At 41.2% G+C, this 57,671-nt stretch carries 49 protein-coding genes, 1 other RNA gene and 1 pseudogene (1 of these 51 running past the window's edge); 18 read left to right on the forward strand and 33 right to left on the reverse strand.

Going from position 1 to position 57,671, the window contains the following annotated elements:
- Positions 1–35 precede the first annotated feature (35 nt).
- The 9 genes and pseudogenes from DS2_RS07070 to DS2_RS07105 all read right to left on the reverse strand — a co-directional run.
- The gene (locus DS2_RS07070) at positions 36–509 is read right to left on the reverse strand and encodes a hypothetical protein (RefSeq protein WP_152537559.1); all 474 of its coding nucleotides are present in this window, start codon (positions 507–509) and stop codon (positions 36–38) included.
- A gap of 496 nt (positions 510–1,005) precedes the next feature.
- On the reverse strand, positions 1,006–2,022 hold the full coding sequence (locus DS2_RS07075; protein WP_035013999.1) for a cupin-like domain-containing protein: 1,017 nt from the start codon (positions 2,020–2,022) through the stop codon (positions 1,006–1,008).
- A gap of 14 nt (positions 2,023–2,036) precedes the next feature.
- Positions 2,037–2,762 (reverse strand): SapC family protein, encoded by a 726-nt coding sequence (locus tag DS2_RS07080; RefSeq protein WP_035014000.1) that lies wholly within the window; start codon positions 2,760–2,762, stop codon positions 2,037–2,039.
- A 38-nt stretch (positions 2,763–2,800) separates the two neighbouring features.
- Complete coding sequence (locus DS2_RS07085; RefSeq protein ID WP_035014001.1) at positions 2,801–4,366, reverse strand: tryptophan halogenase family protein; 1,566 nt, start codon at positions 4,364–4,366, stop codon at positions 2,801–2,803.
- A gap of 258 nt (positions 4,367–4,624) precedes the next feature.
- Positions 4,625–7,744, reverse strand: coding sequence for a TonB-dependent receptor (locus DS2_RS07090; RefSeq protein WP_035014002.1), 3,120 nt, complete (start codon positions 7,742–7,744; stop codon positions 4,625–4,627).
- A gap of 169 nt (positions 7,745–7,913) precedes the next feature.
- Positions 7,914–8,837 carry a glycoside hydrolase family 16 protein gene (locus DS2_RS07095; protein WP_035014003.1) on the reverse strand — a complete coding sequence of 308 codons (924 nt, stop codon included), beginning with the start codon at positions 8,835–8,837 and terminating at the stop codon, positions 7,914–7,916.
- A gap of 64 nt (positions 8,838–8,901) precedes the next feature.
- On the reverse strand, positions 8,902–11,895 hold the full coding sequence (locus DS2_RS07100; RefSeq protein ID WP_035014004.1) for a TonB-dependent receptor: 2,994 nt from the start codon (positions 11,893–11,895) through the stop codon (positions 8,902–8,904).
- Positions 11,896–11,975: 80 nt separating this feature from the next.
- Positions 11,976–12,500: a carbohydrate binding domain-containing protein gene (locus tag DS2_RS21035; protein ID WP_268745620.1), complete on the reverse strand. Its 525-nt coding sequence runs from the start codon at positions 12,498–12,500 to the stop codon at positions 11,976–11,978.
- Positions 12,483–15,152: pseudogene (locus tag DS2_RS07105) on the reverse strand (family 16 glycosylhydrolase); the annotation flags it as partial. The gene DS2_RS21035 and the pseudogene DS2_RS07105, both read right to left, overlap by 18 nt.
- Before the next feature lie 274 nt (positions 15,153–15,426).
- Here DS2_RS07105 and DS2_RS07110 point away from each other — a divergent pair.
- The 4 genes from DS2_RS07110 to DS2_RS19740 all read left to right on the forward strand — a co-directional run bounded on the left by DS2_RS07110 (position 15,427) and on the right by DS2_RS19740 (position 19,743).
- Positions 15,427–16,605, forward strand: a complete 1,179-nt coding sequence (locus DS2_RS07110) for a sensor histidine kinase (protein WP_081754219.1) — start codon at positions 15,427–15,429, stop codon at positions 16,603–16,605.
- 11 nt (positions 16,606–16,616) lie between these two features.
- Positions 16,617–17,375 (forward strand): LytR/AlgR family response regulator transcription factor, encoded by a 759-nt coding sequence (locus tag DS2_RS07115; RefSeq protein WP_035014089.1) that lies wholly within the window; start codon positions 16,617–16,619, stop codon positions 17,373–17,375.
- A gap of 63 nt (positions 17,376–17,438) precedes the next feature.
- Entirely contained in the window at positions 17,439–17,636 is a 198-nt protein-coding gene (locus tag DS2_RS07120; protein ID WP_152537560.1) for a hypothetical protein, read from the forward strand.
- 238 nt (positions 17,637–17,874) lie between these two features.
- Positions 17,875–19,743 (forward strand): family 16 glycosylhydrolase, encoded by a 1,869-nt coding sequence (locus DS2_RS19740; protein WP_051479701.1) that lies wholly within the window; start codon positions 17,875–17,877, stop codon positions 19,741–19,743.
- 224 nt (positions 19,744–19,967) lie between these two features.
- Here the strand turns inward: DS2_RS19740 and DS2_RS07130 are convergent, their stop codons facing one another.
- From DS2_RS07130 to DS2_RS07160, 7 genes are all read right to left on the reverse strand, one after another.
- On the reverse strand, positions 19,968–23,078 hold the full coding sequence (locus DS2_RS07130) for an efflux RND transporter permease subunit (protein ID WP_035014007.1): 3,111 nt from the start codon (positions 23,076–23,078) through the stop codon (positions 19,968–19,970).
- Positions 23,079–23,132: 54 nt separating this feature from the next.
- On the reverse strand, positions 23,133–24,140 hold the full coding sequence (locus DS2_RS07135) for an efflux RND transporter periplasmic adaptor subunit (protein WP_035014008.1): 1,008 nt from the start codon (positions 24,138–24,140) through the stop codon (positions 23,133–23,135).
- Positions 24,141–24,142: 2 nt separating this feature from the next.
- The gene (locus DS2_RS07140) at positions 24,143–25,444 is read right to left on the reverse strand and encodes a TolC family protein (protein WP_235188560.1); all 1,302 of its coding nucleotides are present in this window, start codon (positions 25,442–25,444) and stop codon (positions 24,143–24,145) included.
- 83 nt (positions 25,445–25,527) lie between these two features.
- Positions 25,528–25,869 carry a hypothetical protein gene (locus tag DS2_RS07145; RefSeq protein WP_235188556.1) on the reverse strand — a complete coding sequence of 114 codons (342 nt, stop codon included), beginning with the start codon at positions 25,867–25,869 and terminating at the stop codon, positions 25,528–25,530.
- A gap of 72 nt (positions 25,870–25,941) precedes the next feature.
- The gene (locus DS2_RS07150; protein ID WP_035014010.1) at positions 25,942–26,844 is read right to left on the reverse strand and encodes a cation diffusion facilitator family transporter; all 903 of its coding nucleotides are present in this window, start codon (positions 26,842–26,844) and stop codon (positions 25,942–25,944) included.
- Positions 26,837–27,565, reverse strand: a complete 729-nt coding sequence (locus tag DS2_RS07155) for a transglutaminase-like domain-containing protein (RefSeq protein WP_035014011.1) — start codon at positions 27,563–27,565, stop codon at positions 26,837–26,839. Before DS2_RS07155 ends, DS2_RS07150 begins: the two co-directional genes overlap by 8 nt.
- 12 nt (positions 27,566–27,577) lie before the next feature.
- Positions 27,578–28,234: a cation transporter gene (locus tag DS2_RS07160; RefSeq protein ID WP_035014012.1), complete on the reverse strand. Its 657-nt coding sequence runs from the start codon at positions 28,232–28,234 to the stop codon at positions 27,578–27,580.
- A gap of 80 nt (positions 28,235–28,314) precedes the next feature.
- Here DS2_RS07160 and cadR point away from each other — a divergent pair, with 80 nt between their 5' ends.
- Positions 28,315–28,710 carry a Cd(II)/Pb(II)-responsive transcriptional regulator gene (gene cadR, locus DS2_RS07165; RefSeq protein ID WP_035014013.1) on the forward strand — a complete coding sequence of 132 codons (396 nt, stop codon included), beginning with the start codon at positions 28,315–28,317 and terminating at the stop codon, positions 28,708–28,710.
- 95 nt (positions 28,711–28,805) lie between these two features.
- Here cadR and DS2_RS07170 read toward each other — a convergent pair whose 3' ends face one another.
- Entirely contained in the window at positions 28,806–31,319 is a 2,514-nt protein-coding gene (locus tag DS2_RS07170) for a glycoside hydrolase family 3 N-terminal domain-containing protein (RefSeq protein ID WP_035014092.1), read from the reverse strand.
- A 542-nt stretch (positions 31,320–31,861) separates the two neighbouring features.
- Here DS2_RS07170 and DS2_RS07175 point away from each other — a divergent pair.
- Entirely contained in the window at positions 31,862–33,664 is a 1,803-nt protein-coding gene (locus tag DS2_RS07175; RefSeq protein ID WP_035014014.1) for a DEAD/DEAH box helicase, read from the forward strand.
- Positions 33,665–33,886: 222 nt separating this feature from the next.
- A complete protein-coding gene (locus DS2_RS07180; protein WP_035014015.1) occupies positions 33,887–34,168 on the forward strand; it encodes a hypothetical protein in 282 nt (93 codons plus the stop codon).
- Between the two features lie 12 nt (positions 34,169–34,180).
- On the opposite strand, the gene rnpB is transcribed toward DS2_RS07180, so the two are convergent.
- Positions 34,181–34,546: RNase P RNA component class A (gene rnpB / locus DS2_RS19775), an RNA gene on the reverse strand.
- A 101-nt stretch (positions 34,547–34,647) separates the two neighbouring features.
- Here rnpB and DS2_RS07185 point away from each other — a divergent pair.
- From DS2_RS07185 to DS2_RS07205, 5 genes are read left to right on the forward strand one after another with little or no spacing between them, the layout of a single operon-like run.
- On the forward strand, positions 34,648–35,562 hold the full coding sequence (locus tag DS2_RS07185) for an ABC transporter ATP-binding protein (RefSeq protein ID WP_051479704.1): 915 nt from the start codon (positions 34,648–34,650) through the stop codon (positions 35,560–35,562).
- The gene (locus DS2_RS07190) at positions 35,559–36,716 is read left to right on the forward strand and encodes an ABC transporter permease (RefSeq protein ID WP_035014016.1); all 1,158 of its coding nucleotides are present in this window, start codon (positions 35,559–35,561) and stop codon (positions 36,714–36,716) included. Before DS2_RS07185 ends, DS2_RS07190 begins: the two co-directional genes overlap by 4 nt.
- Positions 36,707–36,982, forward strand: a complete 276-nt coding sequence (locus DS2_RS07195) for a phosphopantetheine-binding protein (RefSeq protein WP_035014018.1) — start codon at positions 36,707–36,709, stop codon at positions 36,980–36,982. The genes DS2_RS07190 and DS2_RS07195 overlap by 10 nt, the downstream gene beginning before the upstream one ends.
- Before the next feature lies 1 nt (position 36,983).
- Entirely contained in the window at positions 36,984–38,087 is a 1,104-nt protein-coding gene (locus tag DS2_RS07200) for a beta-ketoacyl synthase N-terminal-like domain-containing protein (protein WP_035014019.1), read from the forward strand.
- A complete protein-coding gene (locus tag DS2_RS07205; protein ID WP_035014020.1) occupies positions 38,047–38,598 on the forward strand; it encodes a hypothetical protein in 552 nt (183 codons plus the stop codon). Before DS2_RS07200 ends, DS2_RS07205 begins: the two co-directional genes overlap by 41 nt.
- 28 nt (positions 38,599–38,626) lie before the next feature.
- On the opposite strand, the gene DS2_RS19745 is transcribed toward DS2_RS07205, so the two are convergent.
- Positions 38,627–39,049 carry a DUF2141 domain-containing protein gene (locus tag DS2_RS19745; protein ID WP_160168544.1) on the reverse strand — a complete coding sequence of 141 codons (423 nt, stop codon included), beginning with the start codon at positions 39,047–39,049 and terminating at the stop codon, positions 38,627–38,629.
- A 153-nt stretch (positions 39,050–39,202) separates the two neighbouring features.
- Between DS2_RS19745 and DS2_RS07215 the strand changes: the two genes are divergently transcribed.
- From DS2_RS07215 to DS2_RS07240, 6 genes are read left to right on the forward strand one after another with little or no spacing between them, the layout of a single operon-like run.
- Positions 39,203–40,117, forward strand: a complete 915-nt coding sequence (locus DS2_RS07215; protein ID WP_035014021.1) for a hypothetical protein — start codon at positions 39,203–39,205, stop codon at positions 40,115–40,117.
- On the forward strand, positions 40,095–41,270 hold the full coding sequence (locus DS2_RS07220) for a beta-ketoacyl-ACP synthase III (protein WP_326979543.1): 1,176 nt from the start codon (positions 40,095–40,097) through the stop codon (positions 41,268–41,270). The genes DS2_RS07215 and DS2_RS07220 overlap by 23 nt, the downstream gene beginning before the upstream one ends.
- Before the next feature lie 2 nt (positions 41,271–41,272).
- A complete protein-coding gene (locus tag DS2_RS07225; RefSeq protein ID WP_035014023.1) occupies positions 41,273–41,677 on the forward strand; it encodes a hypothetical protein in 405 nt (134 codons plus the stop codon).
- Positions 41,674–42,687: a BtrH N-terminal domain-containing protein gene (locus tag DS2_RS07230; RefSeq protein WP_035014024.1), complete on the forward strand. Its 1,014-nt coding sequence runs from the start codon at positions 41,674–41,676 to the stop codon at positions 42,685–42,687. Before DS2_RS07225 ends, DS2_RS07230 begins: the two co-directional genes overlap by 4 nt.
- 10 nt (positions 42,688–42,697) lie before the next feature.
- Positions 42,698–43,306 (forward strand): outer membrane protein assembly factor BamE domain-containing protein, encoded by a 609-nt coding sequence (bamE, locus tag DS2_RS07235; RefSeq protein ID WP_035014025.1) that lies wholly within the window; start codon positions 42,698–42,700, stop codon positions 43,304–43,306.
- Between the two features lie 58 nt (positions 43,307–43,364).
- Positions 43,365–44,750 (forward strand): alpha/beta fold hydrolase, encoded by a 1,386-nt coding sequence (locus DS2_RS07240; protein ID WP_035014026.1) that lies wholly within the window; start codon positions 43,365–43,367, stop codon positions 44,748–44,750.
- Here DS2_RS07240 and DS2_RS07245 read toward each other — a convergent pair.
- The 14 genes from DS2_RS07245 to DS2_RS07310 form a co-directional block, all read right to left on the reverse strand.
- The gene (locus DS2_RS07245; protein ID WP_035014027.1) at positions 44,747–45,547 is read right to left on the reverse strand and encodes a MipA/OmpV family protein; all 801 of its coding nucleotides are present in this window, start codon (positions 45,545–45,547) and stop codon (positions 44,747–44,749) included. The genes DS2_RS07240 and DS2_RS07245 overlap by 4 nt on opposite strands.
- Entirely contained in the window at positions 45,548–46,777 is a 1,230-nt protein-coding gene (locus DS2_RS07250) for a beta-ketoacyl-ACP synthase (RefSeq protein WP_035014028.1), read from the reverse strand.
- Positions 46,777–47,505, reverse strand: coding sequence for a 3-oxoacyl-ACP reductase FabG (gene fabG, locus DS2_RS07255; protein ID WP_035014029.1), 729 nt, complete (start codon positions 47,503–47,505; stop codon positions 46,777–46,779). The genes DS2_RS07250 and fabG overlap by 1 nt, the downstream gene beginning before the upstream one ends.
- On the reverse strand, positions 47,502–47,960 hold the full coding sequence (locus tag DS2_RS07260; RefSeq protein ID WP_035014031.1) for a hotdog family protein: 459 nt from the start codon (positions 47,958–47,960) through the stop codon (positions 47,502–47,504). Before DS2_RS07260 ends, fabG begins: the two co-directional genes overlap by 4 nt.
- Positions 47,953–49,128, reverse strand: a complete 1,176-nt coding sequence (locus DS2_RS07265) for a beta-ketoacyl-[acyl-carrier-protein] synthase family protein (protein ID WP_035014032.1) — start codon at positions 49,126–49,128, stop codon at positions 47,953–47,955. The genes DS2_RS07260 and DS2_RS07265 overlap by 8 nt, the downstream gene beginning before the upstream one ends.
- A gap of 7 nt (positions 49,129–49,135) precedes the next feature.
- Entirely contained in the window at positions 49,136–49,615 is a 480-nt protein-coding gene (locus tag DS2_RS07270; protein ID WP_160168545.1) for a DUF3261 domain-containing protein, read from the reverse strand.
- Between the two features lie 53 nt (positions 49,616–49,668).
- Entirely contained in the window at positions 49,669–50,913 is a 1,245-nt protein-coding gene (locus DS2_RS07275) for an NAD(P)/FAD-dependent oxidoreductase (protein ID WP_035014034.1), read from the reverse strand.
- Positions 50,903–53,224 carry an MMPL family transporter gene (locus tag DS2_RS07280; RefSeq protein ID WP_035014035.1) on the reverse strand — a complete coding sequence of 774 codons (2,322 nt, stop codon included), beginning with the start codon at positions 53,222–53,224 and terminating at the stop codon, positions 50,903–50,905. Before DS2_RS07280 ends, DS2_RS07275 begins: the two co-directional genes overlap by 11 nt.
- Positions 53,224–53,748, reverse strand: coding sequence for a hypothetical protein (locus DS2_RS19750; protein WP_051479706.1), 525 nt, complete (start codon positions 53,746–53,748; stop codon positions 53,224–53,226). The genes DS2_RS07280 and DS2_RS19750 overlap by 1 nt, the downstream gene beginning before the upstream one ends.
- A gap of 64 nt (positions 53,749–53,812) precedes the next feature.
- Positions 53,813–54,235: an acyl-CoA thioesterase gene (locus tag DS2_RS07290; RefSeq protein WP_035014036.1), complete on the reverse strand. Its 423-nt coding sequence runs from the start codon at positions 54,233–54,235 to the stop codon at positions 53,813–53,815.
- Positions 54,225–55,775 (reverse strand): HAL/PAL/TAL family ammonia-lyase, encoded by a 1,551-nt coding sequence (locus DS2_RS07295; RefSeq protein ID WP_035014037.1) that lies wholly within the window; start codon positions 55,773–55,775, stop codon positions 54,225–54,227. The genes DS2_RS07290 and DS2_RS07295 overlap by 11 nt, the downstream gene beginning before the upstream one ends.
- 17 nt (positions 55,776–55,792) lie before the next feature.
- Positions 55,793–56,773, reverse strand: coding sequence for a family 2 glycosyl transferase (locus tag DS2_RS07300; RefSeq protein ID WP_035014038.1), 981 nt, complete (start codon positions 56,771–56,773; stop codon positions 55,793–55,795).
- 3 nt (positions 56,774–56,776) lie between these two features.
- A complete protein-coding gene (locus DS2_RS07305) occupies positions 56,777–57,514 on the reverse strand; it encodes a glycosyltransferase family 2 protein (RefSeq protein WP_035014040.1) in 738 nt (245 codons plus the stop codon).
- On the reverse strand, positions 57,511–57,671 hold the final stretch of the coding sequence (locus DS2_RS07310) for an acyl-CoA synthetase (protein WP_035014041.1). Its footprint extends 193 nt past the window's final position; 161 of the gene's 354 nt are visible here — the last part of the coding sequence; its start codon lies off the right edge, out of view; it ends in the stop codon at positions 57,511–57,513. The genes DS2_RS07305 and DS2_RS07310 overlap by 4 nt, the downstream gene beginning before the upstream one ends.

Raw genomic sequence — 57,671 nt, forward strand, 5'->3', positions numbered from 1 at the left:
TCGGCTTCGCGACACATATCCTTATTTGTTAGGCATCAGATCCCCCACCCTTCATTGAGGCACTCAACGCCTTTTGCGTTAATGGTTGATATGGTACCAGTACTCAAATCTACGTTTGCCGCCCAACGAACAGCTGGTAACCACTCCGCATCGATTTCACTAACTACGGCCGATAATGTATGAACAAACTTTCCATTAATTCGACAGCTACCTAGATGTAGGTTTTCACCGTTTTTTACATCTGGGTAAGGTATTTGGTCGGTTACAATCCATTGCGCTTTCTTTTCAGTTATGCCCGTACTTTTAGAAACCAAAATCCAGCTTTCATCTGAAGATCGTAAATCAGAAATAGAGATATCACAAAACTTTTCGCGCCCCAATTCATGCGCGATACAAGCTCCAGTTTTTGAGGTATATCCGGCGAACATTGGCGGGTACTCTCTTCCTACAAAGTCTTCCGAACATACTACGTGTGAATATAAAAAGCCTATCAGGATAAATATACGCATCTCAAATATATGCCTAACAGCTTATTGATCAGGATTCACAGTTTCCAGATTGAATCAGAACCGTTAACCCATCAATAAAAAATAACTAATTTCAAAAACTTAGTTTATTTTAAATTAAAGTCAACCTCAATATTTTACTGTAGAAAGCAAGGCTATAATTAATCGAGAATCGACTGGCCTATTATGTAAAATATTAAACAAATAAAAATCAAAGCCTTAGTGTAAAAATTGTATAAACCGAGCCATTAAATTGTTGGAGAAACCAAGAATAAATTGGAAAAATCTTTACCTTAGAATTACAACTGTATGTACACACAGCTAAAACTCTAAGAAGTAGAAACATGTCTAAGTCACCGTTTTTGGAATCTGTCAGGGCTGAAATTAGAGCTCGACATTATAGCTACCAAACTGAAAATCGCATTTGTATTGGATTAAATTATTTATCCGTTATATCTAAACTGTTCAATCAGATATGCACTACTCCCCCTTAATCAGCTTACCGATTTAACCTATTTAACACTATGCCACGTAAGCGCCGAATAATATCCGCGGTCATTTTTCCAACCGAGGCTTGGCAATGTTCTGGAATATGTGCTGCGGCGCGTTCTCTGTCGCTAAACACATAATAATCAAACAAATTTTTCCAAGCTTGTTTTTGTGCTTCGGGTAAATCGCGTATGGTCATTTGTGCATAAGTTAGTGCTCCCGCGGGTGTTTCCATAAAATTTGGTGATTGCCGCCACCAATAATTCACCAGTACGTTAAAGCCAGTTAAGCTCTCAACATGATGCCACCACATAGAAGGTACAAATACCGCATCACCTGGCTCCAATTCTGCCACCCATGCATTTTCCATTGCGGTTTTAAATTTAGGGAAGCGGGCAAAATCAGGTTGATGAAAATCAACTAAACTAATCGCCTGCCCTGCAGGGTTAAACTCCAACGGGCCAACATACAAGTTTTCTAACTGGTCTGGTGGAAACAAGGTAAAACGACGTTTACCTACCGCATTAACCGCGATATTGTCGGGCAAATCAAAATGCGCTGAAATGCGTGAGCGGTTGCTTATCCAAACACTAACTAAAGGTTTATTCGGTACATCTAAAGCCAAGTCGTTTGTTTGACGTAAACCCGGCAAACATAAATCAACCGAAGTAGAGCCAACATAACAAGATTGAGCAGATGGGTTGTCTAGGTTCTGCTGTATTTTATCCAATACTTGAGTTAAATCAGCGCGCACAGTTTGGTAGTTAAACCCTGTCATATCTTGGTTGTAACCAAAGCGGCCTTTTATTTCGGGCTCACCGACAAAGGCGCCAACTTGCTGTCCTTGATAAAACTGCCGAATATATTTATCCGCCTCAGCCGTTGAATTTAATCCAGCTTGAACCAATGGCCAATCAGCCGCCAAGCCTTTTAAAATAAACGGCTCAGTCGCGGTCAACAAATGTTTGGGGATGTCGTTACTTGTACATCCCTCAATCGTTTTAACGGCTTGCCCAAATGCTAGCATGCAATTTAGCCACTCTACTTATTCACTAATGTTTGGTTTTTGCGTTCTATTAGGTCTCGAATAGAGCTCATTGACGCCAAAACCATATAAATACTTTGTAAAAAGCCATCTTTATGCAAGTCAGCTAAGGCTTCAGCAGATAATGCATTCACTTTTTCTTCATGAATGGTGTAAAAGCCCACTAGTTGATTTTGCGAGCCATCGTTCAATTCAATTTCTAGTGTAAACGGCTCAAGTAGCTCATATTGCAATAATTTTTGCACAAAAGCCTTGCTATGATCTTGCCCTGCATGAATGGCTTGCAACATAGAGCTGATTTTTTCTAAATATGCAGTTTGACCGCCGTGCTCTAGAAACACAGGTTCCCCTTCGTCATTGCTAACGCGAGGGCTGTCCATATCAATATGAATAACAGGCTTCTTCTCGCCTGTTTCTCGGTCTTGTTGAAAGCCAATTAGAAATGGGTCGCGATCCATCACCAGCGGAATATATCCAGCGTCCCATTTATCGTCTTTCAAAAATAAATTTTCTTTTTGCTCAAAACCAAACATGGCAATTGGCATAAATTCACCTGTTTGTGAATCTTTGCGGAAAAATATTGGGTAGTCGTGTTGCACACTACGAAACTCAACCGGAAAAGTCATGCAAAACATGACCTGATCACCCATTTTCGCATTTCGTTTGCGAATAATTTTTAAGTCTTTGTGATCAACATTGTTTAATAATGCATGGTTGCTCATGTGTATAGCCTCTGTTATTTGTGTTGTTATCTGTGTCGTTAAATTTTTTGAAATCCATATTGTTGGACTTTTAAGTTCAATTGTCGGTTGCTCGGCAATTGACTTATCACTTGATTACTTTTTTGAATTGTTTCGGCAAATAAGCGCTCTGCTTGTTGCATTAGTTTAGTCTGAGTTTGTGTTTTGTGCGTTCGGCTAACCGTTTCGAACCCCATACCATACAAAACATATTGATAGCTGGCTGACGAAAACAAACTTTCAGTATGAATAGCATCAAAATGCCATGGCGCTTGGTAGCGCCATAAATTAAGGTTGTCTTGTAAACTTTGTGGAATAGTCGATTCATCGCGGTTATCTAACCAATAGGCTGAATCGTCTCTTTTACTTAAAACATAATGAACTTTTAAAAAGTCGATAATTTGCTGCCAGCGTGCGCTAAATTTATCGTTAAAGCGCTCCGCGACAATATCCATGACCTGTCGATTTTGTGGTAATTGTTCGCTGATCATTTGCGCTGACAGTTCAACCAGAACTAGAGCCGATGCCTCTAAAGGTTCGATAAAACCTGCCGCCATACCGACAGCAACACAATTATTCTGCCAAAACTTGCGTTTATGCCCTGGATTAAATTTGATCTGTTTTAAATCGACATGCTTGGCAAAATCTAAACTACTCGATTGCGCAACATAATTGCGAATGGTTTGTTCAGCGTCATCTAAGCTGGTGTGTTCATCACTAAAAACATAACCACAGCCACGACGACTTGGCAGTGCGATATCCCAAATCCACCCTGCTCTTTGCGCTGTTGATAAGGTATGTGAAGCAAAATTTTCATCTTCACTGTGATAGGGTACATGGACAGCTAACGCGGTATTATTGAATAGATAGTGCTGCAAACTAATGTTTTCAATACCTAAATGCTCACCCAATAAACGTGCACGACTGCCACTGCAATCAATGAATAACTCACCAGAAATTTCACCAGCGGCGTCTGTGACTAAGCTGGCTATATCACCATTGGTATGTGACTTAACATCCAAAACATTGGCTTGAATATGCTTTACCCCAAGCTTTTCCGTGCAATGTTGGGTTAAAAAAGCTGCAAATTTTGCTGCATCAAGATGATACCCATAGTTTGCCACATAGGCATATTCGGGCGTTGCAATTTGTTTTGGCGCTAGGTTTCGGTCACATATGTGGCTCTGAAAAGAAACCGCATGATCAAACCTAACTCGCTCGCGATATTGTTGCCAAGCCATAGCTAAATTGTGTTGGGTAAATTCTGTTGGCAATGAAAATGGATGATAGTAGGCATCTTCAACATCTGCGGTATGCCAAGCTGCAAACTTAGACCCTTGTTTAAACGCTGCATCACAACATCGAATGAAATCGGTTTCGCTTACGCCCATTTTTTGCAATGTGGTGCGCATAGAAGGCCAAGTACCTTCGCCAACCCCTACAGTTTTAATGTCGGGCGATTCAACCAATGTAATTTTAATGCCATTTGTATCACTTGGCATATGTTCAGCGGCGAGCACACCAGCGGTTAACCAACCTGCACTACCGCCACCTAAAATAACAATATGTTTTACCAGTTGGTTCATTGCCCCTACCTGAATACACTAACAACTTCCTAAACTTGTTAGTCACTGCGTTAACAAACACGGCGTCTAACATAAAACGTTTTCATGGTCACATATTTATAACAAAATATCTATAATGATTTTTGTTTACCTTGATTGAAAATTTTACATTGGGTAAAAATTTTGTCTCCACAAAAAAATAAGGTGCTAACCCTGTATGGCCTAGCACCTTATGTTTATTTTCTACCCTAACTAACCTGAACTCTGGTTAACTATAAATTAGAATGTATAGCGAGCACCAATGTTATATCTTGGGGCTTGCTGCGTGGCGTTCATCACCATATTTTCGTGGCGGCTATGCTGACGAGAGTACTCGTCTGTGATGTTTATGCCCTCAGCAAAAACCGTTAAATTTTCGCTGACATCAAAGCTGACATTGATATCCCATTGACCATAGGCTTCGGTATAAATTGGGTTTTTCTGATCACCGGTAAAGGTACTCGCCAAGAAAGTATCTCGCCAGTTGTAGGCAATACGCACCTGAACACCATCTTTATCATAAAAACCAACAAAGTTAGCTGAGTCACTTAACCCAGGTAAAACAAACTGATTTTGTTTAGGAATTGGGTTGCCGTCATCATCTAAAATTTCATTACCATTTGCATCAACTTGGTTACCCTTATTGGTATTGTAGTTGTCATACACAACATCACCATCAACTAAGGTGAAGTTGATTTGAGTACCAAAACCACTGTCACCAAATAGATGTTGAACCGCAACTTCGAATCCATCGAGCGATGCTTCTTTTTCGTTTGAAGGTACGGTAAAAGTAATGTCAGTTGGTAAATAACCATCGGTTGGATCCGTTAAATTACCATCGGCATCTATCCAGCCTTGATCTAAATAATATTGGCGTAAATCGCCAGCATTTGGGCCCGCATCGTCAGCGGATATATTCAATGCAGCCAACGCTTGCGCTGCATTTGGACCCGAAAACGGGTGAACAACATCAAATGGTGCTTCGGTCAAACTGCCTTGACCAATAAAGTTTTTAACATCTTTAGCGTAATAACCAACAGATACATAGCTGCCTTCGCCGTAATACCATTCAGCAGATAAGTCAAAGTTGGTTGATTCAAACGGAACTAAATTTGGATTACCACTGGTACCTGTGCCGCCATTTATACGAGCTAATTGGCTAACGGAGCGACCACCCTGAATATCGGCATAACCTGGACGCGTCATAGATTTACCGATTGCCGCACGCATAATGAAATCGTCAAACACCTCGATATCAAAATCGATAGCCGGCAAAACATTATCGTAAGAACCACTTTGAGCAGAAGCAACTGGCTCACCTGAAGCAGACAACGAGAATTCGTTTGCTCCAGTCCAAGCAATATTAGTGTAATTAGGCACGACTGCGGGAGATGTTACGTCGGTTTCTTCGTATCTAACACCCATGGCTAAGTTGGCGGGCATCGCCCCAATATCGAATATCAAATTAGCCTGCAAGTAAGCGGCTTTTTGTTTCTCAACTACGGTTCTGTCTTCAGAGAATGTGCTCGGTGCACATAACCGTGCCCCACACTCTCCTAACGACTCATCATTTAGCAGAGCAATTGCTTCAATTTGATCAATGACTTCTAAGAAATCAGTTTTGTAGATATATTTTTCTAATCTTGGATTTTCACTACCAGGAATATCCGAGAATTTATCTGGAACCGTATCTAAATAAAAAATATCATCATCGTATGAATCTTGCATTTGGTAATCCGCGTCATAATCAGCGCTGCTAGGATCCATCTTAGCTTTAACACCATAACCACCCCAAGTATCACGTTGAGTATTGCCAAAGGCAGAACGATTGCTTGATTCAGTTGAGTTAATCCCAAAATTGATGCTTTCAACAATGCCTTCATCAAAGGTATAAGTACCTTTAAGCTGGTATTGGTCAATTTCCGCTTTCATGTAAGCGTTACGGAAACTGGTACCCGCGCTCATCATGCGTGATGGATCACGCTCTTCGGCCCCATTCGCGTACATGATATCTAACACTGGTAAATCTTGGCTGTAATCCACTGTTGCGCCGATTCTGTCATTTTGGGTTAAACCAATAATATTGTTAGAACCACGCCAGTCAGCTGGGCCAGCTTCGGCTTCAGAAGAGTGCACATCAACTACAAACTTCAAGTTGTCGCTGGCGGCAAATTCTACATTAAAGCCTAATGATTTATTTTCATTATATGTACCAAAACTCGCTACACCAGATGCGGCATCCGCACCACTTAAGTCTGTGTAAAGAACTGGCGCTACGACAGAGCCAACCGCGTCGGTTCCTTGAGTCATTACAATACTACCTGGGGTGCTTGTGTCGTAAGCATTGTTGAACCAAGCAGAGATGTTGGTGCTATTTGTTTCTACTTCATTTTTAGCATAAGTGTAGTCTAACGTTGCTAAAACCGATTCTGTTGGTCTAAATTGCAAAGTCAGCTGACCATTTACACGCTCTCTGGTATTGTTATTGAATTCGTAAGAAAGGTTGCGCGGTACCGAGTATACTTCATCTTCAGTTGGGCGATTGATCACCGCTATTTGTTCTTCGACTAGGTTGCCATCGTCATCATAGGTGTCTAACGGCAAAGTGCCCCAATCACCATCATGGCCTTTAATCGTGTACCAGCCATTGCCAGTCACCGCGCTGCTGTAAGCACTCTTACGCTTTTGGTATGATCCAACTAAAGATACACCCACTTTGTCGTCAAAAAAGCTATTGCTAACAATGGCAGACAATTCTGGCGTAATTGAGTTGCCTTCAACTGATTGATCCAACACACCTTTGGCCCCAACACTCAATTTAAAGCCTGGCGTGTTGAGTGGGCGATGTGTTTCTAAATTTATAACCGAGCCGATGCCACCTGTAGGGTTTTCTGCACGCGCAGTTTTGTAAATTTGTACACCTGCAACCCCTTCTGAAGCTAGGTTGGCGAAATCAAAAGATCGAGAAGAAGATGCTGAGGTTGCTTCTAGATTTGCCGCAGGCATTTGGCGTCCATTTAACGTAACGACGTTAAAATCAGGCCCAAAACCACGCACCGTCACTTTACTACCTTCACCATTTGTCCGGTCGATGGAAACACCTGTAATACGTTGTAGCGACTCAGCTAAGTTGGTGTCTGGGAATTTACCCATATCTTCAGCGTTGATCGCGTCAACAATACCTGTGCTTTCACGCTTAGTATCCATTGCACGCATAATAGAACCACGAATACCAGTGACGGTAATAGTTTCTTCTATTTCTTGTGATTCTTGCGCATTTGCATAACTTGTATGACCAGCCATTAGACCAGCCAACATGGCGGTTGAAACCGCACTTAGTTTAAATTTGTTCTGTCCCATGTGTTTGCCCTTTGTGTATTATCGTTGCCTAGATAAAGTAAGCGGTTTCATTAACTTTAAATAAAAACCCTTCTGGGAAAATAAAAAACCACATAATGAAAGCGATTACAGGACGAAAGGATATTTAACCATTACGACAAAGTCAACAATTATTTAACACTCGAGCCGATTACTGACTCCAACCAAAGGGCGCTTTATCCCATTGGTATATACGGATCCAATCGTACTGAGTGACCATAGGGTATTTATTGCGCTTTTTATTGCCGCCAAATACGTCTTGAATGTGATCATTGGGGATCCAAAAATTCATCATCAACTGGGTGAAGTTGTCTGGAATGGGTGTTGGCTTTACTTGCGGTGCTACACATTCAGGCTGGCAATCAATATCTGCGCCACTGAGGGTTTTAACTAATTGGCCATCAACAAACCATTTAATTGCAGTCGGTGTCCATTCGAAAGCAAAAACACGCCATTCATCTACAGGGCCAACAACTATTTTGTCTTCCCACGCCCCCCATTGACGGGTCGACCACCAATCTGGCGAGTTGAGCCCATAAATTAAATTGGCTTGAAATTTGTCCGGTCGGCCACCTTCAAGTTCAATATCTATTTCTTCCCATTCTCTTGGCTCTCCACCTTGCATATAGGTAAATAGCGACGAGATATAACCCGATGCGGTTTGTCGATTTGGCGCTTTCATCCGCGTTTCAAAGCGGCCATATTTTATTGGCTTATCAGGCACTGTGCGCAATTCGCCACAGGTATACTCGTAAGCATTTTTTTGTTGCTGGTGATCTTCAGACCAACTCGCGGCGACACTTTGCTCGCGTATGGTTAAATTTAATAAACCATTTTTAACTTCTACGCCTTGAGGCTGAAAGCGGCAAATAGATTCACTGCCTACCGCACCATCGCCTTTTGCCCATAAATCAGTGTTAAACTGATTGAATCTTTCATCCACTACTAACGTAAAATCTGGGTACGCTCCCGTATACCCCTGATAAGTAATTAGCTTATCAGCAGAGCTTGCAGCAAGCACAGCCTGAGAGTTAGACAACAGCACTGTTGTCATAATAGATAAGGTTTTTTTCATAACAATTCCAGCGAAAAAAGCGTGGCAACGAACGACTTTTACTGCCACGCTATTATTGGGAGTCTTACAGTTTGATACGGGCACCAACCACATATCTTGGGCCATATTGGCGAGCAAATAAGAATTGCTCTTCAAAGCGGCCATAACCTTGTTCTGTTTCATTGTTGAGGTTAACCCCATCAAAGAACACGGTAATATCGTCGGTTAGATCGTAATTAATACTCATGTCCCACTGCGCAAAAGATTTTGCAAACTGCGGCGGCGCTTCAGCAGAACCTTGCGATTGGCCTTGGCCAATTAAGTATGCATCACGCCATGCGTAGGTCGCTTTCACCGACAATCCATCTTTTTCATAGAACATTTGGAAGTTGGCTGAGTCACTAATACCTGGCAGCACACCTTGTACTTTTAGTTCATAAGGGTCGTACTCAACATCACCATCCACTAAAGTAAAGTTAAGAGCAGTACCAAAACCACTGTCGCCAAATACGTGTTGCACGGCAAATTCAGCGCCGTGAACGTTACGCTCTTCTACGTTTAATGGTGTGCTCAGAGACCATTTAAGAATTGGGTCGGTTGCTGGATCAGCCGAAATCGCACCATTCTCATCACCATAACCTTCAGCGATTAGCCAGTCATAAATTGCGCTGGTATCAGCTTGTTGACCATCCCCTTCTATTGCGGCAACGGCAGATTGATATCTTTGTCCTTGGTAGACATCATGCACACCGTCAATGGTGTCTTCAGTAACAGAGCCTTCTATCCAGTCTTCAACTTTTTTCGCAAATAAGCCGACCGACAAGTAACTATCTTCTTGATAATAGTACTCAACCGATAAATCTAAGTTAGTCGATTGATACGGTTTTAAATTAGTATTACCACCACTGGCGGTACGCGCTCCTATTTTTGGGCTACCACTATAGCTAGTGCCACCTAATAAATATCCGAGTTCAGGGCGTGCCATACTTTTGCCCACCGACAATCGTGTGACTAAGTCGTCGGTTAGCTCTAGTTTCAAATCGAGCATAGGCAATACAATGTCATAGCCGCCAGAGTTAGATACCAACTGCGCATCACCTTGATATCTAGTTATCCATTCTGACGCTGAAGCCCACACCACTTCTTCAACTAGCTTGCTCTCAGATGGACTCACTACATCGGTTGATTCGTAACGCACACCAGCATTCATTTCAAGCAGATAATCACCTAACTCAAACTCCCACTGGCTTTGTAAATAGACCGCTGTGGTTTCTTCTTCAACTAAACTGGTTGTCTGATTACCATTTGGGTCATAAGGGTCGGTTGAAAATGCATTGCTAGCCCCGACAGCGTCAGCAGTTACATAAGCGCTATGCAAACCAACGACTTTGTCTAAATCAAAGGTGTAATAATAATTTGGTGATAGGTCGTCGCCACCACCGGAAAATTGGTCGAGAAAATCAGCCGTACCATGTTTGGTAAATAGATCATCTGACAAAATTTGGGTAAAACTTGGATTAAAACCTGGACCACCACGTAAACCACTCCAAGCATTTGAACCAGAAAGTGATTGTTTGGTAAAAGAGCCGCCCGCCTTAAGTTCGACCAAAGCTCCACTACTGCCATTCACCCAAGTCACATCTAGCTGTGCTTGTTGGACAGTAGCTTTACCTGGGCTATGGATAAATTGACCAAAATTAGAGTCAATTTCACTCGCATTTAAGGTTTGACTACCATTTTCCCAGTTGATCCAATAGTGTGGAATTTCACCGTTTCGATAGTCATACACTTTATTGACCAGTTTATCTGATCCCAAAATCATCTGCGCAGTGCCACCGATACCTTTGTCTGCACCGTTGTCTACTTTGGTTTGTGAGTCATGTACGTCTAATTCAACGTGAATTGAATCGGTTAACTGCCAATCTAAATTTAAACCAACTGAATCAGATTCAACTTCTGTGGTTGAACGACTGATTGCAAACGAGCCGTCATCACCAGCAATGTCCGCGTAAATAGCTGTACCATTAGAATCTAATTCGTAGCCATTAATATTGCCACCGAAGTTATTCCAGATCCCCCAACCAACAGTCTCTACAGCAGTGGTTGCACGTGTACCTGTATAATCAGCAGTGATAACCATGTCATCCGTTGGTTTGTACTGAAGTGCAACCTGACCATTAATGCGCTCTCGCTGCACATCTGCGTAACCGTAGTTCATGTCTTTAGGAAAAAAGTGTGCAGCAGAAGGTACCAATTCCCCTGTGTCTGGGTCTACTGCCATAAAGGCTTTTACTGGCTCACCATTTTCATCTAAAGCTCGGTTGTCGATTACCTCACCACTCGGACTTGCTGGCAAATCAACATTGGCATGCCAACCTTGAATATTCGCGCCTTGCTGCTGGAAATCTCGACGGTTATACGAGAAGTTAGCTGCAACCCCAAAGGTGTCGTCCATGAATGTGTCGCTGTATAAACCCGCAAATTCAGGGGTAATATCATCACCAGCGACATTTGAGCTATCGTGAATGGCTTTTGCCATTAGGCTGATAGTACGTTCTTTAGTTTGTAATGGCTTAGGTGTGACTATATTAACCGTTGCACCTAAACCACCTGTTGGCGTTTCCGCCCGTGAGGTTTTGACCACCTCTAGACTAGAGACGCCCTCTGACGATAAATTTTCAAAATTAAATGAGCGAGTAAAACCTGTACCCGGCATTTGGCGGCCATTGAGCGTCACTAAGTTAAAATGTGGGCCAAAGCCACGGACGGTAATTTCACTCCCCTCACCGTTAGAACGACTGATAGTAACACCCGTAATACGTTGCAGTGATTCAGCTAAGTTAGTGTCGGGGAATTTACCCATTTCTTCAGCTGAAATAGCATCCATAATGCCTGAACTATCGCGTTTTAAATCCATTGAACGCATTAAACTGCCGCGAATACCGCGTACCGTAATGGTTTCGTCTACTTGCTCGTCGGCACCTTGCTGGGCATAAACCACCTGAGGTGCTGAAGCAGCCGCTAGCGCTACAGATAAGGTTGCGGCTAGTTTATTTAATTTAAAGCTATTGGTATTCATAACTTTCCTACTTAATTCTGTACAAAAACTGTTGAACAAAGTAGAGCTGTCATCTGTGATGAAGCTCTACGATTTCGTAATTACTTCATCACCACAGTGACATCATCAATGGATACAACACCTATTTCAGCGCCCATATCAAATAGTACTCGGCTATTGTCGTCGCCAAAACTATCGGCCACTATGTCATAGGTAAATGTTTGCCAATCTGTCGTTAAAGATACCGTTTCAGTTTTGTTGGTCCATGGATCATGGTTTAAACCTAAACCAACAAGCATAGTACGAGCACGGTCTGATTTCGCTTTGAATGACACTGTATAAGTTGCGCCAGGGGTAATTGTCATTACTTGGCTAATATTGACATCCCAAGGGTTACCCGCTGCAGTGACGTCAACTTGGTAGAATGAGTTTGCACCTTCAGTCACAATATTGACGTCAAAAATAGCGTTTAACCAATGGTCAGTTGAATCAAATGTGCCATTGCAAACAGGGACAGTACATGCACTCGCAGCATCGTCGTTAGCATTATCATCTCCAGTGCTGTCATCACTTGAGTTTCCACCATTATTAACCGAACGTGCAGGACCAATATAAGCATTATCTATACGATAAACAGCCCCTTCACCTTGACCCCATGCTGGGAATACCATAACCACGTCGATTGCTGATACATCTAGGCCTTGGTTATATAAATCAATTAACGAGAAGGTATAGGTTTGCCATTGATTTAATTGAGGTGCGAAACCTTCTTGGCTATCAGTTATAGGTAGCTCTACAGCTTCTGAAGTTTGGTTGCTCTCAATTTTAAATAACCAAGGTGCTGCTGCATTGTTTGGCATACTGGTTACTTTTAAGTCAAAAGCTACTACACCATCATTCAAAAAAGCAGATGCATCATACGAAACGCCTGAGCCATCAGCTGGTTTAAAACCCATAACCGTTGGTTGTGCGCCAATACTAAACTCAGCAGCAGCTCCAGTATCATTGTCAGTGACAACCGCAGGCGTCGAACCACCACAACAATCCCACATTAACCAAGTTGCGTCTTCAGCATCAGCAAATAAAGTTAAACCAGCGTTGCTACCTCCAACAAAACTTGGGTCATAGATTTTTGCATTGTCAATGCGATAAATCGCTCCTTCGCCTTGGCCCCAAGCAGGGAAAACCATAATCACATCAATTGCACTGACATCTAGGCCTTGGTTAGATAAATCTGCTAATTTGAATGTATAGGTTTGCCATTGGCCTTCAACTGGTGCGACACCTTCAACGCTATCTGTTAAATCTAATTCGACGGCTTCTGAAGTTGCATTACTCTCTATTTTGAATTTCCAAGCTGCAGCTGCATTGTTTGGCATGCTAGTAACTTTCATTTCAAATTGAACAACACCGGATGGCAAAATTGAACTCGCGTTAAAATTAACCCCCGAGCCATCTGCTGGTTTAAAACCCATAACCGTTGGTTGTGCGCCAATTGCAAATTCAACTGCAGTATTGTGCTCACCATCATCTGTTACTTCAATTGGGGTTGAACCACCACAACAATCCCATGGTAACCATTCTGGGTTAGCTTGTTCTTCAAATAAAACTAATTCAGGGCTATTTGCACCAGCGCCATCACCAATTTTGAAATTATCAACACGGTAAACTGCGCCCTCTCCTTGTCCCCATGCAGGGAAAACCATGACAACATTAATGCCACTTACATCTAACCCAGCATCTGCTAACTGCTGCAATGTAAAGGTATAGTGCTGCCATTGACCTTGGGTAGGCAATACACCTTCTTGGCTTTCAGATAGTGAAAAAGTTGCAGCGGTATCCGCGTCACCTTGTTCAATTTTAAAAAACCAATCCGCACTTGCATCGTTTGGCATGCTTAGAACTTTGAGGTCAAACTCAACTGTACCAGTTGCTAATTTACTAGTTGCATCGTAAGGTTTAGGCGCGTCTAAATCACGAGTGATAAAACCCATTACAGTTGGTGTAGCACCAATTGAAAATTCAGCTGTAGCCCCATAAGTTGAGTCAGCATCAATTTCTACAGTCGGCGTTGAGCCACCACAACAATCCCACATTGGCCAATCAGGATTTTCTGCATCAGCAAAAATAACCAAATCAGATACTGGGCCTGGAGGTGCAGGTGGAGTGATAGTTGGCGCTTCACCTTCAACTAAGGTTGCATCTGCAAAATATTCTGGAGTATAAGTACCACAGCCCTTGCCCGTTTCACGATCAAGTGAACATTGGTATACACGGACATAATCGATCTGCATTGCGTTGCCGTCGACAAAGGCTGCAGGATCAACCCCTCCAGTGTCTGAAAATTCACTGGCTTGGTTTGTGTTAGATGCCCAATCGCCGCCAACAGCATTATTCAATATGATATGGAATTTTTGATCGAACGGAGCGTCAGTATAAAATGCAGCCAACTCACCTGTTACTGGGTGATAATTGTGCGTATACCAACCTCGATGTTTTAAACCAGTCGCAACGCCGTCTTTGTTATAACGAACTTCAGAACTTCGCTGGCTAGCATACAAGGTATCATTGATATACCAACGAATTTCACCTTCCTCCCACTCAATCGCGTAGGTATGGAAAACATCAGCAGGGTTTTGCTCTTGAGGTAAAATATATTCCTTGCCCGAATGGTCGTTGTCGGGCCAGCTTTTACCGTAGTGCAAAGTACCATAAATACTCGAGTCGACAGTACCGTCCGGACGAATGGCTTTAGTGTTTACTCCTTCAAATATGTCTATTTCGCCTGAATGCGGCCAGCCACCATATACTTCATCTGTAGGTAACATCCAGCCTGCAGGAAATGTACCTTGACCAGCTGGCAATTTAGCGCGAATTTCAACTCGGCCATATTTCCAATCGCCCTTATATTTAGTATTTAAACGTGCTGAGCTATATGGCTTGCTCCCTTCTGACGAAGGTTTGGCAACTAAATGCAACATGCCGTCTTGCAAATAAGAGTTCTCGCTGGAATCTGTATAACACTGTAGCTCGTTATTACCACCGCCACTACAGTTGACTTCATGTGTCCATTTAGCGGTATCTATTTCAGTGCCATCAAATTCGTCTGCCCAAACTAACTGCCAGTTTGAATTTTTTTCAGTGATATCTGGTGGTGTGAAGTCAGATTCAGTTTCAACGTCTTGTGTACAACCTAAGATAAGCATGCTCGATGTGACAGCCAAACCATATTTGACTAACCGAGCTATCTTATTTCGGTTAGATAATTGTGTTGTCATAGGTATCCCCATAATTTTGTCGATGATTATTCAATCACAAAAATTGTAATCGCTTATAAACCAAACTAAACGCTGTTACAATTCGAGCGCAACAGCAAAGTATTTAATACTTTTTTAACACACCATTTTCTTTATCGCATACAAAATGAGATAAACAGGGATCATTTCAAGTTAAAATGGACAGAAATACAGCAAAGTAATAACCACTTGTATTTGTTTTAAAATAATTTACAGCTAAGTTTTAAGTACATAGCACGATAAAAGGTTGATAACAGTGGCACAATCTAATGTTATAAGTCAGTCAACTAACAACGACGAACAAGAAAAAGCGCTCGATGTAAGTCAGCTCATTCAACACAAGCTGGGCAATGCACCGACAATTTTATTTCGCTACTGCCAAATTGGTTTTTGGGCTTTTAGCTGCTTTATTAGCTATACCACTCTCACGCTTTGGTATGGCCAATACGATATCGCTCACTTTTCGCATATTATTGTGCAGGCATTATTTGGATTAGCGCTTAGCCTGTTTATGCAAAAAGCTTTTTTGTGGAGTTGGAATAAAAGCAATTGGTTTAGATTAGCCTACTCATTTTTACTTGTTGTTTTAGTATCGTTATTATGGACGATTGCTCGCATGTTAGCTTTTATTCATATGACAGACGAGCAAGATATATGGTGGAATTTTGGTGGTTGGTACTTCACTGGCATCTTTATATTCTCTTGCTGGAGTGCGATGTTTTATGGCGTAATCTACTACCAACTTTTGCAAGTAGAGCATCAAACATTATTAGACACCGAAGCTAAGTCTAATATCGAGCACTTAAAGCGGATTGAAGCGCAAAACATTGCCCGAGAAGCCCAATTAAAAATGTTGCGCTATCAGTTAAACCCACATTTTTTATCTAATAGCCTTAATGCAATTAACTCACTAATCGAAGTACAAGAAAACAATAAAGCTCAACAAATGGTGGTCAATTTAAGTCGTTTTTTACGTTATTCGTTAGATAATGACCCTGACATTAAAGTTACCTTAGCGCAAGAAATAAAAACGCTCGAACTCTATTTACAAATTGAAAAAGTACGTTTTGGTGACAGATTGGAATTTGAATTTGACATAGATGAACAGGCCAATAGTGCTTTAATTCCAAGCTTAATTTTGCAACCAATCGTCGAAAACTCAATGAAACATGCTATCGCAAAAAATGAAGATGGTGGCACGATCCGCTTAACCGCAGAGGTGATCAATAAACAATTATGTCTACAGTTATCTGATACAGGTTCAGGTTTAGAAGAAGTGGTCGACCAATCGGCTTTTGATCAGCCTCGAGGGGTTGGTTTACGCAATATTAGAGCCCGTTTGACGACCCTTTACCCTGAAGGTTATACATTCGAACTCAAACAGTTAGACACAGGCGGTTTATTGGCGCATATTTGTGTGCCATATCAAAATTAATTGAGGTTGATATGCAATCTATTAAAACCATTATTGTTGACGATGAGCCGCTCGCTTTAAGTTTAATTAAAGCTAAGCTGTCTAAGCATCCACAAATTAATATTGTTGCTGAGTGTCAAAATGGCCGTAAAGCATTAGCCGCTATTCAGCAGTTATCACCCGATTTAGTATTTTTAGATATAGAGATGCCTGGGTTAACTGGCTTTGATGTGATTAAGAAAATCCAAAATGACCTGATGCCGCTCATTGTATTTACCACGGCTTACGATCAATATGCGCTCAGTGCATTTGATGTAAACGCTGTAGATTATATCTTGAAGCCGATTGATGAAGCACATATTCAACGTGCTGTTGAGCGCGCCACTAGCCGCTTGCAAAACGTGGATGACACTCATCAACAAAAATCGAAAATAATTGATGCGCTACAGGCGATTAATGCATCAGCAGAACACAAAATAGTCATTAAAGACGGTGATGAAATTACCTTGCTCGACCAACAACAAATCGAGTGGATTGACGCTGCTGGCGACTATTGTTGTATTCATGCTCGAGGCAAAACCCATATTAAACGCTCAACCATCTCAGCTATGTTAGATGAACTTGACCCAAGCATTTTTAAACGTGTACATAGGTCGACCATTATCAATTTAACTTGCATCGATAAAGTGACTCCTCTGCCCAAAGGTGAATTTTATGTGCATATAGGCGACAACGAACAGGTCAAAGTCAGTCGTACATATAAAGATGTAGTGAAGGATTATTTGCAGTAGTTTATTTCCCAAGCCCAATAAAGTATTATCATACAACAATAAATTTAAGGGTAAGGAATGCAAATGTCTAAATTGATTCAATTATCAACCATTGCAGGAAAAGGAATATTAGCCGGATTCGGCATAGGCTCAATTAGTTATGCAGTGTTATTTATGTCGCTAAATATCGACAACCAGCAAGCCTTTAGCATAGGAACTTATGTTGCCTTATTAGCGGGCGGGCTGTGTTTATTTATTGCATTAAAAAATCCAAATATCTAAACAAAGCGCGCAAGTAACCCCTTAGTTATATACTTAAAACAAAACTAGTAGATGAATTAACCGCTGTGGCTAATCCCCTTGGCTATTAGTTGCAGCCACCACTCCCCTGCATCACATTAACAAATTAAAACATTTTACAAACATTTCTAACACATTAGATTTGTAAGCGCTTTCTTTTGGTGTCACAGTATAATAACTAGCGCACACAAATATAAATACACATACACAAAGGTGAAACATGAAAAAACCGTCAATTAAAACGACCACTGCAGTTTTGGCTGTAGGTCTATTCTCAGCAACCTCATACGCAAATACCTGCCAAACACTGGTTTGGAGTGATGAGTTTAATGGCACAACATTAGATTTAAACAATTGGGAGGTACAAACCGGCGACGGCTGTGCTGAAGGTATTTGTGGCTGGGGTAACAATGAATTGCAAAGTTATCAATCAGATAATCTAACAGTAGCAAATGGTACTTTAACCATTACAGCAAAAAAACAACGAGTTCAAGCCAATTCATATACTTCCGGCAGAATCCGCACGGCAGGTATGCCCGCTAGTGGTGAGTGGACCAATGGCCGCTTTGAAGCCAGAATAAAATTGCCGGATGCAGCAGGCATGTGGCCAGCATTTTGGATGCTCCCAACTAACCCTGATGTAGGTTGGCCAATGTCTGGAGAAATAGACATAATGGAGTCAACAGGCCAAGCCTCAATGTTTGCTCATGGTACAATTCACTATGGTGAAGCCTGGCCTAACAACTCATTTACCGGTGCTCATGTATTAAGCCAGCCACAAAAATGGTCGGACAACTTTCATGTATATGCTGTGGAGTGGGAACCAAATGAGATTCGTTGGTATGTAGATGGAATGCTTTATTCAACCAAAACACCTAGTGATTTAGCTAACCCAAGTTGGTGGACATATGAAAACTATCAATACCATATACTGCTAAATATGGCTGTAGGCGGCAGCTGGGGTGGCACGGTAGATGACTCAGCACTACCTGCAACAATGGAAGTAGATTATGTGCGAGTATACAATTTAGGTGAAGCAGCAATTGATGGCCCGAATATAGTTGCACCAAATAGCACACATACATTTACTGTAGTTGGTGCGCAAGGTACTAACTCTAGTTATACATGGAGTGCTCCTGCTGGTGCGACTATTTCAGGCAGCGGTGAAAGCGTTAATATTGATTTTGCCGGTGCTACTAGTGGCGAAGTATCAGTAACCGTAACTAACGCTAGCTGTGGCACAGATGTAGCAAGCTTCAATGTGTTTGTAGAGCCTGAGTTGGCAGTTGAAACTGTGTTAGACGATTTTGATGGCAACTCTGCTGTTACTTACACTTATTTCGACGGTAACTTTGATGTTTCAGGCGGCGTATTAAACTACACCAGAAACTCTGCAACACAATGGGATGTAATTGCGGCTTCGACTTCAGCTATATCAAATGCAGCGCCTTTACTTGTTGGCGACAAAGCTTTTGCCATGGATTTGTTTAATACAGATGCGGCTTTAGTTGGCAAGCAAATTTTAGTTCAATTGGAAAACTCAGCAACAGCCACAAGCAGCAACTATCCTGTTGGTCGCCACAGCAAATACGAAGCTTTCATTGATCACGCAAATGGCAGGCAAACCCTTAGATTTCGTTTAGCGGATAGAATAGACGGCGATACTGGTGATACCAATGTTGATACCTTAGTTATATTAATTGACCCTAATACCTTTAATGGCGATTTATATACAATTGATAACTTTGTTATTTTAGGTGGCAGCACTCAACCACCAGCAGAAGCAACGTCTGTCTATGTAAGTTCGGTAACAACAGGTACACAAAGTGCTGGAAAAGGGCAAAAATTTGGTACGGCAGCAGTAACCGTGTTAGATGATTTAGGCCAACCTTATGCAAATGCATCTGTTACTGGTAGCTTTAATGGCACATGGGATGAAACTCAAACTGTTTCAACTGATGTAAATGGTGTCGCTAACTTTGTTACATCGACCAGCCAAGGCGGTGGAGTAACAGTTAATTTTTGCGTTAGCGATGTAACTGCTGCACTAACATTTGACACTTCAGCAAGTACAGGATTGTGTCAGTAATTTCGATTTGAGGGTGGTTAATTTTCCACCCTCTTTTTATTGGAGGTCTATCAAAATATCCAACTCAAAAATCTAGCCGGGTGAAGCTCGTGCGTCTTTCCTCTATGTTAGCTTAACAATTGATGTAAGTTTCCTTCCAAATTTGGTGCATAGTCACGCAGGCTCCGGGCAAACACAAAATGCCAGTCAGCTTTGCTGACCAGCATTAGGCTATGTGCACATTTTTAGGATTTGGTACTGTTGTATGCAATTCGATATAGCACAGGCAAAACAATTAAAGTAAGTAAAGTTGAGGAAATAATTCCCCCAATAACCACAGTTGCCAATGGCCTCTGAACTTCAGCTCCAGTTCCAACATTTAACGCCATTGGAATGAAACCTAAACTGGCAACCAAAGCGGTCATTAATACAGGGCGAAGCCTGATGGTTGCACCTTCGATAATTGAGTTTATTAACTCTCCTGTTTCAAGTAATCGCTGTTTAATGAATGACAGCATGACCAGTCCATTTAATACAGCTATACCTGAAAGGGCAATGAATCCAACAGCAGCAGAAATTGAAAGAGGCATGTCTCTTAACCACAAAGCCAATACACCACCCGTTAGTGCTAGGGGCACACCGCTAAATATGATTAGTGCATCTTTTATTGAACTAAACGCTATTACGAGCAGTGTCAAAATAACAAACAATGTGGCAGGAACTACGATAGATAATCTTTGAGTTGCACCCTCAAGTTGTTCAAATGTACCGCCGTATTCAAGCCAATAACCAGCGGGTAAATCAACATTTTGTTGAATTTTTTGCTGTGCTTCTAGTACGAATGAGCCTAAATCTCTATTTCGAACATTGGCGGTGACAACAATTCGTCGTTTACCATTTTCTCGGCTGATTTGACTTGGAACCGTTGTATAATTTAACTCTGCAACCTCATTTAACGGTACAAACTCACCACTTTCTGTTGCGATTGGTAAATTACCTAACAGCTCAAGGTTAGTACGCAACAGCTCTGGGTATCTAACTACAATTTCAAATCTTCTATCACCTTCGAATATTAGCCCTGTGTTTTCACCTGACACCACTGTTGTTAACCAAGATTGTAAATCGCTTACATCTAACCCATATAGAGCTAATACTTCAGGTCTGGGATTCACAGTAAAAATAGGCACGTCATCAACTTGTTCAAGTCTTGCATCAGCAACACCTGAAATTGTATTGAGTGTAGCCAAAATTTCTTGTGCAGAGCTGACAAGTTGGGATAAATCATCACCGTAGAGCTTAATTCCCAAATCAGCTCTTACTCCGCTAATTAATTCGTTAAATCGCATCTGAATTGGTTGAGTAAACTCATAATTATTGCCGGGAATAGAGCTGAGATCTTTTTCTAGCCTTTCAACAAAATCCGCTTTCGTTAAATTAGGGTCGGGCCATTGCTCTCTGGGCTTTAATATCAAAAAAGTATCAGTCACATTTGGCGGCATTGCATCCGTCGCCACCTCTGCTGTGCCCGTTTTTGAAAACACCGTAGCAACCTCATCATATTCCATAATTTTTTGTTCAAGTATCTTTTGCATTTCAACAGCTTGGTCTATCCCAGTTCCAGGGATACGCATCGCGTGCAATGCAATGTCACCTTCATTAAGCTGAGGTACAAATTCAGAGCCTAATTTACTACCAAGAAATATGCTAAATACCACAAGTAAAGCAGCGCCAAAAACGACTAGCCAACGCAGTTTTAAAGCCCACTTTAAAACCGGACGATATACTGACTTAGCACCGACAATGATCGGACTTTCTTTTTCACTGATTTTGCCTTTCAAGAATAAGGCAACCGCAGCGGGAACGAGCGTGAAGGTAAATACCATTGCAGACAATAGAGCGATGATCACGGTGGCGGCCATCGGGTGAAACATTTTTCCCTCGACACCAGATAAGGTAAACAAAGGCACATAAACAATTGTTATAATCAATACGCCAAAAACACTAGGTCGTATCACTTCATTGGTAGCAGCGTAAACAATATCTAGCCGCTCTTTTAGGGAAATGACCGAGCCATTTCGTTTTTGGCTTTCTGCTAACCGCCTAATGCAGTTCTCAACGATTATTACCGCTCCATCAACAATTAATCCAAAATCCAAGGCTCCCAAACTCATTAAATTCGCCGAGACTTTGCTTTGAACCATGCCCGTGATTGTTGCCAACATTGCCAGTGGAATGACAGCTGCGGTAATCAAAGCGGCGCGTATGTTACCCAGCAATAGGAACAATACCAAGATAACCAGTAATGCGCCTTCAATGAGATTTTTTTGTACGGTACTAATTGCTTTATCAACCAGAGTTGTCCTGTCATATAGGGGAACTATAGAAACTCCTTGAGGTAAGCTATTTTGAATTTCACTAAGCTTTTCACCTACAGCTAATGCCACCGAGCGTGAGTTTTCGCCTACCAGCATCATTGCTGTTCCAATTACACTTTCCTTGCCTTCCTGTGATGCAGCACCAGTTCTTAGCTCTTTTCCTATCGCAACTTCGGCAACATCTTTTACTTTTACAAGTGTGCCGTCATCGCTTTTAATAGTGACGTTTTGGATGTCTTGAATAGTTTGCAATTGAGCTTGTGAACGAACAAGAATTTGCTGCCCGCTTCTTTCTATAAAACCCGCTCCTTGATTTGCGTTATTTCGCGTTACTGCATGTGATAGGGCTTCATTGGTAATACCGTAGTGCAACATCTTTAACGGATCAGGATTAATATGGTATTGCTTTTTATAGCCACCAATTGCATTTATTTCTGTGATCCCTTTAACCAATGCAAGTTGTGGTTTCACAACCCAGTCATGGATCTCCCTTAACGCCATCGCATCATAGGGTAAGCCATTCTTTTGCTTGGCACTTTCGTCGGCAGTTATGCTGTACATGTATATTTCACCAAGGCCCGTCGCAATAGGCCCCATTTCTGGTTCAATGCTTAACGGCAGTTGCTCCTTAATTGCGCTAAGCCGTTCATTGATTAAGTTTCTGGCAAAATACAGATCTGTACCTTCTTCAAACACAACAGTCACTTGCGACAGACCATATCGAGAAAGTGAACGGGTATAATCCAGCTTAGGCAAACCGGCCAACCCCGTTTCGACGATAAACGTGATCCGTTGCTCTGTTTCCAAAGGTGAATAACCTTGAGCTTGCGTGTTTATTTGTACCTGTACATTGGTTATATCTGGCACAGCATCAATAGGTAGCTTTTGATAATTCCACATTCCTAAAGCAATGATAAACAAAGCCATGAGCAACATAGTGCCACGTCTACGGATAGATAATTCTAGTATCCAGGCGATCATATTTTCACCTCGATAATATTGAAGCCAATATGAGGTGAATAAAAAGCGCGGAGGTTAGTGTTCATGTCCAGCCTCCGATTTTTTTAGATCAGCAACTAGCAGATAGCTGTTCTTTACAACCACACTTTCACCGACGTTTAAACCCTCGATGATCGCTATATTGATAGCGTCTGAAGCGCCAGTTTTGACTGGGTTAGGATGGTATTCATTGCCCTCTTTAATAAAAACAACATCATTGCCTTCAAACTCTTGAATGGCTTCTTTTGGCACAACAACTGGAGCTGAGTGTTGATTGGTTGTAACCGCCCCTTTAATTGAAGCGCCAAGTGGCCAGTTGTTCGTTTTGTTATTTAACTTTACAAATGCCAACGAATAAGGCTTGTTGTTTATAGATGGCGTTAAATAGCTAATTTGCCCACTTTGATTAAATTCAATGCTTTGGATTAGAACCTGTTGCTTGTCGCTAATTTTGCTAAGCTGGTTCGGAAATACCGACAGTTGTGCCCAAACGACATCAAAGTTAGCTATTGTCAGCAAGTTTTCCCCATTTGTCAGTTCGCCAATATTTGCTTGCCTAGCGACTACACGTCCAGACATTGGTGCTTTTATCGAATATTGATTTAGGCTCTCATTGGATTCAATCATGACAAGGATTTCGCCTTTTTTAACTTCATCGCCGATATTGGCTTTGATTTCCTTAATAACACCAGGGAACCTCGCGTTGACATGCGCAAGTGAGGCTGGGTCGGCAACTATTTTCCCGTATAAAATTTCTTCATCACGAATAACTCCGTTAGTAACAATGGCAGTTTCAATACCATTTTGTTTCGCCATTTCAGCAGACATGGTTACAAACTCATCCGCGTGCTCGTCTCCATGCTTTTCGTCTCTGCCTTGGTGACTATGTTCTTCATGCTCGTGGTCATGTTCATCGTGCTGTTCGTTGTTTTTTCCATGTTCATGGGGTTCACTAGCTTGAGTCGAGATGGTGGTCAAACCAATCACAACAAGCATTAATTTGAAAAGGCTGATTGGTGAATTTAATATTTTTTTCTTTTTCATGATTAATTCTCGCTAAAGCTTGAAAGTTGGCTTGCTGTATTACTGGAAGAAATTAAAGGAATGCCTGATAGTGCCTCAATGGCCACACTTTGCTTGTGTACATCACTTGCTGCGAAAATAAGTGCGTATTGCATATCAATAAGCTCTTTTTGCACTGAAACTAACTCCAAATAACTAAAGCGCCCGTCTGAATAGGCTTTTTGCACTAACGCCAACGCCTCTTCTTGCGGTGGAATAATATTGGTTTGTAATGCTTCAACCGTAAGACGAGCTTCTTCCTGCGCTGCATAGAACATAGCTAATTGACTATATAGCACTCGTTCTGCAGCTTTCTGTTGCTGTTCCACTTCGCTCAATTTTGCTTTTTGGGATTGATAGTTTCCCCTATTTCTATCACTCGTGAATAGAGGGACGCTAACCCCTGCGACCAAGGTTGTGTCGTTGCTGCCTTCAAGCCTTTTTATACCTGCGCTCCAAGTTATATTGGCCTTGCTTTGTGTGTTGATTAATTGCAATTGAGCCTGTTGAACTCTCGACTGCTCTGCATAGGCCAACAAATGAGGGCTTTGAGAAAGTTGAGCCATAATGTATTCAAGCGATATTGTTTTAGGGAATGCAAATAAATCGCCTGATACCCTAGAAAATTTCGGTGATTGCTCTCCCCACATAATAGCTAACTTACGAACACTGGCATCTAATTGCTTGGAAATGGTTAGTGTCTTTAATCTAGCTGTTGCCAGAGCTGCTTCAGCTCGTTTTTGCTCTGATGACGGTGCTGAACCAATGCGGACTTTTTTGGAGACAGTTTGGTAGGTTTCTCGTGCTAACTTTTCTGCATTTTCATTAACACGCATGACTTGCTGTAAGGTCAAAACATCGATATATCGGGTTGTTACCTCACCCAAAATATCGAGTGTTTGTATTCTTTCTTCAACTGCAATAGCTTGCTTTTGCGCGTTAACATAAAACTTTCTGCTATTTACCTTATCGCCCAGCTCTACAACAGAAGATATCGACAAGGTTAATTCAGCGTCGCTAAGTCCAGATACATCGCCAGTACCTGCAAAGTTTTCCAATTCAACACCGAAGTTATATTCAGGTTTTAGCTCTGCGGTGACTAATTCGCCGCCTAAACGCTTTTGTTTATATTCAAACGCTGTTAACTGTGGGTTATTTGCAAGCGTTCGTTGTATCGCATCTGATAATGAAACTGATTCAAGGTATAAATCATTAGCAAAAGCGATATTAGTTGTCACAATAAATGACAATACTGACAACCGTATTGTTTTTTTCAAAACATTCACGGTAGCCTTAAAATAAGACCAATTCATATTTTGTCCTGTTTATTTTTATAAAACGAGCGAAGGCTGATTGCCTATCGCGCCAATTAAATAAAAGGACTTATTTTGGGAGGGCGAAGTAGTTGAGAAATTGGGGCTTCAATAACTATCTTCAAGTAGTCAAAGAAATGGTTTATTTTAAAGTGCAAGTTTTTACAAATGTAGATTAGCGCGGCAAATTGTACATGTGAACCATTGCAGTGTCCGCAATGATGGCAATCAGCATGGTTATGCTGGCCATTCTCACCTGTTTGTGTCGATTGTGCAGAGGCTGGGTGGTCATCTAAAGCATGAATATGCTCGGTTTTTATGTGTTCAGAATCAAAAACATGAATATCCGCAAGTTTAGCCACAGCAGAAAATGACTGAAGTAATATCAGTAAAATCATAATGTGTGCAGGAAGTCGGTTAATATTCATTTCGTTTTAATTATCACTTAGTTATGCAAATACTACCACTATCTAATGGCTGGCGTCACGACATTGCTCATCTAGAAACTCAATTTCAATTGTAGTATGAGCAAAATCAAACTCTTTAAGTTCATGCCGTAACTCTAGCTTGTACGCTTTCAGTTCTTCATTTGATATTTCTGTATTTAAAACAATATGAGCGGTTAAAACATTGTTTTCACCATCTAATGACCAAATATGCAGGTGATGCACTTCACCGACAATGGATTTTGATAGCACTCTTGATTTTATGCTTTCAATAAGCTCAATATCTGGCGCAGCTTGCAAAAACAGCATAAGAGTCGATTTCAATGTCCTGAGTACATTAAACAATATAAAAAGTGTGAAACAAATCGACAAAATGGGATCAAGTATAGGCCAGTCAACAAACATCAGGATTATCGAAACAACAAATATAGCGACCCAACCTAATACATCTTCAAGCAAGTGCCAGTTTAACACTCGTTCATTGAGTGTTTTTCCGTGACTTAGCTTATAGGCAGCGTAACCATTTACCAGCATGCCAAAAATTGCCAATAAAAGCATTCCCTCTACTTGCGGCATTTCAGGGTTGGCGAGTCTTGGTATGGCCTCTATTAGTATAAATATGGAACCAACAGTGAGCACTAAACCATTAATCAGGGCGCCAAGTAGTGAAAACCTCTTGTAGCCGTATGAAAATCGGTTAGACGCAGGTTTGTTACTCAGCTTATTTAAAACCCATGACATACCTATGGAAATACTATCCCCTAAATCATGGATTGCATCAGCCATAATCGCCGTACTATTGGTTAACCAACCACCGATAAACTCGACTACGGTAAATGTTAAGTTTAGAAAAAATGCCCAGCCAATCCGTTTTGAAGCGCCTTCATCATTATGAGAGTGATTATGACCGTGAGAATGACTATGCATGTTGAGCCTCGGCACTTACATTTTGTCCTCTAAGCCTTTGAACATTCCAATTAATTATATAACGGATAAAGTTTTGGTACGCCCAACGTTTAATCCCAGTTAGATTGGTTCCTTGCTCAGCATAGAATTCATCGGGTGAGTCATAAATGCCAAAGTCATCGTGTATGCCTTCCTTTTGGATATAAGTATTTGTTCCTGTCCATTCAGTCTCTGGCTTTGCTAAGCAGGTAGTAGCAATACCATAGCCACAGAAACTCTCTTTTGTTTGACTGAATTTGGATTGAATTGCACTTAAGTAGGTTTCATCCAGAATAAAGCCTTCTAAATCGAGCCATTCACCATTAAATAAGACTTCTACCCAACTATGAATAATGTACTTAGGTGCAAGCCAAAATACATAAGCGGGAATAGCACCTTTTTGAAGTTGTTGATCAATCGTAAAACCATGAAATCGGCATTGAATACCAAGTGCCCGTAATAGAGCCATCAACAAGTTTCCCTTGGTATTGCACTGCCCATAGCCATCAGCCAAAACTTCACTTGCGGCTATATCGTCACTACGGTTATAACCGAATTGAATCTCGTCTTTAACAAAGGTATAAGCTTCACCTATCTTGTTGTAATCGTCCAAGGTTTGCCAATTACGCTTGGTAATCAATGATTGGATACGGTGATCATCAAAATCTAATATTTGTGTTTTTTCTAAATAATGGACACTCATTACCACTCTCCATCAAGAACATGACTTTGATTTACTTCCGCTACAACCACTACTTTCGCTTGTCAATTCAACATTGCTAAGTTCCTTCTTTGCATCAGTAATAATTAGATAAGCGCCTCTTAAAATTAACGTGGCAATGACACTACCAATTACAATATCAGGCCAACGCGAATCAAGTAGCATCACCAGAACACCAGCAGCAATAACCCCCATATTTGCAATTACATCGTTGGCTGAAAATATCCAGCTTGCACGCATATGCACTTCACCATTGTTATGCTTCCTTATTAAAACTAAACAAATGACGTTCGCTATTAATGCTATAAAACCAAAGCCGATCATAAACCAAGAGTGTGGTTCACCTTCTCCGAGTATTCTTCTTGCTATGTCAAAGATAATCAATAAACCAAGCGTTAGCTGAAAATAGCCACTAATAAGAGCAGCATTGGCTTTATGTTTTAATGTTCTACTTACTGCATATAGAGCAATACCATAGACAATTGCATCAGCAAGCATATCCATAGAATCTGCTATCAAGGCTGTCGAATTGGCATATAGACCTACAGTTATCTCAGCGATGAACATAATGGCATTAATGCCGAGCAACCAATAAAGCACAATTTTTTGTTGTGCATCTTTTAATTCAACTTCACAACCACATCCGCTCATAAATCATTCCTAGTAATTTATTTAATAACCTAACTATAAAGTCTATACTTGGTATAGGGTCAAATAAATTTTTTATCATTATGAAGATTGGCGAGATAGCAGATATAACAGGGTGTAGTGTTCAAACCATTCGATTCTATGAGCGCAAAGGTTTACTTGCGCAGCCAAAAAGAACTGAAGGTAATTACCGTATTTACTCGAAAGAGACGCTAGAGCAACTCATCTTCATTAAACAATGTCGAGCCCACGACATGTCAATCCAAGAAATTTCGTATTTGTTAGAAAGCAGAGAAACGCCAGAACAAAGCTGCGACAGTGTAAATGCCATAATTAATGAACACATAGAACAGATTTCGGCAAAAATAGAAGAGTTGAACGCGCTGAAAGCGAGCTTAAATAAAATGGCAAACTCATGTTCGGCAAACCGGAAAATAAAAGATTGCGGTATTTTATCTAATTTAAAAAAGCGCCTATAGAAACCCACGTCTATAGGCGCAAAGGGAGTTGTTACCAAACACAGTAACAAATGCTTCCTTGCTACACAGTTAAACAGCCATAAAGGTACTGCTCTTTATTGGCATGAGATGTTTGATTCACCTTCTGGTTTAGCCAACAATTTAACCGCAGCAAAACTTAGCTGTAATGGTTGATCTGTTGCTAAACTAAAGGGCGTAAACACCTTGCCAAAATCGGTGCCTGCTTTTGCAAAACAAGCCAAATCAATTCGTAATGTCTGCCACTGGCCTTGGGTATAGTTAGCTAAAGTTGGTGCGATGTTCAGTTTGCCATCACACTCGCCAGCGCAGTTCATCGCCAACCAAACTTGCGCTGGTATCTGGCTATCAACTCGAATATCCAGCTGCATAACCCCATTTGCTTCAGTGTAAGCTCGCAAATCATCTGGGAATGGAGCGCCTAAAGACACATCTGCTTGTCCGCCTGTCCAAGTGACTTGGCGTGCATCTTCTTGCACATACTTGTCTATACTTCTAATTTGAATTTTATCTAAACTGACAATTTTAGAATCAACCGCTTTGCGTTCTGTTTCTGTGCCTATAGTTAAAGCCCAAGGCGCTTGTGCACTGCGCTCAAAAATTGCATATTCAGCTACTTGACTATCTGGGTTGCTACCTGCCACTTCCGACAAATCGCTAGCTAGGACATTTTTATCACCATAAGTTAAACCAAAACCAAACGGCAGCAAGGGTTGATAATCTTCATCACCCACATTTACTGGACCTTGGTCTGCAAATGCAGGCCATGAGTAAGACAACTTACCAGTAAAGTCGTAACGCACGTTAGCGCTTTCATCAGTAAATAAAACATCCGCCACACCAGCACCTTCAGAGCCTGGTAACCAAGCCGCAACAAATGCATCTGATGCATTTAATTCTGGGTTTACCCACATAGGTCGACCACTAATAAACACCGACACAACGGGAATGCCTTGCGCTTTTAATTTACGCAATAACGCTAAATCTGTTTTATTACCGCGTTGATATTCAAGGTTGCTCACGTCACCATTGCCTTCGGCATATGGCTCTTCACCAAATACCACTATGGCGACATCTGGCTTGTTGCTGAAACTACCGTCAACACTTAAACTCGCTTTACCACCAGCGGCTTTAACCGTTTGTTCAATGCCATCCCAAATTGAGCTGCCACCTGGGAAATCGTCATTCGAATTACCTGTACCTTGCCAGCTAATTGTCCAACCGCCAGATTGTTTGCCGATGTTATCTGCACCATCACCAGCAACTAAAACATTGATTGTTGGTTTTAATGGCAAAATATTTTGCTGATTTTTCAACAACACTAAGCTTTTGCGTACAGCTTTACGTGCAACTTCTCTATGCTCTGGTGCACCAATTAGCTCAGCTTTGCCCGCAAGTGGGCGATTTGCCGGTGATGGTTTTTCAAATAAACCAGCACGAACTTTTACGCGTAAAATGCGAGTTACAGCATCATCTAAACGCTGTTGGCTAATTACACCTGCTTTTACTTGAGCCACTACATTGTCGTACAAGACTTTCCATTCGTTTGGAGCCATGTACACGTCTAAACCAGCGTTCATAGCGTCTGGGCAGTTTTCTTTGCTACAGCCTTGTATTTGCCCGTGTCCGCTCCAATCACCCACGACAAATCCATCAAAGCCCATTTTTTCTTTTAACACATCAGTTAAAAAATATTTGTTGCCGTGAATTTTAACGCCATGCCAACTATTGAATGAGGCCATAACCGATTGCGCGCCAGCCGCAATACCTGACACATAACCTTGTGCGTGCAGATCAAATAAATCTTGTTCACTGTCGATGTTATTGCCTTGGTCATCACCATCCACTGTGCCACCGTCACCTAAAAAGTGTTTAACGGTAGAAATAACTCGACGCTCACTTAAAAAGTCAGCGTTGACTGGCCCTTGTAAACCTTCAACGATTGAGCGTGCATAATCGTGAACAATTTTTGGATCTTCCGAATAACCTTCATACGTACGACCCCACCTATCATCACGCACTACAGCAACAGTTGGTGCAAATACCCAATCTATACCTGTAGCCATGACTTCTTTTGCGGTTGCTTCAGCGATTTCACGAATAAGCTCAGGATCGTGTGCCGCACCTAAACCAATGTTGTGTGGAAACAAAGTAGCTCCAATCACATTATTGTGACCATGCACAGCATCTGTGCCCCACATAGTTGGAATGCTTGAGCCGTCAATTGAGTCGTCGATGGATGCTTGGTATAAGTCTTCTGCCAGTTTGATCCAATCGGCAGGAGTTGCATGTTTATTCGCACCAGGGAAAGAACCACCGCCATTTAAATAAGAGCCAAAGCCATACTTTCGCATATCTTCAACCGTGATCGAGCCTATTTCAGGTTGAATAGTTTGCGCAACTTTTTGCTCTATTGTCATGCCAGCTAAAATTTCGGCTACTTTAGCTTCAACTTTTGGGTCCTTTTTAACCGCTACATCTAATGTTGGCCAAATAGAGATGTCCCCTTGTCGTGGATCAACTGGTTTATCTACTTGTACTGTTTGAGTGTTTTGGCAGCCTGCCATAGTTAATAATCCGACACTACTCATAAGAGCAATCCCCAATTTGATTTTGTGGCTGATAACCGATGGCTTAATCACTTTCATCACCTCTTCGCTTGAACTCAGGTAAAATTGTCGTATTTGTATACATGTTTTTAACAATATAATGTAAGCGCTTTCAGTTCACAAGTAAAATTTGTACAAAATCGTCATGTACTCAATTTTAAATCTACACAGTTTAACTTAGTGATAGATAAAACAGATTGTTTTTTAACCAATCACTTGCATTAATTTTATTAGTCTGTATAGTGCGCATCTCCCAGCCCATGGCTTTTTTCAAACAAGCATTCGAGCTTGTTCTTGTCGGCGGTTCAATCTGCCCATGTAAAAGTCGCGCTGGTTTAGTAGAGGTAGTCGCGCTGCCAGTGTGAAAGGTATATTCCACCTAAAATTGAGCATTTGTGTGTTAAGCAAAATATGAATACGCTTAACGATTACACATCACTCCACAGAGTTTTGAACAGCTGTGTTTAGTACAGTGTCCTGCGCCAAATACCTCATCGACAATTTGATGAAACTAGAGTAGTTATATGCAAAAAAATGAATCTACAGTTCTATTTAATGAACTGGGTTTGCCTGCACCTGTATTGCAAGCAATTGAAGAGTTAGGCTTTTCTCAACCAACACCTATCCAAGCACAATCGATCCCTGCTTTATTAGAAGGCAACGATATCTTAGGTGAAGCGCAAACGGGTACAGGTAAAACCGCAGCATTCGGTTTACCCTTGTTAAGCAAAATTGATCCAAGCGTACGCGAAACACAAATGTTAGTCGTATGCCCTACTCGTGAATTAGCTATCCAAGTAGCTGAAGCAATTACCGAGTTTGCAAAACATATGCGTGGTGTACGTGTATCAACAGTCTATGGTGGTCAGTCTTACACGCCACAAATTCGTGAATTAAAAGCCGGTCCACAAATTGTAGTGGGTACACCTGGCCGTTTAATGGACCACATTGATAAAGGCCGTTTAAAGCTAGACGGTTTGCGTGCTTGTGTATTAGACGAAGCAGACGAAATGTTAAACATGGGTTTCTTGGAAGATATCCAATGGATCCTTGAGCATGTGCCTGATGAAACGCAAATGGCGTTCTTTTCCGCAACTATGCCACCAGCAATTCGCAAAGTAACCAAGCAGTTCTTAAATGAACCAGTGCACGTTAAAATTGCAGCAGTTAAACAGGCAAAAGCAAACATCAGTCAAAGAGCATGGCGTGTCAGCAAAATTGGTAAAACAGCTGGTTTAGAACGTTTAGCTGAAACATTAGAATACGATGCGATGATTGTATTTGTGCGCACACGTAACGATACTTTAACTTTAGCAGAGCACTTAATCAGCAAAGGTTTCCCTGCTGCTGCATTAAATGGTGACATGAACCAAAGTGATCGTGAGCGTATTGTTGACCAACTGAAAAACGGTCGCGTATCAATATTAATAGCAACTGACGTTGTGGCACGTGGTCTTGATGTTCCACGCATTACTCACGTTATTAACTATGACTTACCAGCAGATTCAGAATCTTATGTACACCGTATAGGTCGTACTGGTCGTGCAGGTCGTAGTGGTGAAGCGATTTTGTTCGCGAACGGTCGCGAAATGCGTACTTTATTCCGCCTAGAACGTGCAACTGAAGGCAAAATTGAAGATTTCAACATGCCTGATGCAAGCCAACTAGGTGAAGTACGTATGAAACGTATGCAAACCAGTTTATCTGAAGTGATTGATAATACTGATTTAGGTAACTTCAACCATGTTGTTAAACGTTTTATTGATGAAAACGAATGGACAGCTGAACAATTAGCTGCTGCCCTGTTGTATAAACAACAGTTAAATCAACCATTGTTCCCACCTAAAGATCCTGTTGGCCGTGAAATGCGTGGTGGCAGAGACGGTGGTCGTGATGGTCGTCGCGACTCTCGTGGTCGTGGTGACAGAGCGGATCGAGGCGAAAGAGGTGGTCGTCGTGAATCTCGCGGTCGTGACCGTGGTGATCGCCGCAGCCAACAAGATTTTGATACCTTCAGATTTGAAGTTGGCCGTGAGCACGGTGTCGGCCCTGGTGATATTGTTGGTGCAGTCGCCAATGAAATTAACTTAGACAGCAGCCACATTGGCCACATTAAATTACACGATCAATACTCGTATGTTGATCTACCAAAAGGCATGCCAAAGGCAGTATTTGGTAAGTTACAACGTGTTATGATCCGCAACCAAAAAATCGCTCCAACGATTGCCAGTGAGCAAGCAGTTGCAGCAGATTACACACCTCGTCGCAGAAATGACGGTGGTGATAAAGGTGGTTTTAAGCGCCGTGAGCGCCGCTCATTTAATTAATTAGCGCTAAAAACTGACCTAGTGATAAAAGCCTGGCTCTCGTCCAGGCTTTTTTATTGTTAGCCCGGTATTTGTTTACAATTTGAGCTATCTATTTGTTAGGAGTGTTGCAAACTCGCTTTTGTTTGGTAGACTGTCGCCGAACTTCAAGTTAAAAAATCCAATTCAAGAAGTATGGAAAGCTCGGCATCACATTGCCGAAAAATAAAAACAGAGGATAAAATGGATCAATTTAACCCGCATTCAGTGCATTGTATTAATGCCCCCAACTTTCCGATATTAGCTAGGTACATAGTATCTGGTGATTTTGCCAATGCCCTTCGCCACCTGAATAGTTTAAACAGAGATGATTTGTTTGATACCTTGTTGTATTCAGGGTTAGGTGTTAAAGGTGCTTATGGCGAGTGGATTAACAATATTTCTCATGAGTTGCAGCAGGCATGTGAGCAAGGCTATATTGAAAACCAAGCTGTTTTTGACAAAATCAGGGCACATTTAAATTAGCCTAGTTGAATAGGAAAAAGACAGCTTGTAAGCCGGGTTCTGTGCTTTGAAAACAAAGCGGCAATCATTCGTCTAGGCCTTACATTGCTGTAAGGCTCAAGCAATCTACCCGGTTCCAACGCGGGCCGCGCCATATGGAACCCTATTTGATCTTGCTCCGAGTGGAGTTTACCGTGCCACGAACTGTTGCCAGCCGCGCGGTGCGCTCTTACCGCACCCTTTCACCCTTACCTGTACTGCAAGCAGCCATCGGCGGTATACTCTCTGTTGCACTAGTCGTCGGCTCACGCCGCCCAGACGTTATCTGGCACTCTGCCCATTGGAGCCCGGACTTTCCTCCCCCTCAAAAAATGAGGCAGCGATTGCCCAGCTGTCTTTTTCGGTGCAGATTGTAAGCTTTATGCTAATATAGTCAAACATTTCTACTTGAATTAACCTGAATCAGTTAAAAAACCGAAAATAAGAACAATAAGGAAATAATGTCGTTAGATTTATCTGGGATTACTGTTAACCAATTGTCGTTTAAATATCCCAAAGCGAAAACCTGTGTATTAGACTCAATTGACCTAACTTGTAAACTAGGTCAATGTACTGGTTTGATTGGCCCCAATGGCGCTGGAAAATCAACCTTTTTATCATTATTGTCTGGCTTGCTACCACTTCAGCAAGGAAGCGTTAGTTATCCGCAAAATTCACAGCTAAATCAAGCAGACTATCTAAAAAAACATTTAGCTTTGGTGCCACAAGAATACGCGTTTTATATGCATTTAACCGTAATACAAAATTTACGCTTTTTTGCCGGTTTTTGCCAACAATCAAAACAACAGCAAACTCATAATATCCAATCATCAATTGAACACTGTCAGCTCGCTGAATATTTAGATAAACCAGCTTCTACCTTGTCTGGTGGTTATAAACGCAGGCTGAATTTAGCGATTGCCTTGCTTAAACAGCCAAAATATTTGTTTTTGGATGAACCAACGGTCGGTGTCGATCCAAGTTCAAGGCAAACAATCATCAACCTAATCAAACGATTAAAAAGCCAAGGCGTCACGATAATTTACACCTCACATCTATTGACCGAAGTTGAGGATATTTGCGAGCGCACTTACGTGTTAAACCAAGGTAAGCTACAGAGCATTGAAACAGCAAACCAGAGCAAAACCTTAGTGGTGCATTACAGCGAGCCTGCAACACCAGAGCAAATAAACCAGCTAACCAATTGCTTTTGCAATATTGAAATTAATCAACACCTTGCTCAACTAAAAAATTGTGATTTGCCAACCAGCATACAAGTTTTATCATTAATGCAGCAAATCAACCTTTCGGTCGATGCAGTCCATTACGAATCACCCACACTGCACGATTTATACATGAGCTTAGTCCAATCATGATCCGTCAAGCTATTCACAAAGAACTCATTTCAATTGGTAAAGACCCTCACAGCCTAGCCGTGCTCATTCTGATGCCACTTGTATTTATGTTGCTAATGTCGTTTGCCATGAGCGAAAGACAAAGCCAAGTAGTTGCAAAAATTCCGGTCTACTTTGCCGCGACACAAACACCATCAGAGCAATTATTTACCAAGTACCTATTTCAATTTGGCTATCAGCAAGCTGATTCTGCACAAAGTGCCAAAGTAACGATTTCTTTTATCAATAATATTGAGAAAAATCTGTTTGCGAACTCGCCAAAGGCAATTATTGAATATGCCGCGGTCGATAAAATATCCCCACAAATAAACAACTTAGTTCTTCAGCACCTACAAATGTCCTTGGCCAAGCTCAAGTTGCACCTATACTCGGCCGACATTGGCGACCTAGACCCCAATCAGGATATAGATCAACAAATACAGCTTATTCAACAACGTACCGATACTTTGCCACTCATTCGCCAAACAAACCAACAACAAGCGGGTCATTCGGTATTGAATCAAACCGTGCCAGCTTGGCTGGTATTTGGTATCTACTTTATCGTTTTACCCATCTCACTCACGCTATTGTCGGAAAAACAAAATTCGACCTTAACCAGATTACGAATGTTTCCAACTAACCTAAATTACTTTTTTTTGTTAAAACAGGTTTCATATTTTGCGATAAGCATGGCACAGTACAGCCTGTTGCTGGCCGTAGGCTTATTTATTGTCCCAGTGGTTATGCAACAACCTATGTACACAGCCGCTGACTTTGTTAGTTTACTGCCATTGTCATTGGTCATTTGTAGTAGTGCAGTTGCGTTTGCCTGTGTCCTTGCTGTTGTTATTAACAGTTTTGAACAGGCAATTGTCATTGGTGGTGGGCTCAATATCCTGTTGGCGGCAATCAGTGGTTTTATGGTGCCGCACGACATCATGCCCACGGCTTTACAAACTATCGCTAATTTTTCACCAATGTTTTGGGCTGCAGAGTTAGTTCGAAGCAGCTTATCCGGGCAAGGCGGCCAATTAATGACTCAACAAATAACTTATTTGGTCGCATTTACTTTGGTATGCTTATGCATAGCAGTCTATTTATTCAATCGTAGATCTAGGAGATTAATGTGGAACTAGACGCACTAAAACAAGAACTAAAACAATTAATCATTAAAGAGTGTGACAAAGAAGACGAATTAGAGTGGCAGCAAATTTCCGACGATGAACCTTTGTTTGGTAGCAAATCAAATGTTGGCTTAGATTCGTTAGATGCATTGCAACTTTCGCTTGTGTTAAAACAAAATTTTGGCATAAAGGTCGAAGGTTCAAAAGAAACGCGTAAACACTTACAGTCAATAAACGCCATAGTTGACTACATACAAGCGCAACAAGCATCTCAATAATATGCCAGCTTATATTCAAAACGCGTACTTTCATGCTGCATGTGGGCAAAACCAACATTTTGATTTTGACACACAAGGCCATTCAGCAAGTTCAACTTCTACTGGTCAGGCATGCCAGTACTTTTTTATGCATGGCCGGCCAAAGTCATCAGAATTAGACGAGATTATTGAACAAGTTTGCACTGCGGTTGAATATGTCATTACCGCCAGTCAGTTAACTCTAGAACAAAGAAAAAAAACGGCTCTTTTACTCGGTTCTACCTCACTAGATATTGGTGCGGTTCCTCGAAAAACCGAACAAACAATTTGGTTAAATACGATAGATTATCTAAGCAAACAAGTTCAGCAAAATTGCCAACTAAATGACTTTCATTTAGTTTTCAACACAGCTTGTACGGCAAGTTTTAACGCAATTATTACCGCGGAAAAACTCATATCTTCAAATAAATTTGAGCACGTAATTGTCGTTGGCTGTGAGTTTTTTAACCAATTGACTTTAGATGGATTCGATTCATTAGATTTAATCAGTCAACAAGCGGTAAAATCATTTCTGAACAACCGAGACGGATTAATCTTAGGAGAAGGAGTCGCCGCCCTACTGATTAGTCAGCAAACATCACTCGACACACCATATATAAAGCTGCATCGAGGTGCATCAGGTTGTGACTTATATAGTTTGACCATGACTGATGAACAAGGCAAGCATATTCAACAAATCATTGAACAAGCACTGCAGCAAGCCCACATACAACCTGAGCAAATAGATTTAATAAAAGCTCATGGTACTGCTACCGAAAATAATGATTTGGCGGAGTCTGCTGCGCTCGAAAATTGTTTTTCAACTATACCAAGTGTATGGGCACTTAAACCTTTTACAGGGCATACACTCGGTGCTTGTGGTGCATTAGAATTAGCAATTATGCATTGGTTACTCAAACAAAAAATAAAATTACCGAGTCATTTAACCAACTCAGACAATAGTATTGTTCCAATGCTAACTGACGACCAACAATTAACTGACAGTCGGTTTATTCTCCTAAATCACTGTGGTTTTGGTGGCAATAATGCAGCTATGGTCACAGAAATTGTCACAACAGAGAACTGAGTCAACTGCTATGCCAATCAATATTATCGCTCAAAGCGAATTCACTCACGCAAGAGACATCACCAATAAAATACTTCGCGCAGAGCTCAAACAAGCATTTGGCATAAACGGGCGCAGGTTAGACAATTTTACCCTAGCAGGTTTGGCTGCTGCGACGAAATTACACTTAAATGCTCAACGCCCTATCACTGGGCTAATTGGATGCGCTGAATACTTCTCAGTTGAGCTATTGCAGTCACTATTATTGGATATAGATGCAGCAAACCCCATTCGTCCTTTAGACTTTGTCGCCACCGTTGGTAATGCTGCGAATTATTATATCGCAAAAGAATTTAATGTGACTGGTTTAAATTTGTTTATAGGTTCTAGTGACAATAGTGAAGCTAAGTTATTGCAGCTCGCAGAAACTGAGCTGATGGCAAATCAACACCAAACCCTGTTATTACTTAATTGGCATGAAGATTCAAACCAAAGACGTTGCAAAGCAAGCCTAGTTGACTATGTAGCCTAGGGTCTGTTGAACTTTCAGTACTACAGACCTAAGGTTTAAAACGCCGCTTGCTCTTTTTAGCTCTTAACCGTATATCCAGTTGCAAGGCTGAATCCAATGCAAAACAAGCTTCAGAGGGTGCGGGTTCACCAAAAGTCAAAATTGGATTGTTGGCAAATCCGACCGGTTCAACGGGCAACCCAATGGACGATACATCCAGTTTTTGATTATCATTGGTGTCGATAAAAAAGCGAGCGCAGTACTGGTTTGCGGGTAGCTTAAGTTCAACTAAGTTAGAGTCACTTTTATATGGCTGGTGATGACTCGTGACCTCCAATATATCCGCCCAGTTCACTTCTGTGGTTTGCTCTGGCAACTGATAAATTTGCGTATGAATCACAAAGTTTTTTTCATATTTAAAATCATCAGTAATCGTTATGTTAAAGCCAAGCGGCAACTTGCTATCAGCCAAGCTTTTAACCGACGAAAAAGCCAACAAGCAGAACAAAAAACGTACTAAAAAAGCTATATTCAACCTAATCACGGGTCATTTCCATATTCACATTAAAAGTGCAGTAGGTATAATAAACATTCGAATTGCGCAAAACAAATCAGGAAATAAATTATGCGCAGAGTACTTGCTCTGACTTATTCACAAACGGGACAATTAACCGACATTTTAGACTCTGTACTCCAACCAATGAGAGAACAGGGTGAAATTGAACTGGATATAGTGCACATAGAACCAGCACAACCATTTCCTTTCCCGTGGCCGTTCGTTAAATTTTTCCGCATTTTTCCTGAAACAGTTGCAATGCAACCAATTGCGTTAAAACCCGTCACAACCAAATACCAAGACTACGACTTAGTTATACTTTCATATCAAGTTTGGTTTTTGTCACCCTCTCTGCCTATTGCATCGTTCTTACAAAGTGAACAAGGCAAAGCGCTATTAAGCAACACCCCGGTCGTCACATTAATTGGGTGTCGAGGAATGTGGCTAATGGCGCAAGAAAAAGTAAAAAAATTACTTGAACAAGCGAATGCAAATTTAGTAGACAATATTGCTTTGATTGACGATTGTGGCTCGGCCTTTAGTTTTCTCGCAACACCTTTGTGGATGTTCACAGGTCGTAAAAAGCCCTATTCTTGGGTTCCAAAAGCAGGGGTGAGTGAACAAGATATTAAAAATGCTACTCGATTTGGTGATGCTATCACCCAGCGACTTTTAGCCGACTCAAGCAAAATTGATTCTCCCATGCTAAAAGGCTTGTCTGCAGTTAAAATCAATGAAAAACTGATAGCCAGCGAACGAGTGGGAAACCATAGCTTTTCAATCTGGTCGAGGTTGCTAAGAAAATTAGGCCCACAACATAGTAAACGTCGGGTAGTAGGTTTAACAATTTACGTAATTTTTCTACTTACACTCATTTTGACCGTTGTGCCCATAACCGCACTGATAAAAAAATTGATCACGCCACTTACGGCGAAAAAAGTAGCCAAACAGAAAAGCTACTATGCGCAACCTTCAGGAGAATAATAACCCAATGGGTAATGAAGTTTATATCAACAAGTTGGCTAGTGCTTTGCCCAACGAACCAATTTCAAACAAACAAATGGAAGATGTTTTAGGTCAAGTTGGTGGACGAAAGTCGCGCGCCCGTTCTGTAATTTTACGCAGCAATGGCATTAAAACTCGCTATTATGGTATTGATCCTACAACAGGCGAATACAATTACACCAACGCAAAATTAGCAGCAGAAGCTGTACGTAAGCTCTTTGTAGAGCAATCGGAGCTTGAGCAATTAGAATGTTTGGTCGCCAGCTCATCAATGCCAGACCAAATAATGCCAAACCATGGTGTTATGGTCCATGGTGAGTTGAATAACCCACCCTGTGAAGTTATTTCAACAGCAGGCATCTGCCTATGTGGAGCATCTGCGCTGAAATACGCTTACCTAAATGTTAAATCTGGTGAAAGCCAAAACAGCGCTGTTGTTGCAAGTGAACTGGCTTCGAATGTCATGCATGCGCGCAACTTTGAAGCTGAATCAGAACACAAACTTCAGTCGTTAGAGGAAAACCCCGAAGTTGCCTTTGAAAAAGACTTTTTACGCTGGATGTTGTCTGACGGTGCCGGAGCTGCATATTTATCGAATCAACCAAACGAGCAAGACATTTCTCTGCGCATTGACTGGATAGACATTCTATCTTTCGCCAATCAGCATGAAGCCTGCATGTACGCGGGGGCTGAGAAAATCGATGGTGAATTAAAGAGTTGGACACGCTATAACCAGAATGAACGTGCGGAACAATCTATTTTGGCGGTTAAACAAGATGTCCGACTACTTAACGACAATATTGTCAAGACGACAGTTGAAGATGCACTATCGCGAATTATTGCAAAACGTAAACTGGTTGCGTCTGACTACGATGTATTTGTACCACATTATTCATCAGGATATTTCCGAGAAAGATTACACCAAGGTTTAATCAACATTGACTTTGAAATACCTTTTGAAAAGTGGTTTACCAACTTACCAGAAAAAGGCAACACTGGCTCTGCTTCTATCTTTATTATGTTAGAAGAGCTATTTAACAATAATCAACTGAGCAAAGGCCAAAGGCTGTTATGTTATGTACCAGAAAGTGGTCGTTTCTCTAGCTGTTTTATTCAACTAACAGTGGTGTAACTATGAAACTTGATGAAGTCCCACAAGACGACAGCCCGACCTATAGTGGTCATAAAAAACTACTATATGCTGTGGACGAAAAAGGCCACTACCATAAGGTTCAATCGAGTGGTTGGGACGTCGAAAGTTTCGCAACTAAACTTGCCGTTGATGATCTTAACCAACAAACACTAGATGCATACCAAGACGCCAAGGCTGGCTTGGTATCCCCTCTTGCTTATCATATGTTAAAGGCTAGGCTAGACATAACCTCGCTCGCTCAAGCAACCGGCAAATTTGAATGGCAAATAAAGAGACATCTAAAACCTAAAATTTTTGCCAAGCTATCCGATCAAAAACTGCAAACTTACGCTGATATAATCAATATATCTTTAGAAAAATTAAAATCCTTACCAAGCCAACCATGAGCCAAATAATCAATCAATTTAACCACAAACAATCATCTCACTGCGAAAGTGGCGTGGTTTCTAATATGCTTTCAAATGCAGGTTTTAGCCTATCGGAACCAATGGCTTTTGGCTTGGCTTCAGCACTAACTTTTGCGTATATACCATTTGTAAAAATAGGAGGCATGCCGTTAATTGCTTACCGAATGCCACCAAAAACCATTATTAAAACCGTGGCAAAAAAGCTTGGAATAAAGTTAATAACTCAAAAGTTTTCTTCTGCTCAAGCTGGTATGCAAGCACTTGATGACGCACTCGCACAAGGCAAATTAGTTGGTTTACAAACCTCGGTTTATTACTTGCCCTATTTTCCTGAAGATATGCGCTTTCACTTTAATGCACACAACTTATTGGTATACGGCAAAAATGATCAAGGTGACTATCTAATAAGTGATCCTGTATTCGAAGAGGTCGTAACCTGCCGTGCCGAAGATTTACAAAAAGCACGTTTTGCTAAAGGTGCGTTAGCGCCAAAAGGCACTATGTACTATTTAGATAAACAACCTCAAGCAGTTGACTTAAAACCAGCTATTTTTCAAAGTTTGCGTAAAACCGGCAAAATGATGAATGGTATCCCAATCCCTGGTATCCCATTTTTCGGAGCAAAAGGAATTGATTATTTAGCCAAACAAATTGCAAACCTAGATCAAAAACCGAACAAATATGCACGACTTTACTTAGCACATATTGTTAGAATGCAAGAAGAGATTGGCACAGGCGGTGCAGGATTCCGATTTATGTTTGCAAGCTATTTAGACGAAGCTGCAAGTTTAACTAATAACAAACAATTGGAAGAGGCAGCCAAGCTCGCAACTGAAGTCGGTGATTTGTGGCGCGATTTTGCCATGAAAGCTGTATTTTTCTGTAAAAATAGACAATCAGTTGAACTGGCGGATATCAGCGACTCAGTCAAACAATGCGCTAAAGCAGAACGTGCGCTACAACGCAAGTTATTGAACTTAACCCCTTAAGGAGATGGAAATGAAACAAGCATTAAAAGCAGGGCTAACCACCATAGCATTAGCAGCTGGCGCTTTATTAGCTGGTTGCGCGTCTGACGGCTCTTCAGAAAGTGCATCGATTGTAACAAATGCGACACCGGGCAGTTTTCACGTGGGTGCTACTATGGTTGCAAAAGTAAACTTACATCCAGACACTAGTCGCGCAAGACTTTATTCACTCAACTATCAACAGCCTGGCTTAATCCCTATGTGTTCTGAAGTAGTTATAAAGGACATCGACGATAAAGAAATTGAGTTTACCTATTATGGTCAAACTTATTCTTACCTATGGGAAAAGCATACTCGCAAAGCAGGTGAGTCATTGGCTGAAAACTTTAATGAGTTTTTTGGTGAAAGCTGTGATAAAGCTGCAGTTTCAAAATTAAGTGCAATCGACCAAGAAGGCATAAAATCAGGTATACCAAAAGTAGGTATGAGCAAACAAGGCATTTTATTCGCCATGGGCCGCCCGCCAATTCATGCTAACCCTAATCTAGATGCTAACACTTGGATGTATTGGTTAAATAAATTTAAACGCCAAGCAATTGAATTTAATGATAAAGGTATAGTGACAAAAGTTCGCCTTTAATTCTTTAACTTTCCAAAAATAAGAGCTAGCCAGCTAGGTTAGCTCTTGGTTTTTCTCTATGCCAAAGCTTATTAGTTTATTCGTTACTACCTTTATTTTATGCTTACCGCTAACCATTAGCGCAAATGAATCAACAGTCGATCCATATTGGTATAAAAATTATCGCTTAAAAAGTCACAGCATTCATGCTTCGATATTTGATGGTGAGATGCGTTATTACACCTTAAATGACCATCTAATCAATAGACCTTCTATTGTGATGGTCCATGGTGTTGGCGGCTCGTCTGCCGATTTTGAGCCATTGGTTCCGTTATTGGGCCAACATTATCGACTAATTATTATTGATCTTCCTGGTTATGGTTTATCTGAACAAGCCAAATCAGATTATAAACCGTCAAATTACGCTGCAAGCCTGACCCCTATCATTCGCTCAATAAAAAATGAGAAAAATATAATTATTGGCCATTCGATGGGTGGCAATGTCACGATACAAATGATCGCTAAATCTCCTGACTTAGCTGAACAAATTATCTTAATAGACGCTGCAGGTATGCTTCACAAATATGCATATAGTAAGTACGTAGCTATGGAGAAAATTGACGATATCAAATACATCAGTCAAAAGAACCAAAACTTTTTTGCTGGCATCATAGACAAGATAAATCAATCGTTGCCAGACTTTACCGACATGATTTTGTCTAAAAAGTCTCGCGAACATTTATTAAAAAATAACACAACCTATATCAGTGCGATTTCGGTCATGCACGAAGACTTAACCGAAACCCTTCGTCAACTCACAACACCCGCTCTAGTAATTTGGGGTCGTGAAGATGCTGTTATGCCATATCAAACAGCCTATATGCTGCAACACTTTATCGCAGAAAGTAAACTTAACGTTTTAGACAACGCAGGCCACTCCCCACAAAAAGATCAACCTCAAGTGGTGTACTCTGCAATACGAGACTATTTGACAGCTCAAACCAATTCTAGTTCTCCAAACCAAACTAGCAGCATAGATTTGGTTAATGACAGTGAATATACCCATGTTGATTGTCGCAACAAGGCTACCACAGTAAATATTCCGCAAACACATTTTAAAAAGCTCACCATCGCAAATTGCCCAGGAATAGAACTACATGGCGTGCTTACTGATGAGTTGTTTATTGAAAATTCAACCATAGAGTTATTTAACGTCCATATTACCAGCCAGAAAACTGCGCTAGTAATGAATAAGTCTCGCTTAGTTGTATGGGGAGGTGTCATTACTGGCAATACAGCTTTTAATCTAATTCAGTCGAAATTGGATTTAAACGGTGTTGATTTGCATGTTGCTAAACTCGCTGGCTCTGCTGATAGAAAAAGCCAAGTTTTAGCGTCGGTAAGCCGACTCTACAAAAAGAAAGGCCAAGAAAACTGGCATGGTTTTATTAAGAAGGCAGATTAAAAAACATTAAAGATTCGCGTGATCGCGATACCCAGCATCCAGTCACGCTTTTTGGCAACTAAAGGGCTATTTTTGACAGACGCGTTTGTTAAGTCATTATATCGAAAGAAGGCTCCGTACCACCAATGGCCATGGCTAGCTGTCAGCCCCAAACTCAATCTATGACTGTTTAACCCAGCGCCGGCTTGATAAAAATGGCGGGTGGTAGTCACCTGCTCTACAGGAACTGAATAATAATAACTATTATAGTTGCGGTCAGCGTAGACTAATTGCCAAGAAGCGGTGAGTTTTAGTTGCCAATCAGACAACTGATACAATGACTGGTAACGCAGTCCAGGTTCAAATAAGAAACCGACATGTTCAAGGTTCAATTTGTCAAAACCAATGCCATGGCGTATGGCAAATATTGCACTAAAACTATCATCAGACTCTTTATCCCCAAGCCAGAAATAGCGTAGCGCAGGGCCAAACTCTAACACCCAAGCCAAGTCATCCATACCCTTACGCAACTGGTTGTCGTCACTGTCTAACGCAAGGCTACCAGATGCACTCCAATCCACTAACCAATTTTCATGCTGCCACAAAGATGCGTTTAACGCATTACGATTAAATTCAATTTTATCGCTTTTGTAGTACACGTACGGGTAAGGAACTAGGTATTGATGTTGCTGCGCGGCACCAACATAGTGTGGTATTTGGGTGTAGCCCAACCCGACACCAATATCCAACTGACTTTTAGCCGCCAGCAGAGTAGGCACCAACGCCACTAAGCCAATCAGATTGCGGATAAGTTTCATTTAACCTTGCCAGCGTTTGAATATAATGGAAGTATTAATACCACCAAATGCAAAGTTATTCGACATAATATAGTCGGTATTCAGCTCTAATCCTTGTCCAGATATGTAGGTTAAATCACCACAACGACTATCAACTTTGGCTAAATTAATGTTCGGTGCAAACCAATTGGCATTCATCATCTCAATGCTCGCCCAAGCTTCGATAGCACCACATGCACCCAGCGTATGACCTAAATAGCCTTTTAACGAGCTTATCGGCTTACCTTTACCCAAAACCCTTTCTGTCGCGTTCGATTCTGCAACGTCACCCTTATCGGTCGCGGTACCATGTGCGCTGACATAACCAATCTTGTCTGCTGGGACATTAGCATCATCCAACGCCAACTGCATTGCAATTGCCATAGTATCATCTTCAGGCTGAGTAACATGTACACCGTCTGAATTGCTGCCAAAACCAATAATTTCAGCTAGAATGTTGGCACCTCTTGCTTGCGCATGCTCAAGCTCTTCCAAAATTAAAGTACAAGCACCTTCACCAATAACAAGTCCATCCCTTTCTTCATCAAAAGGACGAGGCGTCAATTCAGGCGTATCATTTTTCGAAGATGTTGCAAACAAGGTGTCAAACACGGCAACCTCAGATAAACAAAGCTCTTCGGCACCGCCTGCAACCATAACTTTTTGCCGACCGAATTTAATTGCTTCATAGGCATATCCAATCGCTTGAGAGCCCGATGTACACGCAGAGCTAGTGGGATAGATGCGCCCTTTTAATCCAAAAAAGACCCCTACATTAACCGCGGTTGTATGGTTCATCATTTGGATATAGCTTGTCGCTGTAATTCCTGACATATCATGGCTTTTGAGTAAGTCGCCAAATCCGACAATTGGTGGGGTCGATCCAATTGATGAACCATAAGCTATGCCCACTTGTCCTTGTTTAATGTATTCATCCCCTAGCAACTGCGCTTGCTCGAGCGCAAGTTCAGTCGTGCGAGTAGACATCAGTGAAACTCGCCCCATAGAGCGAGTTGCTTTACGACTATAATGTTTAGGTTTTTTAAAGTGTGCTACAGGCGCTGCCAAAGCTGTATGTAAGCCATTAATGTCTTGCCATTCTTGCATTTGCACAACGGCATTTTTACCTAACTTTAAGTTAGCTTGGAACGTCTGCCAATCATCACCAAGTGCGGTAATAGCTGACATACCTGTAACAACAACTCGTTTCATTAAGCAATACCACCATTAACTGAAATAACCTGACGCGTTACATATGCGGCAATGTCTGACATAAGGTAAGAAACCGCTCCTGCGACTTCTTCGGCCTGTCCCATACGGCGCAAAGGGATCATTTTTGTCATTTCATCTATTGGCAATTCATCTGTCATACCAGTATCAATCAAGCCTGGCGCGACACAATTAACGGTAATCTTACGCTTTGCAAGTTCTAAAGAAAGTGCCTTAGTTGCGCCGATTATGCCCGCTTTAGACGCGCTATAGTTAACCTGACCACGGTTGCCAATAACACCAGACACAGATGCAATGGTCACAATTCGACCACCTTTACGTTTCGAAACCATAGGCATAACTAATGGTTGTAATACGTTGTAAAAGCCATCTAAGTTAGTGTGAACGACACTATCCCACTGTTCACCTGTCATTGCAGGAAACGCGGTATCATGAGTCAAACCAGCATTACAAACAACACCATAAAAAGCACCGTTTGTTTCAACATCTTGTTCTAATACTTCGCGTGTTGCATTCCTATCAGCCACGTCAAATTGCAATATATAACTTTGCTGGCCCAATTCATTAATTTCTGCGCAAGTTTGCTCTGCGCTAGCGCGATCGCCACGACAGTGCACCACAATATCAAAACCATCTTTTGCCAGTTGCAAAGCTATTGCTTTACCAATACCTTTGCTTGAACCCGTGACTAATACTCTTCTATTACTCATTGTGTCTGCTCCTTTATAAAAGCTTCTGGTTCATCTGGTTGAAACACGTTGATAGTTGCTTCTACGCGTACCTGCTCATCAACTAAAATTTGGCAATCAAATACACTTAAACCATTATCTTCTTTATACAGGCGTTCAACCTGCACGGTTAATAATTCATCTAATTTAAAACTGGGCTGAATCGCTTTGTATTTGCGACTACTCACTAAAAAACCTAATGCCACCTCTTTACCCTGATCGCGCTCATTAGCGTTGGCAAAAGCAGCAATAGATTGCGCCATATATTCAACTCCCACATACGCAGGTACACCAGCCAACTGAGTATCGTAAAAATTTACATCTGGGGTAATTTTCACCTGACAAACAGCTGTGTTGTCTGTATAGCTTTCTATCGAGTCGAGTAGGATCATTGGATGATCATGCGGTACAACTTCTTCAATCGCATATTTAGCCATTGTGCTTCCCTATAATAAGGCTGACATTATTGCCGCCAAATGCAAAAGAGTTTGATAAACAGTAATTAACTGTTTGTTGGTAGTTTGTTGAATCAACCCAATTCAATTGGGCTATGTTGTCGTCAGGTTTTGCATCCCAAACGTGAATCGGTAACTGCTGCTGTGATAAAGCTATGCAGCAAAATATCGCTTCTAATGCGCCTGCAGCTCCTAAACAATGTCCGGTTAAACTTTTTGTTGAGCTAGCTGGCATGTCTGTTCCAAATACTTCAGCAACCGCGCCAGATTCCATCAAATCATTTTTAACCGTTGCCGTTCCATGCAAGTTTACATAGTCAATTTGAGTTGACGAAATATTCGCTGCAGCTAATGCATTTCGAATAGAAGTAACCGCACCAAGGCCTGTCGGATCTGGAGCTGACATGTGGTGAGCATCGCTAGATTCGCCACCCCAAACTTGGAAACCATCTGGTTGTTTACTAACAATAGCAAGTGCGCCAGCTTCGCCAATATTAATGCCGTCTCGAGAGGCGCTGAATGGCTGACAGACCCCAGCAGAAGTTGATTCTAACGCGCTAAACCCATTGATAGTCATTTGGCATAATGAATCTACACCACCGACAATAACAGCATCAACAATCCCTGCAGCAATCCATTCAGAAGCTGTCACAAAAGATTTTGCACTAGAAGAACACGCTGTAGATATGGTTAGGTATGGCCCGCTCACATCAGCGACTTGAGCAATAAACTCCGCCAAGTTCGACATTTCTTGTTGTTGATAGTGATAATTTTCAGGAAACTGACCATGAAGCTTTTGATACTGCATGGCATTTTCACCTTCGGCAATACCTGATGTACTGGTCCCGACAATGACACCGATTCTATTAGCTGGAATGTGGCTGCGAAGCGTCGTTAGCTTTGCGGAGATCTGTTCAAATGCCGCAAGGGCCAATTGATTATTTCGGGTTTGGAAGTGTTTGGCAAAACCACTTACCGACGGTAAATCTGCTTGCACTTCACCAACGTATACATCGCCATCAACCAATAAATCACTGCGTGACACTAATCCTGTTCTTTGCCCAGAAAACAAACTTTCAGCAACTTGCTCTTTACCTAAACCGAGTGGGCAAACAACGCCAAATTCATTTATATATAAAGTGTTATTCATTAGTCGACTAATTTAAACGCTGTACCTTAACCTGATAGTCGTCAAGGTGGTGAATCAATAAAATGGTGCCATGATTATCAGTTATAGTAACAACATTCAGACCATTTTGGCTAAAAATGCGCTGCATATTACCATTTTGTTGCAGTTTATTCTGCATTTTTATCGTTGAATTTAATCCTCGCTCAACACTTTGACTCGGCCAGTGCATCCATTGAATATCTGTCAGTATGCGTTTTACATCTATAGGTATCGGCAGTGACTTCTCGACAACAAGTTGACCGTTATTGAATTGCTGACCCTGCGCGACCACCATACCAGACAAGTCCATTACAGCAAAATTAACTGCATCCGCCGAAAATTCTAACATCAGTAACATTTCGGGCTGTTGATTAAACCGAAACTTATTCAGCCAAGATGTTCCAACCCAAGACTTAGGTACAGGTTGCAACTGATAACTAACATCGTGACTTGTTGATTCTGGACGCATCAGGCTGCAACTAGCCAGCATAAGACATATTGCAGCGCCAAGGAGAATATGACTTAGTCGGCTTCGCATAACTGCGTCAAAATATTTAAACCTCGATTTGTATCAGCAACAAATGGATTGTTGGTGTCCCACGCATAGCCAGCCAATATCGATGAAATCATAGGTTTAATATCTGAGCCATCTGATTGGAAAAAGATAATGTTTTGCAAACTTGTATCATACCAAGACATGACAAAGTGCTTAAATACTTCGATACCTTTTTTCAGTGCCACTTGATAATCTTGCGACCAATCAACCGTTTCACCGGATAATTGTTTATCAACCAGCTCAGCCGCCAACGCTGCTGAACGCATCGCTATAGTCACACCAGATGAAAATACAGGATCTAAAAACTCCCCTGCATTGCCCAACAAAGCAAATCTATCACCATACATTTGTTTCACATTGGACGAATAGCCACCAATTTTACGCGCTGGTTGGATAATTTCTGCATCAGCTAACAAGCTTGCTAAATTATCATCTTGTTTAATAAAGTCATATAGCTGCTGCTCAAGTTCTGCTTCAGCAAAACATTCAGGGCGTGCAACGACGCCAAAACTCGCAGTACCGTCCGAAAATGGAATCAACCAGTACCACAAATCTTCAATTTCTGGGTGTACTGTGACCAAAATTTTATTGCGGTCAAAATTGGCATCCGCTGGGATGTTATCTTTAATATGGGTAAATACAGCTTGGCGTGGAAATAATTCGCTCGGCAGTTCTAAATCAAGCAACTTGGGTAACACGCGCCCAAAACCACTGGCGTCTAAAATAAATTTAGCGTTAATTTCTGATGTTTGACCACTCTCATCAACTACAGTCAATGCCGCCATTTCGTCAGTTATTGCCACTTGCTCAACTTGCACACCATAGTGAATGGCGACACCTTTTTTTGCAGTTTCGTCTGCTAATAATTTGTCGAAATTTGCTCGCTTCACCTGAAAAGTCGTCCCTGGACCTGGAGAAAACTTGTCTTCAAAATCAAACGCCGAATGTTCCCCACTTCGATAAAAAGCTGCGCCATTTTTAAACTGAAAGCCCATATCTGATGCATTATTGATCAACGCATCTAACAAACCAGCTTGTTCAATAAACTGCATTGCATGTGGTAATAAGCTTTCACCTATCGAAAAGCGAGGAAAGTGCTGCTTTTCAACCACAATTACATCTCGACCTAACTGTTTTAAAATGCTTGCTGCAATCGCGCCTGAAGGACCTGCGCCAATAATAGCCACATCATAAATTTTGTTATCTTGCATAAATATCCCTCTGCTTATTAATTGCTGCTAGTGGTGCGACAGCATACGAACACAATATACCCACAAACACGGTTAAACCAAAACTTGCGATTGCAGGTGTTGAACTAAATCCTAAAATGGCAAACACAAAGATCGAGCTTAACGCCGATATTAAGGTTGTAAAACTAACTTTAGCCACAACCCCTTTTGATAAATAAAACATTGCGTAATCAAAACTTAATGCCAATACCAGCACGACCGCCAAAACATTAAATATCGTCAGTTCAGATTGCACTAATTGACTGATAGACAGTGATATTACCGAAGAAATTATCGGGATTAAAGTCACGACAGTCGCCTGCTTTATGTTAAAACAAACAACTAACACCAACCAAGCTATCGCAACTGCAATTACCAATATTTTCAGTAGATAACCACGAAACTGTGTCAATTGAGCAGAAATGGTCGATGCTCTATCGACAAACAACACATTGTCAGAATAAGCCGCCAAGTTATCGAGTTCTGTTAAGCTGCGAATGCCATATAATTTCACCACTGAATAATATTGCCCATCCACAACTTTATAGTGATTGCGATAACTAGCCGCAAAACGCTGCTGCAACCAAGTGTCTATATCAAGCCATTTGTGATTTTGTATCAGAGGTTGATAAGATAAACCAAGTTGTTGTAAATAACTTTGATATAGCTCAGTTTGTTGGTAGGTGTTTAACAAATCCCAATTATATTGCTGAGCTTTGCTCGATACAATCCAATCTGACATAGCAGAATAATTGGATAACTGATTTGACGAGACCAACTTACGCAGTGCAACTGTCAATTGTTTTTCTCGGTCGAGCAATTGCTGTGGACTATCCGCAGACACCAAATAAAACTGGAAATCAGCCAGTTGCTTGTTCGATTCTTTATTAAAATAGCGTGCAACTTTAGTTTGCTGTTCAGCTAGCTCCGGCGAAACTTGATAAAAACGTCGGACATCGTCCGTAAATGCGGCGCCAACCCAAATAACATATGCAGCGAATGCAGCAACAGCCAGCAGCAGGTATAAAGCCTTAATACTCGCAATACTATTTTGCCCTGACAATAAAAAATGCAGCCAAGCTTTTTGCTGCCAGCTAACTTGACCAACAAACCAACTGCGGAACGGAAAAATCAAAATTACGGTTAAATAAGCCGCTAATAAGCCAACAAGGGTAAAAATACCCACTTGCTGAAAAATAACAAATGGTGAAAAGCACAAAATAATATAACCAATCACACTGGTTAAAAAACCAAAAAACAATGGTTTATGAATGCCTTTGATGTTCGCTTGGCCTTGCTGTTTTGATTCAGCCAACTCACTCATGGCATGAAACGCATAGTCGGCTGATATACCAATTAACGTACAGCCAAATACTAAAGTTAGAATATGCACTTCGGCAAAAAATATCACCAGTGCCAGTAAACCAAATAATATGCTGACGGCGATAACCAACAAGGTGGCTAAGTAGGCGCGTACCGTTTTGTATGCGAAACAAATCAACAAGGTGATTGCCAACATTGATGCCAGCGAAAACGCCATCATCTCAAACTGAGCCGATTGGCTCGCATAATCCGCATGAAAGAGTTGCCCAACCTTCAAACAGTTGGCTGACAGCGCTTGGCAAGCTGAGTTTATTTGCTCAGCAACAGCGGCTATCTGCTGAATATTCATCGCCGACATATCGGGTTTAAAATAAACTAACACGGCAGTCGTGTCTTCTAATGTTAGATATAAATGCCCTTGCACAGTTTGCTGTACTGCAGCACTGGCCTGTTGTTCTGCTAAAAAATCGGCCAATGCTAAACTCGGGTCTTGAGTAAAAGTGCTACCAACCAGTGGATTAACCATTTGAGTTAACGCTGCGAATTGTTGTTCAATAACAGCTTGATATTGTTGCTGTTGCAGCCAAGTGTGATAGCGTTCACTTAAAAAAGCACCTGGGTATTGCGCATAAAACTGTGCAATATCTTCAAGCTGAGGCGTTTGCGCAAAAGTCACTTTTACATCTTTCAACAAAGTGCTTTGTTTTAAAGTATCTGTTAGTTTTTCAGCCTGTTCTATCGCACGTTCAAGCGATTTTGCCTCGAGCAAGATAAGATGTGATGACTCATTATCTTGCCGAATTTGCTCTATCACTTGCTCTGTTTGCTGATCATGTGATTGCCGATAAAAAATCTGGCTAAAGTCGGCGTTAATGGTAGGCGGTGATTGAATCAATAAAGTGACCAATAGACAAGTTGCAACTAAAAAGGTCAATAACCATAGCTTTTGCAACCCACTCGCCCCTGTCATTATTCTTCCTTATGCTCTGTTAGCTCAATTAGGGTTTCAACTTGATTTTCACTCAAGGTGATTTGCAGCACATTTTGTAGATGGCACAGTTTTATCGACTGCACATACTGTGACAAATCTGCTGACAAGATATCACTTTTAATGCAACCCGCTTCAGCTGGATTACGCTGCCATAAAAACCAATCCTCAGTTGTGATATCACCGGTAAATATCGCTAACAATAGTTGGCTGATGACAGAGTCATCCACCACCTTAACAAAATTATTCTGACCTTGTTTTTGCTGGAAAATGCCTTGTTGATTAATTTTCGTTTGTTGCTCTACGGGGGTCTGCTGGTGCCACAATAACTCGCTTTTGACTTTATCGATTGCGAAATTGCCTGAAGAACGAATCGGTACGGTTAAAAACTTGAGTTTTTTGCTTTGAACAAATGAGCCTTTAACCGGAAAATTATTAAAAGGTGCTAAAGACTGCTTCAATTGCTGCGTATCAATTGTCTGCCATGACGTTGCTGCCGTCGCCATGGCTGAATACAGGCAACAAGACAGCAGAAGCAAAACACGATAACAGTAGTTCATACAACCCCGGTTATATATAAGCAGCTAACTTATCTAGCACGACTTGAGGACTCTGATATTGCATTTCCTCGGTTTGCATATCAATTGCGACTTGGACTGTGTAGGCTTTCGTTAACACGGCATCTGTTTCAACATCGCGGATCACATATTCAATTTTTAACCGACTTTCGTACTCTACCAAGCTAGCTGTTACTTCAATCGTTTTGGCCAGTTTGGCTGATTGCACATATTTAATCCGCATATCAACCACAGGCCAAATATAACCAGATGCTTCCATGTCCAAGTAATTGTAATCAAACATTTGAAGCAGTTCGCATCTGGCTTTTTCTAAGTATTTCACATAATTTCCATGCCACACGACCCGCATTGCGTCAACGTCATAAAACTGAACTTCAATTAGAGTTTTGGCTTGGAGTATGGATTTACTTTTCATACAAATCCCATCTTTGTTGCTGGATATAACCAATTGTTTCACGCAATAAGTTATCAGTTGGTCTGTCTTCGTCTAATAACTCAAAGAAACTAGACACATCTTCAACCATAGCGGCTACGTCTGGGTTTAATGTATCCATAGACAATTCGTTTTGCATTACCCGTAAACGAATACCTTGTACTGTGGCTAATAAAGTTGCTGCAACCACTTGCTCGGTCAATTGCAAAACACGTAAGCAGTCACGAGAGGCGATTGTGCCCATGCTGACTTTGTCTTGGTTGTGACACTCGGTTGAACGAGAGAATACACTTGCAGGCATGGTTAATTTTAGCGCTTCAGCAGTCCATGCAGAACAGCCAATTTGAATCGCTTTAAAACCATGATTGATGTATTTGCGATCTTCACTAGCGGCTGACAAATTAGACGGTAAACCATGGTTCATTTTTACATCAACCATTGTCGCCATTTGCCGATCAGCTAAGTCGGCAATATTAGCGATACAGTTTTTCATTGAGTCCATTGCCATTGCAATGTGCCCACCATAAAAATGGCCGCCGTGTAATACGTGTTCACCAACACCATCAATAATAGGATTGTCGTTGGCACTGTTTAATTCGTTTTCGATTAATTGTTTAAACCATGGTAGTGAGTCTTGCAAAACACCAATGACATGCGGTGCACAACGAATAGAATATCTATCTTGTAAACGATGTGAATTACGTGGATGTTTATGATGATTTAAATCATGTTGGATCCAACTAGCAATTTGTTGCTGACCTTGATGGGGTTTAACACTAAATAAAATATCGTCGAAGTGATTACTGTTACCTTTTAATGCAAGGCTTGCCATTGCAGTGACACGCGTCATTAATTTTGATAAGTATTCAGCACGGTCGAAAGCCAAACAAGCCACAGCTGTCATGACCGCTGTGCCATTCATTATGGCTAAACCTTCTTTTGGACGCAGCTTAATCGGTTTTAAACCTGCCTTAGCAAAAGCTTCAGCTGACTTCATTACCTCACCTTGGTAATAGACATCACGCTCACCAATTAATGCACCCGCCACATAAGATAAGGGGGTTAAATCACCAGATGCACCCACCGAACCTTCTTGTGGGATCACCGGGATTATGTCTTGGTTTAACATTTCAACTAATAAGTTGAGTAAGTCCCAGCTTACGCCTGAATAACCTTGCGAAAGCGATACCAAACGGCTGGCAACTATTGCTCGGCCCTGGTCATGATCAAAAAAGTCCCCCAAACCACAGCCGTGAAATCGAGTTAAGTGCATTGGCAATTCTTCAACCAAAGACAAAGGTACATCAACAGTGCACGAGTCACCATAACCTGTTGTTACACCATAAATGTGCCCTTCTTCTTTTAAGAGTTTGTCTAAAAAGGCTACACCTGCATCAATTTTTTTTGCAAAGGTTTTATCGTTTGATAACTTAACTGGTGCTGATTTAAACGCAACATTAACAATATCGGCGATTGAAATTCGTTGTGCCCCAAACTCGATATTTTTTGTTTCAGTATTCACTGATAGTACTCCAATACTTAATTTTTATGGTTTGGCTTTTTGTCTTCGTCTGCTTGAACACTGACCGTCCAAAAGTCAAAAAAGTTATACCATTGATATGGTGCTTTTAAGCAATAATAGGTTAAACGGCTGGTATATTTTTCCATTAATGACTGGAAATAAGCCGCTCGCTCTTTTCGTTTTACCTTTGTTGGTTCAGCAAAACGTTCAATATAAGTTGTATACTTACCTGAACCAGTGCTTTTAATGCACGTCATAAAAAACACTGGGCACTCCATAATTGTTGCCAAGGCAAACGGGCCGACCGCAATCGGTGCATCTTTGGATAAAAATGGCACATACTGGACGCTTTCCGGATTATTCACCGAGGTTCTATCTGCAAATATCACCACAACTTCGCCATCTTCTATTTTTTGTTTGAGTTTAATAGTGTCATCAGGCCCAAAGTCATTGATATGGACAAAGTTAATTGCAGCTTCAGGATTTACTTTTTTAAGGAAATTATTAAATGACGGTGCATGTTCATTGTAGGTAATCACATTAAGTTTTTTCTTGTTTGCACCGCAACTGAAAATTGCTCGGCAAATTTCCATATTGCCTAAATGGCTACTGAGCACCACTGCGCCACCGGCGCTGGTTAAATCAGTAAATGCAGCATGGTCCGCTATTTCAATATCGTCTAAACCAATTTTGCCCAACCAAGCATCAAATTTATCAACAATCGCAAAACCAAATTGCAAAAACAGCTTAAAAGCATGTTTGTGTATTTGCCAATAACCACTGCGCTTGCCACCACGGGTTATTTCAACTTGCTGCCAATATGCTTGAATCGCTCTACGCGCACTACCGCCGGTTAAATAGAAGTACAGCATCACAGGGAAAAAACAGACTTTAAAAAAACCTTTACCCAAAATTTGATATATCCACACCAATATTTGGATACCGGCAAAGCTGCCACGCTCTTTCATTTTTGACCAATGGATTGATTTTTCAGCCATGAGCTACCCTTTTACCTTGCGCCATAACAGCTTGGGAACACGCAACAACATACCAAAAAATAGCTTGGTGTGCATTTTCGAAATCAACAGGTTATCTTTCCATACGTTGAAGTGCGATACCCCATTTTCTGGATAAATCACCTTGGTTGGTAAAAATTGAACATCACACCCCTGCCAATATAAACGCACCATAACTTCAATGTCGTAATCCATTCGTTTACCCAATGAGACACGTTTAGTAAGTTTGTCATAGGCCGCTAACGGATAGACTCTAAAGCCACACATTGAATCTTTTATCTTCAAAGATAAAGTTTCAATATGCACCCAAATATGAGTGAAATAACGGCCATATAATCGACCTTTAGAAATCGAATCATCATAAATCGGCTGGCCACTAATCAATGCAGTTGGATGCTGTTTAGCTAAAGCGATCAGTCTATCTATATCGGCTAAATTATGTTGACCATCGGCGTCAACCTGAACCGCGTGACTATATCCTAACTTAGCGGCTAAAACCAAACCGTCATGCACTGCTGCGCCCTTGCCGCCATTTTCAGCTCGAATATGCAAGGTGACGTTATCAAAGCGATCATTAACCTGCTGAAGAACTTGTTTGGTCTGCTGATTACTGCCGTCATCAACTAAAATCACCGGCAATTTAAATCGCTGCAGATCTGCAATCGTTTGTTCAATCACAAGGTGATGGTTGTAATTAGGGATCACAAAGCAAAACTGACTCATTGGGAAAATTGCACCTTCCCTGACGCATGTTGCCCATGCTCAGATTGATAACTAAAACTAAATTTATTTGCTTTAATTCGCTTGATCGTCAGATCCAATGTGTATTCAGGTTGAACAATAATTTGAAATTTGAGGTTAGAAAAACCCTCAAAGTCAT

This window comes from Catenovulum agarivorans DS-2 (genome assembly GCF_000568405.1).
Lineage (GTDB): Bacteria > Pseudomonadota > Gammaproteobacteria > Enterobacterales > Alteromonadaceae > Catenovulum > Catenovulum agarivorans_A.

What these genes read in the sequence shown, in the direction of transcription:
- DS2_RS19740 (WP_051479701.1), top strand. Translation starts at nt 17,875, where the DNA reads ATGAAAAAACCGTCAATTAAAACGACCACTGCAGTTTTGGCTGTAGGT.
- DS2_RS07135 (WP_035014008.1), bottom strand. Translation starts at nt 24,140, where the DNA reads ATGAAAAAGAAAAAAATATTAAATTCACCAATCAGCCTTTTCAAATTA.
- DS2_RS07100 (WP_035014004.1), bottom strand. Translation starts at nt 11,895, where the DNA reads ATGAATACCAATAGCTTTAAATTAAATAAACTAGCCGCAACCTTATCT.
- DS2_RS07170 (WP_035014092.1), bottom strand. Translation starts at nt 31,319, where the DNA reads ATGAGTAGTGTCGGATTATTAACTATGGCAGGCTGCCAAAACACTCAA.
- DS2_RS07275 (WP_035014034.1), bottom strand. Translation starts at nt 50,913, where the DNA reads ATGCAAGATAACAAAATTTATGATGTGGCTATTATTGGCGCAGGTCCT.
- DS2_RS07115 (WP_035014089.1), top strand. Translation starts at nt 16,617, where the DNA reads ATGCAATCTATTAAAACCATTATTGTTGACGATGAGCCGCTCGCTTTA.
- DS2_RS07205 (WP_035014020.1), top strand. Translation starts at nt 38,047, where the DNA reads ATGCAGCTATGGTCACAGAAATTGTCACAACAGAGAACTGAGTCAACT.
- DS2_RS07190 (WP_035014016.1), top strand. Translation starts at nt 35,559, where the DNA reads ATGATCCGTCAAGCTATTCACAAAGAACTCATTTCAATTGGTAAAGAC.
- DS2_RS07230 (WP_035014024.1), top strand. Translation starts at nt 41,674, where the DNA reads ATGAGCCAAATAATCAATCAATTTAACCACAAACAATCATCTCACTGC.
- DS2_RS07090 (WP_035014002.1), bottom strand. Translation starts at nt 7,744, where the DNA reads ATGGGACAGAACAAATTTAAACTAAGTGCGGTTTCAACCGCCATGTTG.
- DS2_RS07300 (WP_035014038.1), bottom strand. Translation starts at nt 56,773, where the DNA reads ATGGCTGAAAAATCAATCCATTGGTCAAAAATGAAAGAGCGTGGCAGC.
- DS2_RS07180 (WP_035014015.1), top strand. Translation starts at nt 33,887, where the DNA reads ATGGATCAATTTAACCCGCATTCAGTGCATTGTATTAATGCCCCCAAC.
- DS2_RS07270 (WP_160168545.1), bottom strand. Translation starts at nt 49,615, where the DNA reads ATGCGTCCAGAATCAACAAGTCACGATGTTAGTTATCAGTTGCAACCT.
- DS2_RS07220 (WP_326979543.1), top strand. Translation starts at nt 40,095, where the DNA reads ATGCGCAACCTTCAGGAGAATAATAACCCAATGGGTAATGAAGTTTAT.
- DS2_RS07155 (WP_035014011.1), bottom strand. Translation starts at nt 27,565, where the DNA reads ATGAGTGTCCATTATTTAGAAAAAACACAAATATTAGATTTTGATGAT.
- fabG (WP_035014029.1), bottom strand. Translation starts at nt 47,505, where the DNA reads ATGAGTAATAGAAGAGTATTAGTCACGGGTTCAAGCAAAGGTATTGGT.
- DS2_RS07200 (WP_035014019.1), top strand. Translation starts at nt 36,984, where the DNA reads ATGCCAGCTTATATTCAAAACGCGTACTTTCATGCTGCATGTGGGCAA.
- DS2_RS07160 (WP_035014012.1), bottom strand. Translation starts at nt 28,234, where the DNA reads ATGAGCGGATGTGGTTGTGAAGTTGAATTAAAAGATGCACAACAAAAA.
- DS2_RS07150 (WP_035014010.1), bottom strand. Translation starts at nt 26,844, where the DNA reads ATGCATAGTCATTCTCACGGTCATAATCACTCTCATAATGATGAAGGC.
- DS2_RS07245 (WP_035014027.1), bottom strand. Translation starts at nt 45,547, where the DNA reads ATGAAACTTATCCGCAATCTGATTGGCTTAGTGGCGTTGGTGCCTACT.
- DS2_RS07095 (WP_035014003.1), bottom strand. Translation starts at nt 8,837, where the DNA reads ATGAAAAAAACCTTATCTATTATGACAACAGTGCTGTTGTCTAACTCT.
- DS2_RS07290 (WP_035014036.1), bottom strand. Translation starts at nt 54,235, where the DNA reads ATGAAAAGTAAATCCATACTCCAAGCCAAAACTCTAATTGAAGTTCAG.
- cadR (WP_035014013.1), top strand. Translation starts at nt 28,315, where the DNA reads ATGAAGATTGGCGAGATAGCAGATATAACAGGGTGTAGTGTTCAAACC.
- DS2_RS07250 (WP_035014028.1), bottom strand. Translation starts at nt 46,777, where the DNA reads ATGAAACGAGTTGTTGTTACAGGTATGTCAGCTATTACCGCACTTGGT.
- DS2_RS07175 (WP_035014014.1), top strand. Translation starts at nt 31,862, where the DNA reads ATGCAAAAAAATGAATCTACAGTTCTATTTAATGAACTGGGTTTGCCT.
- DS2_RS07225 (WP_035014023.1), top strand. Translation starts at nt 41,273, where the DNA reads ATGAAACTTGATGAAGTCCCACAAGACGACAGCCCGACCTATAGTGGT.
- DS2_RS07070 (WP_152537559.1), bottom strand. Translation starts at nt 509, where the DNA reads ATGCGTATATTTATCCTGATAGGCTTTTTATATTCACACGTAGTATGT.
- DS2_RS07085 (WP_035014001.1), bottom strand. Translation starts at nt 4,366, where the DNA reads ATGAACCAACTGGTAAAACATATTGTTATTTTAGGTGGCGGTAGTGCA.
- DS2_RS07305 (WP_035014040.1), bottom strand. Translation starts at nt 57,514, where the DNA reads ATGAGTCAGTTTTGCTTTGTGATCCCTAATTACAACCATCACCTTGTG.
- DS2_RS07130 (WP_035014007.1), bottom strand. Translation starts at nt 23,078, where the DNA reads ATGATCGCCTGGATACTAGAATTATCTATCCGTAGACGTGGCACTATG.
- DS2_RS07075 (WP_035013999.1), bottom strand. Translation starts at nt 2,022, where the DNA reads ATGCTAGCATTTGGGCAAGCCGTTAAAACGATTGAGGGATGTACAAGT.
- DS2_RS07120 (WP_152537560.1), top strand. Translation starts at nt 17,439, where the DNA reads ATGTCTAAATTGATTCAATTATCAACCATTGCAGGAAAAGGAATATTA.
- DS2_RS07260 (WP_035014031.1), bottom strand. Translation starts at nt 47,960, where the DNA reads ATGGCTAAATATGCGATTGAAGAAGTTGTACCGCATGATCATCCAATG.
- DS2_RS07185 (WP_051479704.1), top strand. Translation starts at nt 34,648, where the DNA reads ATGTCGTTAGATTTATCTGGGATTACTGTTAACCAATTGTCGTTTAAA.
- DS2_RS07240 (WP_035014026.1), top strand. Translation starts at nt 43,365, where the DNA reads ATGCCAAAGCTTATTAGTTTATTCGTTACTACCTTTATTTTATGCTTA.
- DS2_RS07265 (WP_035014032.1), bottom strand. Translation starts at nt 49,128, where the DNA reads ATGAATAACACTTTATATATAAATGAATTTGGCGTTGTTTGCCCACTC.
- DS2_RS19750 (WP_051479706.1), bottom strand. Translation starts at nt 53,748, where the DNA reads ATGGCGACGGCAGCAACGTCATGGCAGACAATTGATACGCAGCAATTG.
- bamE (WP_035014025.1), top strand. Translation starts at nt 42,698, where the DNA reads ATGAAACAAGCATTAAAAGCAGGGCTAACCACCATAGCATTAGCAGCT.
- DS2_RS07280 (WP_035014035.1), bottom strand. Translation starts at nt 53,224, where the DNA reads ATGACAGGGGCGAGTGGGTTGCAAAAGCTATGGTTATTGACCTTTTTA.
- DS2_RS07215 (WP_035014021.1), top strand. Translation starts at nt 39,203, where the DNA reads ATGCGCAGAGTACTTGCTCTGACTTATTCACAAACGGGACAATTAACC.
- DS2_RS07080 (WP_035014000.1), bottom strand. Translation starts at nt 2,762, where the DNA reads ATGAGCAACCATGCATTATTAAACAATGTTGATCACAAAGACTTAAAA.
- DS2_RS07145 (WP_235188556.1), bottom strand. Translation starts at nt 25,869, where the DNA reads ATGATTTTACTGATATTACTTCAGTCATTTTCTGCTGTGGCTAAACTT.